Raw genomic sequence first — 55195 nt, forward strand, 5'->3', positions numbered from 1 at the left:
TCAGCAACCGTGGCGACAGCGCCTGAACGCCGGTCCGTACGCGGCCAGCCGCTCTACTAGAGACAACCTCGGTACAAGTCCTGGGCGTGGCCGCGAAGGCCGCGCCCAGGACGTTGTCCGGCTACGATCTGCCGCGTGAGATTCGACGACGACGCGGGCCTGGACGCTTCCGAAGTCCAGGACATGCGCGGCAGCGGTGGTGGTGGCGGCGGGATCGGCGGCCGCGTGGCGCTCGGTGGTGGTGGGCTCGGCGTGGTCGGGCTGATCATCTACTTCGTGATCTCGCAGCTCGGCGGGATCAGCCCGGGGGCGGTGAACCTGGGCAGCGGCGGCGGGCTCGGCAGCGTCGGCTCCGGGCAGCAGGTCGACAACTCCCAGCTCGCGAGCACCTGCAAGACCGGCGCGGACGCGAACAAGAACCACGACTGCGCCATCGTCGCGATCGTCAACTCCGTCCAGGACTACTGGGCGCAGCAGTTCGCGCGCTCCGGCTCGACCTACCGGAAGGCGCCGACGAACTTCTTCAACGGCGGCGTCCGCACCGGGTGCGGCAGCGCCACGTCGGACACCGGGCCGTTCTACTGCCCGGCCGACTCCGAGGTCTACATCGACCTGAGCTTCTTCGACGAGCTGAGGACGCGCTTCGGCGCGCAGGGCGGCCAGTTCACCGAGGCCTACGTCCTGGCGCACGAGTACGGCCACCACGTGCAGAACCTGCTCGGCACGTCCAAGAAGGGCACCGGCACCGGCCCGACGTCGGGCTCGGTCCGGCTCGAGCTGCAGGCCGACTGCTACGCGGGCGTCTGGGGCAACCACGCGACGACCACGCCGACCGACACCGGCAAGCCGCTGATCCTCGACATCACGCAGGACGACATCGCGTCCGCGCTGGACACGGCGTCCCGGATCGGCGACGACTACATCCAGACCAAGCTCGGCGGCGGGCAGGTGGACAGCTCGCAGTTCACCCACGGCACGTCCGCGCAGCGCAAGAAGTGGTTCACCACCGGCTTCCAGACCGGTGACCCGGCCCGCTGCGACACCTTCGGCACCAACAACCTGGGCTAAGACATGACGAAGGGGCCGCCCCGAGGTCGGGACGGCCCCTTCTGCCTGTCCTCAGGCGGTCAGCGCGTGCGGGTCACCGGCGACAGCGTGCGCGGAGAAGTTCCGCTGCCCGCTGCGTTCGGCGGCCTTCTGCTTGACCGTCTTCGCCTTGCCCGGCTTGACGCCGTTGATCGTCTCGGTGCTCGTCGCGTACACACCGAGGGCCCAGGCGACGCCGTCCGCGTTGCGGTCCAGCGCGACCCGGTCGATGTTGCCCAGGTTGTCGCAGGCCTGGTGGTAACACGGGTCGAACGCGATGTTCGCCGTGCCGCCCCACTTCGCCGCCTGCGCCGGGGTCTTCAGGACCTCGGCGCCGGTGTCCAGGCCACCGGCCGGGATGCCGACGGCGATGAACTCGCCGTAGTCCGAACGGCCGGTGAAGTCGGTGCCCTCGAGGGACACACCCCGCGCGGCCTGCAGGTAGTCGACGAAGGTCTTCTCGATCTGCGCCGAGCCGTACGGGCCCGGGCCCGCGCCGACACCGTCGGAGTCGTCACCGTCGTAGGCGAAGTACCCGGCGTTCGGCGAGCCGATCATGTCGAAGTTCAGGTACAGCGCGATGTCGAGCTGCTGCTCGAAGCTCAGCGAGTCGACGTAGTAGGTCGAGCCGATCAGGCCGAACTCCTCCGCGCTCCAGAACCCGAAGCGGACGGCGTTGTTGACCTTCGGGCTGCTCCCCAGCTGCAGCGCCGTCTCGAGCAGGGTCGCCGAGCCGGTGCCGTTGTCGTTGATGCCGGGGCCGGCCGGGACGCTGTCGAGGTGCGACCCGAGCATCACGACGTTGTCCTTGCGCCCGGACTTGGTCTCGGCGATGACGTTGTAGCTGGTCCGCGCCTCCTGGAAGGCCCGAAGCTCCAGCGTCACGGACTGGCCGCCGAGCGTCGCCAGCTGCGCGCCCGCGGCCGCGGTCACGCCGCCGGTCGGGATCTTCGCGTCGGCCGGGTCGCCGAGCGTCCCGTTCAGGTCGCCGTCGGTGTTGTTGTAGACGATGGCGCCGATCGCGCCCGCGGCCGCGGCCGTCGCCTGCTTCTGGGCGAACGGGCAGCCGCCGCGCTTGATCAGCGCGATCTTGCCGGCGACGTCGGCGGTGTAGTCGGTGGCCTCGCAGCCGCTGGTGTCGTCGACCGCGACGACCGAGAGCGGCGCGGTGATGCCGCCGACCGGGGTCGACGGGGTGTACTCCATCGCGATGATCGGCACGTTCGCGCCGCCGGCGGTGAGCTTCTCGGCCAGGGTCTCCGCGTAGGTGAACGGGAACTCCTGGCGGGTCACCTGGAAGCCGGCCGCCTCGAGCTTGGTGGCGATGTACTCGGCGGACTTCTTGTGGCCGTCGGTGCTGGCCGCCCGCGTGCCGCCGTTGGTGTCGGCGATGCGCTGCAGCGCGATCAGGTGCCGGTTGACACCGTTGATGTCGACCTTCTTGACGAGCTGTTTCGCCAGCGCGGGGCCGTCGGGGGCGGTGTTCGCCGCGGCGGCCGGGGTCAAGCCGAGCACGAGCGTCGCGCAGGCGGCCAGGGCCACCGGCGGGACGAGTCTTTTTCGGAAGAGTGACATGGTTGCTCACTTTTGTGCGATATGGGAGGTACGTCAATGCGTCATTCGGCGGGACTCTCACCCACCGGTATACGGTCGACGCATGTACGCGATCACCATCCGTGAGCCAGGTGAGCCGGACGTTCTCGAATGGACGGAGGTCGCGGATCCGCGGCCCGGCGCCGGCGAGGTCCTCCTGGACGTCGCCGCGAGCGCCGTCAACCGGGCCGATCTGCTCCAGCGGCAGGGGCACTACCCCCCGCCGCCCGGCGCCAGCGAAACCATCGGTTTGGAGTGCTCCGGCACGATCGCCGAACTCGGTGAGGGCGTGGAGGGGTGGAACGTCGGCGACGAGGTCTGCGCGCTGCTCGCCGGCGGCGGCTACGCGGAGAAGGTCGTCGTCCCGGCCGGGCAGCTGCTGCCGGTACCGGGTGAGGTCGACCTGATCACCGCGGCCGGGCTGCCCGAGGTCGCCTGCACGGTGTGGGCGAACGTCGTGATGCACGCGAAGCTCGCCGAGGGCGAGGTGCTGCTGGTCCACGGCGGCGCCGGCGGCATCGGCACGCACGCGATCCAGGTGGGCAAGGCACTGGGCGCGACCGTCGCGGTCACCGCCGGCTCGGCGGCGCGGCTCGAAAGCTGCCGCCAGCTCGGTGCCGACCTCACGATCAACTACAAGGAAGAGGACTTCGTCGAGGTGCTCCGCAAGGAGACCGGCGGCGCGGACGTCGTCCTCGACAACATGGGCGCGTCCTACCTGGGCCGCAACGTCGACGTCCTCAAGACCGACGGGCGGCTCGTGATCATCGGCATGCAGGGCGGGGTCAAGGGCGAGCTGAACGTCGGCGCGCTGCTCGGCAAGCGGGCCGACGTGTTCGCCGCGGGTCTGCGTTTCCGGCCACTGGACCAGAAGGCGGCGATCGTCGCCGACGTCCGGGAACGCCTGTGGCCGCTCGTTTCCGACGGTGCGGTCAAGCCGATCATCGGCCAGGTGATCCCGATGGCCGAAGCCGCGTCCGCGCACCGGGCCATGGAAGAGGGCAGTGTGTTCGGGAAGATCCTGCTGACCGCGAAGTCTTAACGCAGCTCTTCGAGCACCCTGACGAGCTGGTTGATCTCGAAGACGTTGGAGTAGTGGGCGAGCCCGATCCGCACGGCGCCGCCCACTTCTCCGACGCCGAGTGACGCGAAGACGCCGGCCGCTCCGTCGTCGGCGAACGCGCACAACCCTTGTGAGGCCAGGTATTCGGCGACTTCGGGCGATTTCTTCCCGGCGACGGCGAAGGCGAGCGCGGGGATCCGGCGCATGGCGTTGCCGATGACCATGATGTGCCGCAGCGACAGCAGTTCCGTCGACAGCTGCGCGAGCAGCCCGGCGTGGTACGACTTCGCCGAGCCGAGCGAGGTGACGAGGCGTTCGCGGCGCGACCCGGAGGCGGCGTCGTCGAGGCCCGCGAGGTAGTCGATGGACGCGATCAGCCCGGCCAGCAGCGGGTAGGCGTGCGGGCCCAGCTCGAGCCGGGCCGCGCCGCGTGCCGCCGGGTCGAGCGAGACGGACGAGATGCGTTCGATCAGTTCGGGGTCGCGGAACACCAGCGCGCCCACCGAAGGGCCGCCCCAGGCCTGCGCGGACACGACCATGACGTCGGCGCCGAGGGCGTTGATGTCCAGCGGCAGGAACGGCGCGGCGTACGTGGCGTCGACGACGACCAGCGCGCCGACGCGCTTGGCGAACTCGATGATCGTCGGGACGTCCGGCCGGGTGCCGACGGACCCCGAGGCAAGCGTGACGGCGACGGCCTTCGTGCGCGCCGAGACGAGCTGCTCGTACTGCCACGCGGGCAGCTCGCAGGTCTCGATGTCGATCTCGCCCCAGCGCACGACCGCGCCGACCCGCTTCGCGGCGCGTTGCCACGGCGCGAGGTTGGCCTGCTCATCGAGCCGGGAGACGACGACCTCGTCACCGATCGTCCACCGCTCGGCGAGTGCGTCACAGAGCCGGCGCAGCATCACGGGCGCGCTGGGTCCGAGCACGACGGCGGCCGGGTCGGCACCGACCAGGTCGGCCACGGCCCTGCGGGCCGCGGTCACGATGCTTTCCGCGCGCTGTGAGGCCGGAAACGCTCCACCCGGCCCCGACACCGGGGCTCGCATCGCCGTCGAAACAGCCGAAGCGACCTGTTCCGGGACCAGCATTCCGGCGGCGCCGTCGAAGTGGATCCAGCCGTCACCCAGCGCGGGAAAGAGCCCACGGATACGAGCGACGTCGAACGCCATGGGGACACCGTACGGACGTGCGGTTTCGCCGTGCGCCCGGGGTTGGGTGGAGAACCACCGGGAAGACGGTTTACGGCTACGCTCGGACACGGACACCCCGCGGGCGTCGCGGAGCGTGTTGAACACGGGCCAGGATGGAGCACATGACCGAGCCGAACTTCCGGGAATCGGGCACAGCGGGTGACGCCGGCCAAGAATCTTCACCCCACGTGGTGGTAGTCGGACCGGACGGCGAACCCCTCGAGGGCGCGGAGCACGCCGAGGCGGTCGGCGAGCTGATCGAAGAGCCGGCCAAGGTGATGCGGATCGGCACGATGATCAAGCAGCTCCTGGAGGAGGTCCGCGCGGCCCCGCTCGACGACGCGTCCCGGAACCGCGTGCGCGAGATCCACCAGACCTCCGTGAAGGAGCTGTCGAACTCGCTGGCGCCGGAACTGCGCGACGAACTGGACCGCCTGGTCCACCCGTTCACCGACGACTCGACGCCGTCCGATGCGGAGCTGCGGATCGCGCAGGCCCAGCTGGTGGGCTGGCTGGAGGGGTTGTTCAGCGGAATACAGACCGCGCTGTTCGCCCAGCAGATGGCGGCGCGGGTCCAGCTGGAGCAGATGCGCCGGGGTCTGCCGGCGGGTCCGTCGGCGGCCGCGGGCATGCCGGGGCTCGAGGGGCACGGACCGGGGATCTCCGGGACGGGTCAGTACCTCTGAGATTTGGTCCGTGAAGGCCTCCGTCCCGGCTCTTGTGGCCGGGCAAGAGGCCTTCACGGCTTTCTCGGGGCCTTCTGAGTTGTCCACAGGCTGGTGGAGTTGTGGACAACCTCTGTGGACAACCTGCTTTTCGAGGGTCTAGTCCGAGGGCGCCGATAGACTGGACTTGGGGACGCCCCCCTGGGAGCGGTGGGGGATGTCTGGTCCCTCTAGGGCCGGCCGGAGCAAAAGCTGCCTGCCGTGGCTTGGGGCCTCGGCGGGGGCGCTGTCTGCTGAGCGGCGGCTGCTCGTCGGTGTTCCGGTAGCCGAGCCCACTTGGTTGGCCGCGCCAGCGTTTATCCGCGCGAAGCAGGCCACCGTTCCTCCGACGGCGGTCTGCCCCGCGCCATCTCGTGGTTCGGCTGGCCGGCTGGGCCCACCGCGTGCTCCGCGGCCTTCAGGACAGCGAGCGGAAGAACGTCCGGATGTCGCCGATCAGGGCGTCCGGTTCCTCCAAAGCCGGGAAGTGGCCTCCCCGGGGAAACTCCGTCCAGTGGACGATTTTGTCCGTTCGCTCCGCCAGCGTCCGGATCGGCAGGCCGATGTCGTCCGGGAAGACCGCCACTCCGGTCGGGACCGTGTTCGACGGCGGCGGGGCTCCCCAGCCTCCGGTCAGCGCCGCGTACAGGCGCGCCGACGAGTTGGCCGTGCCGGTGAACCAGTAGATCGAGACGTCCGCCAAGAGGTCGTCACGGTCGATGAGGTCCTCTGTCGTGTTCGAGAACGACCTGAACTTCTCCGCGATCCACGCCAGCTGGCCCGCCGGTGAGTCGTGCAGGCCGTAGGCCAGCGTCTGCGGCTTCGTCGACTGGATCATCGCGTAACCCGTGCCCTCGTACGAGAACTTGCGTCCCTTCTCCAGAGAGCGTTGTGCCGCAACGAGTTCCGTGCCGCTCAGGCCCTCGAAGTCACTTTCGTCGCGGGCGACCGCCGAAGCCAGCATCGTCACGTGGATCCCCCGGACCCGCGCGGAGAACTGAACCGCCAGCTCACGCGAGATGATCGCGCCCCAGTCACCGCCGTGGGCGCCGAACTCCTCGTAACCCAGGCGGGTCATCAGTTCCGCGAACGCCCGCGCGACGCGGTCCGGGCCCCAGTCCGGCGTCGGCGTCGGGCCGGAGAACCCGTAACCGGGGATCGACGGGACGACCACGTGCAGCGCGTCCGCCGGGTCGCCGCCGTAGGCGCGGGGATCCGTCAACGGGCCGATCACGTCGAGGAATTCGACGATCGAGCCCGGCCAGCCGTGGGTGAGCAGCACCGGCGTCGCGGCCGGTTCCGGGGACTCCACGTGCAGGAAGTGCACGTTCGTCCCGTCGATGGTCGTCGTGAACTGCGGGAAGGCGTTGAGCCGCGCCTCCTGCGCCCGCCAGTCGAAACCCACGCGCCAGTACTCCGCCAGCTCACTCACATAATCGACCGGCGCGCCGAGCCGCCACCCGGCGCCGGCGGGCTGGTCGGGCCAGCGGGTCTTCGCGAGCCGCGTGCGGAGGTCGTCGAGGTCGGCCTGCGGAACGTCGATGCGGAACGGGGTGATCGTCATGCCACGACCCTATGAACGATCGCGGACAGTGAGAGTCCTCGATCAGAGGGAATCCAGCACCCGGTCGACGCCGCGACCGTCCACTGTGGACGACGCCGTCGCGGACAGCGTCCGGCGGAGCGAGGCGTCGGACAACAGCTCGCGCAACACCGCCGTCGCCTCCGGCAGCCGGGAAGCGAGCGTGTCCGCGTGGCCCAGCCCGGCCGCGAGGCCCAGCTCCAAAGCGGCCCGGTAGCCCTGCTCCTGGTTGGCCACCAGCTGCACGGCCGCCGCCGGGACGCCGAGGCAGCACAGCTCCACGAACGTCACCCCGGCCGCGCTGATGGCGACGTCGGTGGTCGCGAACAGCTCCAGCAGCGCCGGGCTCGGCGCCGCGACCCGGATCGACTGGTCCGGCCGCAGGGCGGGCAGCGCGGGCTCACCCCGCACCAGGACGTCCGCCACGAACGGCAGTTCCGTGTCGCGCAGGGCGCGAAGCAGCAGCTCGACCGTCTTCGTCCACTCGGCGCCGCCGCCGAGGACCACCGTGACGTGCAGCGGCGGCGCGGCGGAAACCCGGCGAGTGCGCAGGACGACGTCGCGCAGCGGCGCGTAGGCGATTCCGCGCAGCAGGACGTCCGAGCCGTCGTCCGGCCGCGGGCCGGGCGCGAAACCGGAGTCGACGACGACGTCGGCGGGCCGGCGGCCGTACCCGCCGTCCTCGATCGAGACGAGCTTCGCCCCGGCCGCGTTGACCTCTTCGCGCAGGTCACCGAGGCCGTAGTGGTCGACCACCACCGCGTCGAAGCCCGACGCGTTCCACGTCCCGAGCCGCGGCACCGCCAGCTCGTCGAACCGCGCGGCGAGCCATTCGGCGTTCGCCGTGCTCCCGGCGAACGCGACCTCCCAGCCGCGCGCCACCGCGCGCTCGGCGTAGGCGACCACCCGCGAGATGTGCCCGGCGCCGATCGACGCCGACGAGTCCGCCCGCAGGAGCAGCCTCACTGGCCGACCTTCTTCTGCTCGACCTCGGCGTTCAGCGCCACCAGGTCCGGCCGCGAGCGCAGCAGCGCGACCACGGCCCGCCAGTCGCCGACCCGGTCGCCCAGCTCGGCCACCACCGCTTCCAGGAGCGACCAGTCCTCCGCGGTGTCCAACGTCACCCGCAGGTCGCCGGCCGCCGGGCTCACCACGATCCCGGTGCACGAATAGCGCGAAGGCTGCGAGTAGATGCCCGACGTGACGTGTTCGCGGTGCGCGCCCGTGGCGGTCGCGACCTGCTCGGCCAACGCCGAGGCGCGCACCAGCTCGGCGTCGAACCCGCGCGGCAGCGTCCGGACGAGCGTCGTGCTGACGTAGTCCAGCGACGGCTGGGCCCGCCAGAGCGTCGCGAGCTGGCCGATCAGCGACGGGTCCAGCAGCGGGCAGTCGGCGGTGAGCCTGATCACGGCGTCGGCCGGGTGTTCGTCCAGCGCCAGCGCGAAGCGCGCGAGGACGTCGTCGAGCGGACCCCGGACGACCGCGGCACCACACGAAGCGGCCTCGGCGGCGACGGCGTCGTCCGAGGCGTCGGCCGAGGTCGCGACGATCACCTGGTCGACGCCGGGAGCGGTGGCCGCGGCCCGGACGACCCAGCCCAGCACACTGCGGCCGGCCAGCGGGCGCAGCACCTTGCCGGGCAGCCTGGTCGACGTCGACCGGGCCTGGATGACGGCGTTGACACCGGGCGCTCCACGCATGGGTGACATGATGTCCGACGGCACCCAACCCCAAACGCGGAGGTCAACGATGTCCGAGCTGGATGGCTCCAGCATCCTGCTCACCGGCGGGACCGGTTCCTTCGGCAAGGCGTTCATCGCGCACGCCCTCGCCGAACTGAACCCGAGCCGGTTGGTCGTGCTCTCCCGCGACGAGCTCAAGCAGTACGAAGCCCGGCAGTTGTTCAACGACGACCCGCGCCTGCGCTGGTTCATCGGCGACGTCCGCGACCGGCGCCGGCTGGAGCGCGCCATGCACGGCGTCGACTACGTCGTGCACGCCGCCGCGCTCAAGCAGGTCGACACCGGTGAGTACAACCCGTTCGAGTTCGTCCAGACCAACGTCATGGGCTCGCAGAACGTGATCGAGGCCGCGATCGACACGGGCGTCAAGAAAGTCGTCGCGCTGTCGACGGACAAGGCGTCCAGCCCGATCAACCTGTACGGCGCCACGAAGCTGTGCGCGGACCGGATGTTCATCAGCGGCAACCACTACGCGGCCGCGCACGTGACCCGGTTCTCCGTGGTCCGCTACGGCAACGTGATGGGCTCGCGCGGCAGCGTCATCCCGTTCTTCCGCAAGCTCGCCGAGCAGGGCGAGTCGCTGCCGATCACGCACAAGGAGATGACCCGCTTCTGGATCACGCTCCCCCAGGCCGTGCGGTTCGTCGTCGACTCGTTCGACCAGATGCGCGGCGGTGAGCTGTACGTGCCGCGGATCCCGAGCATGCGGCTGGTCGACCTGGCCCAGGCGATCGCGCCGGGCAGCGAGATGCACGAGGTCGGCATCCGGCCCGGCGAGAAGCTGCACGAGGAGATGATCGCGCCGGACGACGCGCGCCGGACGGTCCAGCTGGCCGACCGCTACGTCGTCCAGCCGCACCTCGCGGGCTGGGGTTACGAGTCACCGGCGGACGGCAAGCCGATGCCCGACGGGTTCGCCTACCGCTCCGACACGAACGACCTGTGGCTGGACGCGAAGGAGCTGCGCGAACTGGTCGAGCAGTATGGCTGAGCCGTTCCTGCCGTACGGCCGCCAGTCGATCAGCGACGCGGACATCGAGGCGGTCGTCGACGTGCTTCGTGGCGACTGGCTGACCACCGGACCCGCGGTCCAGCAGTTCGAGACGGACCTCGCGGCGCACACCGGCGGCACCCCGGCGGTCGCCGTGACGTCGGGAACGGCCGCTCTGCACGTCGCGTACGCGGCCGCGGGCATCAAACCGGGTGACGAGGTCGTCGTCCCCCCGATGACGTTCGTGGCGACGGCCGCCACCGCGGCGCTGTTCGGCGCCAAGGTGGTCTTCGCCGACGTCGAAGCGGACACCGGAAACCTTTCGGTCGAAGCGGCCGCCAACGCGGTGACCGAACGCACGAAGGTCGTCGCCGCCGTCGACTACGCGGGTCACCCCGCGGAGCTGGACGCCCTCGGCAAGCTCGCGCACGACGCCGGGGCGCTGCTGCTGGAGGACGCGGCGCACTCCGTCGGCGGCGCGTGGCAGGGCCGCCCGGTGGGCTCGATCGCCGACCTGACGACGTTCTCGTTCTTCCCGACCAAGAACCTCACCACCGCCGAGGGCGGCGCGGTCGTCACCCCGGACGCGCACCTGCTGGACCGCGCCCGGAAGTTCCGCAACCACGGCCTGGTCCGCGACCGCGCCGAGCAGCGCTACCCGGACGAAGGCGCCTGGCACCAGGAGGTGCACGAGTTCGGGCTGAACTATCGGCTGCCGGACGTGCTCTGCGCGCTCGGCAGCAGCCAGCTCACCCGGCTCGCGGAGTTCAAGAAGCGCCGCGCCGAGATCCACGCCCGGTACACCGCCGCGTTCGCGGACGTCGACGGCGTCGCGACCCCGCCGAGCCGCCCGGGCGCCGACCCCGTGTGGCACCTCTACCCGCTGCGGGTGCTGGAGGGCCGTCGCAAGGCGCTGTTCGAGCACCTGCGCGGGGTCGGCATCGGCGTCCAGGTCAACTACATCCCGGTGTACTGGCACCCGGTGTTCGAGGACCTCGGCTACCGGCGCGGGCTCTGCCCGAACGCCGAGGCGTACTACGAGCAGGAGCTCTCGCTGCCGCTGTTCCCGTCGCTGACGGACGCCGACGTCGACCGCGTTGTCGACGCCGTGCGCGCGTTCTTCTAGACGAGGTCCCAGGTCAGGGGCGTGCCCTTCGCGGCGTCGACGCGGAAGGTGCGCCCCACCACGGCCGTGATCTCGGCCGGGGCCAGGCCGCCGGCGGGCCGGATCGACCGCACGTTCGCCGCCGTCACCTCGTCCCCGGCCCGGACGTCCTCGACGACGTAGAGGGACCGGCGCAGCCGCAGGCCCTCCTTCTCGCTCTCGCGCGGGCCCAGCACGGGCTCGCCCAGCGCTTCCCACGCCCGGTGCGTCTCGGTCACCAGACCGGCCAGTTCCAGCGGCTCCAGGGAGAACTCCGAGTCGACGCCACCGTCGGCGCGGGCCAGCGTGACGTGCTTCTCGATCGCCACCGCGCCCAGCGCGACGGCCGCGACCGGCGCGCCGATGCCCGGGGTGTGGTCCGACAGGCCCACCAGCGTCTGCGTCAGGCCGGCCAGCAGCGGCAGCCCGCGCAGGTTGCTCTCCCGCGGCGATGCCGGGTAGCTCGCGGTGCAGCCGAGCACGATCAGCTGGTCGTTGCCCGCCGCGCGGGCGGTGCGGACGGCGGCGTCGATCTCGGCGACGTTCGCCATGCCGGTCGAGATGACCAGCGGCTTGCCCGTGCGCGCGCAGAGGTCGATGAGCGGCAGGTCGACGATCTCCGACGACGCGATCTTGTACGCCGGCGCGTCCAGCGACTCCAGCAGCTCGACGGCCGTCGGGTCGAACGGGCTGGAGAAGATCTCCAGGCCCTTGGCGCGGGCGCGCTCGAAGATCGGCGCGTGCCACTCCCAGGGCGTGTGGGCCTTTTCGTACAGTTTGTACAGGTTCTCGCCGCCCCAGAGGGAGTGCGAGTCGCCGATCCGGAACGCCGGGGCGTCGACGTCGATGGTGATCGTGTCCGGCCGGTAGGTCTGCAGCTTGACCGCGTGCGCGCCGGTCTCCGCGATGGCGTCGACGATGGCCAGGGCCCGGTCGAGATCGCCGTTGTGGTTGCCGGACATCTCGGCGATCACGAACGGCGGGTGGCCCGGGCCGATCTGGTGCGCGCCGAACCGGATGTCGTGCATGGGTGCCGCCTCCCAGGTGGAACGGGTCAGGTCACGTCAGAGTCTTGCGCAGCTGCCGGAACCCGCTGACGGCAGGCGCGGCTTCGGCGTACCCGGCGCGCTCGAACAGCTTCGCCGAAGCCGTGTTGTCCTGGTGGACGGCGGCCAGCACGACCCGGACGCCGAGGTGCTCCCGCGCCGCCCGCTCCCCCTCGGCGAGCACCGCCCCGGACAGCCCGCGGCCGCGGCTCTCCGGGGCGAGCGTGATGCTGACCTCCCAGCCGTCGCCGTCACGCCGGTCGAACCGGACGGTGCCGACCGGCTCATCGTCGTGGTCGACGACGAGCAGCAGCCGCTCCTCGTCCGCCAGCACGCCGCGCAGCCAGCCGAGGTGCTCGGCCAGGGTGACCACCGCCGCCGACCGGGACGACTGCCGCGTACGCGGGTCGTTGCGCCAGCTCAGCAGCAGCTCGGCGTCGGCTTCGGTGGCCTCCCGGGCGCGCACCTACTGAGCGACGACGGGCTCTTCGACCCGGTCCTCGAGACGGCGCAGCCGGTCTTCGTAGCGAGAGATACCCGCCAGCCGTGCCCGGATCTGCGCGTGCTGCCGCTGGATCTCCTCGATCAGCGTGCGGGCCTCGGCGAGCTGCGGGGTGTCGGCGTTGGGGACCAGTGAGATCGACTCGCGCAGCGTCTCCAGCCGGCCTTCCTGGGCGGCGACGTGCGGGATCAGCCGGTCCAGCTCGGCGCGGGCCCAGCCCAGGTCGCCACGGGCCTGCTCGAGGTTGTGCTCGGCGCTGTCGAGCCGGCGCCGGTGGTCGGCGGTGGCGTGCTCGAGGTTGTTGACCCGGTCGGCGAGCCCGCGGGTGCGCTCGTCCACGCGGAAGTCGACGACCCGGACGATCCGCTCGAGCAGGCCTCTGCCCAGTTTCTGCACTGCCATGAGGGTGTTCCTTACGTGGGGTGGGGACGCGCGTCAGCGCAGGAGGGTGGTGTCACCGGTCTTGGTCCAGGAGTCCAGCAGCCGCCCTTCGGCGGCGATCTGGTGCTCCGGACCCACGATGCAGGAGTCGCCGGCGGCGTGCTCCCACGACGTCTGGTCCGGGTTGTCGATGAACGAGAACCCGGTGAGCACGAGCTGCGCGCCCGGGAACGACGTCCGCGCGATCCAGGCGGCCAGGGTGCCGGTGGTCGACCACGTCGGCTCGTCGCGCGTGGGCAGGCCCAGCGCGTCCGACAGGGGCAGGACGACCTCGCGGTTCGACACCGGGACCGCGCCGAGGTCGGCGGGCCACCAGCCCGGCAGGTCCTCGGGTTCCCAGTGCATCCGGCCGGGCTCGACCAGCAGGTAGAGGCGCTTGCGGTAGTCCTGGAAGACGTACGGCGTCGCGCGGATCGCCCGGTTGAACACCACCACGTGCGTCCGGGAGCCGACGACCTCCTCGCCGGGCTTGTCGACGACGAAGCCGTTGACCCGGATGACCAGGTCGCACGCGTCGATCGCCTTGGCCCGCTGGGGGTCGGGGGGCAGTGGCTGGTTGCCGACCACGGCCACCGAACGCGGGTCGGGCCGGTCGGCGTAGGCCGCGAGCAGGTTGACCATCAAGCTCGCCGCGCCGAGAGCAGCAGTCATAAGCCGAGAAAGTACCAGGACGCTGCACCCGGGCAGGTGCATAGCGGCCAGAACGTTTACCACAGCGACGGGGTGGCCAGGACGCCGCTCATCCCATCGGTACCCTCGTCCACGTGCATGCCACCAGCACGGTTCAGGCCGCGGACTCACCCGTAGCGACGCCGGCCCCGCCGACGTCGGACAGCAAGACGTTCTCGCGCGCCTTCGCCGATATCAAGGCCGGTTTCTCCGCCCGCGAGCTGTGGGGTCACCTCGGCTGGCAGGACATCAAGCAGCGCTACCGCCGTTCGGTGATCGGGCCCTTCTGGATCACGATCAGCCAGGCGGTCATCGCGCTCGGGCTCGGGCTGCTGTACTCACAGCTGTTCCACTCGCCCATCGAGGTGTTCCTGCCCTATCTGTCCACCGGCTTCATCCTCTGGGGCTTCATCAGTGGCTGCCTGGCCGAGGGCATGGAGACGTTCATCGCCAACGAGGGGATGATCAAGCAGCTCCCGGCGCCGCTGAGCGTCTACATGCTGCGCACCGTGTGGCGTCAGACGCTGCTGCTCGCGCACAACATGATCGTCTACGTGGTCATCCTCGTGATCTTCTTCAGCGCGCTGAGCGGCCCGTACTCCTTGGGCTCCCCGGACGGCCTCTGCCACGTGGACCTGTACTGCCACCCGGGCCTGAGCTGGAACATCCTGCTCGCGATCCCCGGCTTCCTGCTGCTCGCGCTGAACGCGGGCTGGGTGACGCTGCTGCTGGGCATCATCTCGACCCGCTTCCGCGACATCCCGCAGGTCATCAACTCGCTGATCCAGCTGCTGTTCTACGGGACGCCGATCGTGTGGCCGGTCGACCAGCTGCTCGGTGGCGGGGCCCGCGCGAGCATCTCGTGGGTGCTGCCGATCATCCAGCTGAACCCGCTGTACCACTTCATGCAGGTGGTCCGGGCACCGTTGCTCGGCCAGTCGTTCACCGCGGGCAACTGGATCGTGGTCGGCTCCATCACCATCGTCGGCTGGGCGCTCGCGCTCGTCGCGATGCGCAACTACCGTGCCCGCGTCTCCTACTGGGTGTGACAAACATGGTCAGCATTGACGTTCAGAACGCCTACGTCGACTTCCCGATCTTCGACGCGAAGACGCGGTCGATGAAGAAGCGCGTCCTCGGCAAGGTCGGCGGCAAGATCGGTACCGACACCAAGGTGCCGATCATCGAGGCCCTGCACGACGTGACCCTCAACCTCCGCGAGGGCGACCGCGTCGGCCTGGTCGGCCACAACGGCGCCGGCAAGTCCACGCTGCTGCGGCTGCTCGCCGGGATCTACGAGCCCACCCGCGGCTCGTCGAGGATCACCGGCAAGATCGCGCCGGTCTTCGACCTCGGCATCGGCATGGACCCCGAGATCTCCGGCGAAGAGAACATCATCATCCGCGGCCTCTTCCTCGGGATGACGGCCAAGGAGATGGAGAAGCGGGTCGACGACATCGCGGAGTTCACCGAGCTCGGCGACTACCTGCAGATGCCGCTGCGGACCTACTCCACGGGCATGCGGGTGCGGCTGGCGCTCGGCGTCGTCACCTCGATCGACCCGGAGATCCTGATCCTGGACGAGGGCATCGGCGCGGTCGACGCGGCGTTCCTCAACAAGGCGCGTGACCGGCTCAAGGACCTCGTGAAGCGCTCGGGCATCCTGGTGTTCGCGAGCCACTCCGACGAGTTCCTCTTCGAGCTGTGCGACTCGGCCCTCTGGATGGACGAAGGGCACCTCAAGCAACAGGGCTCGCTGCGGGACGTCCTCACCGGGTACAAGGGCCGCGACCCGTTCATCGACATGAGCAAGGAAACGCTGCAGCGCCTGGGCATCGAGCCGGTGGCGACGACGAACGGCGGGGAATGATGGCCAGCGAGACCCGGCAGCTGCCCGACGGCGCGGTCGTCGGCGTGGTCGTCACGCGGCACCGGCGGGAGCTGCTCGCGGACTCGCTGAAGGTCATCGCGGCCCAGACCCGGCCGGTCGATCACCTCGTGGTGGTCGACAACGGCCCGGACAACTCGGCCCGCGAGGTCGTCGAGAACTACCCGCTGCCCTGCACGTACCTGCCGTCGCACCGGAACCTCGGCGGCGCCGGCGGGTTCGCGCTCGGGATGCTGCACGCGCTGTCGATGGGCGCGGACTGGGTCTGGCTGGCCGACGACGACGGCCGCCCGGCCGACGAGAACGTGCTGGCCATCCTGCTGGAGGAAGCGGAGAAGCGGGGCCTGGCCGAGATCTCGCCGGTGGTGTCGAACATCGACGCCCCGGAGAAGCTCGCGTTCCCGCTGCGCCGCGGCCTGACGTGGAAGCGTTCGCAGTCCGAGCTGGGGGTCGACTTCCTGCCGGGCATCGCGTCCCTGATGAACGGCGCGCTGTTCCGCGCGTCCACTTTGGACGTCGTCGGCGTGCCGGACCTGCGGCTGTTCTTCCGCGGCGACGAGGTGGAACTGCACCGCCGGCTGGCTCGCTCGGGCCTGCCGTTCGGCACGTCGCTGAAGACGAAGTACCTGCACCCGGACGGCTCGGACGAGTTCAAGCCGATGCTCGGCGGCAAGTTCCACGCGCAGGACCCGGAGAACGAGGTCAAGCGCTACTACACCTACCGCAACCGCGGCTACCTGTTGTCGCAGCCGGGAATGCGCAAGATCGGCGCGCTGGAGGTCGTCCGCTTCGGCCTGTACTTCATCGGCGTGAAGCGCGACCCGAAGGCGTTCCTGCAGTGGCTGAAGCTGGTCCGCCAGGGCCGGGCGGAGAAGTTCTACCGCTACTGAAACTGCCCTTCCAACGGCACCGGAACGGCTTCGACCCGGACGTCGGTGAGCTCGGCGGCGGGCACGGTCTGCCGCCACACCCGGTAGTCCACTTCGGACAGACCGAGGTCGCGCGCGGTCAGGAAGTCCTCGTCGACGAGGATCAGGTCGGCGGCGTCCCGGGTCCGGCCGAGGATCTCGAAGGTGCCGCCGCGCCAGCGGCAGAGCGTCCGCACGAACGTGAGCTCGTCCAGCTCGACCTGGTCGACGGCCTTCATCCGGAAGCCGTAGGTCTCCCCGAAGTCGGCCGGCGCCGGCGCACCCGGCAACGGGTGCAGCACGACCCGGCCCGGCCCGGCGAACTCGGCGTCGAAGTCGCCCCCGCGGTAGCGGGCGGTGTACCCGCGCCGCACCAGCGGCGGCAACGACACCGGCGGCGGGAAGAACGTGGCTTCGCCGAAGGCGTCCTTCTGTTCCGGGATCCAGCCGACCTTCCGGCTGTGGTACTGCCCGAGCCGCGTCCCGGCGTCGTCGGCCCGGTGCACCCACAGCTCGGCGCCGACCGGGATCTCGACCAGCCGCAGGACGTACTCGGGCAGCGGGTGGTCGACGCCGGGGAAGTAACCCGTGCCGAGGAACGGCGGCGGGTACACCCGCGCGACCCCGAACTCGGCCGCGATCTCCCGGTCCGACGCGCCGTAGGAGGTGCGGAACGGAAAGGTGTGGCCGGCCGGGAACTTGAGCAGGTACAGCTCGTCGAGCGGCCCCCAGCCGGGGATCTTCGCGAGCCCGTAGTTCCGGATCATGGCGGCGGTGTCGAGCTCGGCGACGTCCTCGGCGCGCCCGGCGAAGCCTTGGACGCGATGCGGTTCGAAGCGCCCGGGCACGATGACGTTGCCGAGGTAGAGCCCGACGAGGCCGGGCTTGACCGGCAGCTGCACCACGGTGCCGCCCGCCAGGCCGGCAGGAGCGTCAGAACTCATCGGTTTCCTTCGGTCGGTTCAGGCTGTCGGTGCGCACCTCACGGAGGTCGCTGACCATGTCCTTCGGCACCGTGGCTTCGAAGGTGAACTGGTCCATTCGCTGGAAGCCGACCTCGGGGTGTTCCTCCGGCTTGGCCCAGGTCTCGGCGAGCCAATGCCCGTCGCCCCGCCCGACCACTCCGATGAAGTACGTGCCGTCTTCTTCGTGGTAGACCTCGAACTCGTGCTCGAGGAAGGTGCCGTAGGTGCGGACGGTGTACCACTCGTCAAGATCGGCGATCGGCACCAGCCGCCAGGGCGTGCCGTCCCGGTAGAGCTGCATGTCGGCCGGCACCCGCTCGGCAGCGGGGTAGACCTCGCCCTGGAACACCGCGTACTCGGCGGGCGAAATCCTACGGTGTCCCGGCACTCGAGCCTCCTCGGCCACGTACGTCGAACCAACCCCGGTCCGGGAGGTACACCCCGGCCAAGGACTCCGTCCCGTCCGAGTGGACGAGGTACATCTCGGCTCGGCCACGGTAGTCCGCTCGCGTCTGGATCCACTCCGGCACCCCGCCGCCGGTGTAGCCCGTGCCGAGGAACGGAGGATCCCACGGACGCGGCGCTGGCTGGCCGGAAAGCACTTGCATCTCGTGCGCGGTCCCGGCATCCGTACCGCCGTAGCTGATCTCCATCTTGCTCGCGTCGCCGGGGTACCTGACCTGGTACGCGTGCGGCGCGCCCGCTTCGATCGGCGTCCACCCGGCGCCGTTGTCGTCCAGTGCGAGCTTGCCCCGGAACTCGGCCGGAGTTCCGTACTGGGCGGTGTCGCTGCCGCGCGCCACCGATCCGCCGACCTGGCCGGGGTCGAAGGTCTTGGTGTCGCCGGTGCTGAGCTCCACGTAGCTGGTCCTGTTCTGCAGCGTCGCTTCGCCCATCTCCGGCTTCACCACCTTCGTCATGATCTCGCCCGGGTTGGCGGGCAGCTCGTTGCGCACCGCGACGATCTCCGCTCGCTGGGCCGGGGTCAGGTTCGCCGTCGGTTGCATCGTCATCGCCAGGTGCCGGTCCGGGTCGTAGCCCAACCTGGCTGCGGTGGCGCGGATCTGGTCGTCCGTCGAGGTCGGGCGGGTCTGCATCGAGTCGCGCGTGTACTGGCCGTGCAGCTCGTCGTCCGTGGCGTGGTGGCCCCGGTTGTTGTCCATGCCGCCGCCACCCGGCGGGGGCGGCGGGGGCGGAGACGGGGGCGGGGGTGGGCCTGAACCGCCCGCCGCGGTCTTCTCGGTCGGGGCGTCCACACGCTTGCCCGCCGCGGTCATCGTGTCGGCCGCGTTCGCCTCGGTGGTCTGGTAGTGCTCGCGGACCGCCTTGGTGCGTGCGCCGGCGTCCTCGACCGCCTTGCCCGCGCGGGTGACGTGCTCCTTGGCCCCCGAGACGGTGCTGTTGAGCGTCCCGGTCATCGTGGAGCCGACCACGCCCATCGACTGGGCGCCGAAGTTGGCCCCGGAGACGGTCCGGCCGACCGCGTGCACCTTGTCCTTCGTGGCGCCGAGGTTGCTCTCCATGGTGTGCAGGGAGTCCGTGTGCAGCGCGTACCCGCCACCCGCGGAACCGCCGCCTGCCGGGTGCGGCTCCCGCGCCGGGCGGGGCTCGGTCGGGTGCGGGGTGGACGACTCGTGGTGCGTCGGCGTCGTGTCCGTGTGGTGGGGCGTGCTGGTGTGGTGCGGTGTGCTCGTGTGGTGGGTCGCCATGTCAGGCCTCCGACGGCTGCGCGTCGTAGGGCTTCGCGGCCTGGTAGGCGCCCATCGCGAGGCCGCCGACCGTGGAGAACCGGTCGAGGCCCTTGGTGAGCTTCTCCATCGCCTCCAGCAGCTTCGCCAGCCGGCCGCCCTGGCGCGCGAAGCCCTCCAGGAGCTTGCTGATCTTGCCGGCGATCTTCGACGCGGTCGCCGCGGCGCGGGCCGACGCGACCCCGCAGAACGCGGCGATCGAGCCGCCGAAGGTGCACACCGCCGAGGCCGCCGCGATCAGCGCGTCCCGGATGAGCTCGGCGATCACCGACGAGATCAGGCCGAAGACGATGCCGCGCAGGGTGCAGACGAGCATGCCGGAGATGCCCGCGACGGCCGCCGTCCCGTCGAGCGTCTTGCCGAGTGATTCGAGCTCCTCGGCCATCTTCGTGAGGCTGTCGCGGTAGGCGTCGGCGGCCTGGCCGGTCCACTCGGCGACGCTGCGCAGGTCGTCCCGGTGCTCCTGGGCGACGGTGTGCATCTCGGCCGCCGCGGACTTGAGCTGGTCGACGTTGGCGTTGATCTCGTCGGGATTGCCCAGCAGGGCGTCCAGCGGCTCGCGCAGGAAGCTGATGTGCTCCAGCAGCCAGCCGACACCCGCGTTGAGGACGGCACCGAGCGGGTCGGCGGCGGCGCCGATGGTGTCGACGACGGCACCGGCCGCGCTGATGGAGACGTCGAGGACGTGCGAGCCCTCGGACTCGGAGTCGGCGGTGATCGAGTCGACGAGGCCGGAGTAGGTGTCGAAGATGCCGGCGCCGGACGTGGCGGTGGTCATGTCGGGGTCCCCTCAGTCGCGGCGCATGATGCCGGAGTCGCCGAAGTCGTCGTCGTCCTCACGCGGTGGTCGTGCCGGGCGGCGTGGCGGTGGCGGCGGCGCCGGCGTGGCTTCCGGCTCCTCGTGCTGCCAGAGCCGGCGTTCGCGGATCGGCTCGGGCGCCGGCGGCTCCTCGGGCTCCTCCGGCGGGACGTAGCCGGTGACCATGTGCATGGCCTCGGAGTCCCCGCCCAGCGGCGCGAACGCGGCCGCGACGTTCACCGCGGCGTCACGCTGCGCCTTGCGGGCGAGCTTGAGGATCTCCTCGGCGAGCTTGGCCCCGGACCTGCCGGCCACCGCGGCGTCGGTGAGCTGCAGGTCGGTCAGCGAGCCGTTGGGCGCGACCCCGACGCGGATCGTCCCGTCGGGCGAAGCGACGGTGGTGCCGGCGGCCTCGAGCCCGACGCGGAACTCTTCGGCCTTCTCGCGCACGTCGGCGATCTTCGTCTCGAAGTTCGCCAGCCATTCCTCAGGTGTCATCCCGGCCTCCCCGCTGTCCGACGCGCAGCGAAGGCTACTGGTTCCGCGACCAGCGTGGACGCGAAAAGCCCCGCACCGGGTGTCCGGTGCGGGGCTTTCGCGTCTGCCGTTATTCGCCGATGACGGGCGGTGCGGTGCGCATGTCGGTGCCGAAGACCTCGTCGGGGTCACCCTCGACCAGGTACGTCGGGCGCGAGTGCTCCGTGTCCTCGTCGCCTTCGCCCTTCTGGCCCCGGCCCATGCCGCCGCCCGAGCCCATGCCACCGCGGCCCGCGGCGCCACCGCCCGCGCCCAGCCCGCCCATGCCGCGCCCGGCGGCCGCTTCGGCCGCGCCGATGCCACCCGGCCGGGCCGCGCCCGAGGCGGCACCCGCGCCGGTCGCGCTGCCGGCACCGGAGCCACCGGGCCCGAAGCCGGAACCGCCCCGGCCACCGCCTCCGGCGCCGCCGCCGATCTTGGAGTTGTAGGCCTCGTCGCCGCCGAACCCGCCGCCCATGCCGCCACCCATCGGCATCGGGCTCATCGGCATGCCGCCCATGGACGTGTTCGGGTTCGACGTCGACCCGCTCGGCACCCCGCCCGGCAGGAAGCTGGACGGCGTGGTGGTGCTCGCCGGGAGCAACCCGGCGCCGGTGGTCGAACCGGGCCCGGAGATGTGCGGCGTGACGTTCGGGCCGGGGATGTTCCCGCTGGTGAAGTTGTTGCTGCTACTGCTGCTGTTGTGGCTGCCACTCGGCGTGTTCACCGAGCTGGCACCCGGCATGTCGACGCCGGACGGGTTGTTGATCCCGTTCTTGTCGCCGGTCCCGTTGGGGTCGCCGGTGCCGCCCCCGGTGCTGAAGCTGGGCGGCGGCGCGAAGGCAGGCTGCTTCGACGCGGCCTCGTAGAGGTTCTTGTCGTAGGTCGACATCACGCCGGCGGCCTCGTCGTGCGCGGCCTGGCTGTCCTTCTGCTTCTGCAGGGACTTGTCGACGTTGTCCGGCAGGCTGAACGGGTTGGACGTCGCCCAGTTCTTCATCTCGTCGGTCCAGCTGAACGGGATGGGGGCCGGCATCGAGTTCTTGGCGGTGGCAGCTGCCTGGCCCTGGTCGTAGATGGTCTCCGACGCGAGCTTCGCGTTCTGCCCGTTCGCGTCCGACCACTTGCCGAGGCTCGTGAAGTAGGACTGCGCGTTCGTGGCCGCGCTGCCTTCCCAGGTGCCCTTGGACGCGTTCACGGCCGTGTTCATCGACGTGCCGAACTTCTCGAAGACCTTGTGGACCTCGTGGTAGGCGGTCGAGACGTCGGAGACCTGGTCGACGTTCAGGTTGCTGTCGAGGTAGGCCTTGAGCTGGGTGTGGTCGCTGCCCTTGTAGTCCGCGTTCGGCGCGTTCAGGCCCGAGACGTACTCGACGTCACGGCCCTTGGTGGCCGCCGCGACGTTCTTGTCGCCCATCTCCTGGGACTGGTTCTTCGCCTGTGCCTGGGCGATCCACTGCTGGACCGGCCCGAACAGCCAGCTGCCGGGGTCGACGCCCTCTTCGGCCTTCTGCTGCAGGTAGGCGTCCCGCTCGGCGGGCGCCATTTCCTGGACTTGCTGAGGCGTCTTGTCCGCGGTCTTCGGCAGCGGTCCCTGTCGCGTGCTCATCTGGGTTCCCCTTATCCCTTCGGCAACCGCGGCTCGACGGCCTTGGCGACGGCTTCGGCGATCTGGCAAGCCTCGTCGGACGACTCGACCGCCGTCACCGCCACGTCCACTCGCGACGAATCACCGACGGCCAGTCCGAGCGTGCACCCCGGGGCGGCTCCGTCCGGTGCTTCCTTCGCGCGGCGGCCGTTGACGTCCTTGTCGACGACTCCTCGGCCCGTGTCCCGTACCTGGTCGACCGAGGCGTCATCGCGCACGTTCGTGCCGACCACCATGCCCTTGTCGCTCGCCGAAGCGATCTTCTTCTGGTAGCTGCACGACCGGGCCGAGCCCAGCGTCTTGTTCACCGGGGCGTTGAACTCGCCGTAGCTGCCCAGGTCGCCCACTTCGAGGAGCGAGCAAGGGTCGGTGATCGACTCGGTTCCCCCGCCTGAAGAGGACGAAGAGGACTCCGGTGCTCCGGACTCGCTGCCCGAAGGCGTCTGGGCGGGGGAGGCGGTTCCGCCCTGAGTGCTGGTGCACCCGGCCAGCAGCGCTCCGCCGGCCACGAGCGGAAGCACAACACGAACGAAGAGTTTCGTCATTCCTCAGGCCTGACCGGTCTTCATCTGGGAGAACGCCTGGTTCTCGGTTTCCGAGTACAGGCCCGCCGCCCGGGCCAGCGCCTCGTCGGCCTGGGTGGCGACCTGCTTGAGCTGGTCCAGCACCGCCCTGGCCGATCCCTCGGCGTCGGTCGCGCTCTTCTGGTCGTGCGAGGCGACGGTCTGGCCGTACGGGTGGCTGCCCAGCTGCGGCGCCTGGTCGAGGGCCTGGACTTGGAAGCCCAGCGCGTCGAGGTCGTTGACGAGGTCGGTCAGCGCGTCACGGATCGGCTTGACGCCTTCCGGTGTGATCTTGAAGCCGCCGCTTTTCGCGGCGTCCACCAGCTTCTGCGTCTCGGCCGTGACGCCCTTCACGGCTGCGCTCATGCCGGCCGAGGAGAGCGGGTTGACTATGTCCGCGAACGACCCGCCACCGCCGCCGTCGGCCATCTGCATAGCTGTTCCACCCCGTATCGCTTCGCCCGTGCGTGTCCACCCGGGAGTCTACTAGCCGGGCACCCTCCGCAACTGCCGTTCACCGATCTTCACTTCGGACGCAGTGCCGCCGTGAAAGGTTCCCCGAGGGTCAGAACTGTCCTTCGAGCTGGGCGTAGAGCTGCTGGGCGAGGCGGGCGTTGTCGGCCGGGGCGTAGGTGATCCAGCGCTGGCCGTCGGCGGCCGTGCGGGAGGACATCAGCCAGCGGCCCGAGTCCGTGTCGAACCAGGCCAGCGGGGCGAACGTGCCGCCGCGGGTCTGGGCCGTGAACTGGCCGATGCGCTTCTTCGGCTCCTGGAAGACCCGCTCGATCATCCGGACCTGCGGGCCGCCGCTGCCGCTGGTCGACCGCGGGCCGCTGACGCCGGCGAAGGGGTCGTACGCGTCGTCGCGCCGGGGCCGGCGCGGCTGCTCCGCCGGGCGGGAGATGGTGACCGACTGGCCGGGCGCGGCCGGGGTCAGCGGCAGCAGGTCGACGATCGCCGGGACGATGCCGGTCGGGCGGACCTCCTCGAAGACGAGGAGGTTCTCGTCCTGCTTCACGAGCACGGCGAACTGGCCGTCGGAGGCGACGCGGGCGAAGAGCTGCTTGCCGCCCAGCTCGGCGACCGCGCTGATGGTCAGGCCGGCGCGGACGAAGGTGGCCAGCGCCAGCTCGGTGTCCGCGTCGAGACGGCCGCGCTGCCACAGCCCGCGCCCGCTCAGGTCACGGACCACGGCGTCGCGGATCATCGCCCGCTGCTCGACGGTCGTGCCGACGTGCGGGACCTCGAACGGCGTCGGCGCGCGGCCGAGGCCCAGCTGCTCGAGCAGGATGTCCACCGCTGCCAGCGACAGCGAGAACGTGTGTGGCATCGCTAGTTTCTCCCCCGCGGGTTTCCGGATTCCCGGGAAACGGTAGTCCACCGCGCACGAGTGCCGCAGCTGGACGCTGAACCTGCTGCGCCCTCAGCGAACTCGCTTGCCGCGCGAAGATCGCCGCTGGTCCGATGGGTGCATGGCTGACCAGAAACCCGCACTCGTGCTGCACCTCGCGACCGGCGGCGAGCCGCTGCTGTTCGCGCTGACCACCGAAGAATCCGCGAAGCTGACGGGCAAGCTCGCCCAGCTGGTGAAGACCGGCGCGGTGGAGACCGTGACGACCAAGAACGACGCGGAGGTGGCGATCAACTTCGCCCACGTCGCCGCCGCCTACGTCGACGACCTCAACCGGAAGACGAACATCTTCGGCATGCACGCCTAGCGGGCGGCGCGCGCCAGCAGTCCCGCCTTGATCTCCGGGCGGCTCGCGACCACCAGCAGGAACGTGGCTTCGCGGACCAGCCGCTGCGCGTGCTCGCCCGTCAGCACCGCACGGCTGCCCACCGCCGCCACGAGCGCGCCCGCCGAGCGGTAGGCCAGTTCCGCACCCGCGGCCCTGGCTTCGAACAGCCGCGCCATGTCGCCCGCGGCCAGCCCCTCGTCGAGCGCGTCGCGGACCTGCGCCTGCTCGGCGGCCAGGGTGGCCGCGACCGCCGGCTGCCCGGCCTCGCCGATCAGCCGGGTGGCCCGCCCGACCAGGCCGAGGTGGGCGCAGCCGTTCAGCCGGGCCCCGAAGGTGTTCCCGGCGATGAACTCCGCGTGCGAGGTTTCGTCGTAGACGAGTTCTTCGGGGACGAAGTAGCCGTCGAGGGTCAGCGCGACGGTGGCGGTGCCCTGGACCGCGACCAGGTCGAGCCGCCGGACCGCCAGCTGCGGTCCGGCGGCCGCGTCGACCACCGCGCTGATCAGGTTGTCGCCGTCCCGGCCGCACAGCTGCAGCACGTCGATCAGGCCCCAGCCGCTGACGAACGGCGCCACGCCCGTGAAGGCGTAGCCGCCGTCGACCCGGGTGGCGCGCATGAGCGGCGTCTTCGGGATCACCCCGCCGTACGCGACGCCCGCGCGCACCTCGCCGCGGATCAGCGGCGCCAGGTAGCGCTCCCGCAAGGGGGACGCGGAAGCCGCCAGCCCGGCGACCAGGCCGTTGTGCTGCAACCAGGTGAACGTCGTGCTCAGGCAACCGCCGGCCAGGGTTTCCACGATGGCGGACAGCTGCGGGAGGTCCGCTCCCGCACCGCCCAGCTCGACCGGTGCGGCCAAGCCGTAGAAACCCTGTTCGGCCAGCAGGTCGAAATGGCTCCGGGGCACCTCGCCCTTGACGTCCACCTCGGCCGCGGCCGGGAACAGGACGTCGTCGGCGATCGCCCGAGCACGCGCCACCAGATCGGTCATGCGGTCAGGCTACCCAGCTCAGAGCTTGTACAGGCGCTTCCAGTTTTCGCGCGAAGTCAGCTCCGGCATGGCGCGCTTGTACTGCTCCTGCACCGCCGCGCCTTCCTTGCGCAGCCGCTGGACGACCTTCGCGCCGCGCTTGGCCAGGTCGAACATCTTGACCTTGTCGTAGGACCGGACGCGGACGCCTTCCTGGTTCGCGTCGGTGACGACCGCCGTGTCGAACAGGGCGATGTGCCACCAGTTCGCCTCGTCGATCGGCACCGCGCCGAGCCCGAAGCGGCTGCGGCCGAGGACGCGGTCGAGCACGCGCTTGATCAGCACCAGGCGCTGCATGCTGGGCCGCGGCGCGCTGTTGATGATGCCGATGTCGTTGGAGGCGATGCCGGGGACGTCGGTGGCCTTGTGCCGCTTGGTCTCCGGGTACTGGTCCCGGATCCGGCGGATCTCCTTCATCGCCTCGACGCCACCGTCACGCAGGACTTCAGGGCCTTCGAGGAAGTCCTCGACGGCCTTGATCAGCGTCGCCGACAGCCCGTACTGCATCCCCAGCAGATACCGCACCAGCTGCGCCAGCAGCACCCGCGAAAGCAGGTTCAGGTTGAACGGCGAGTGCAGCGCGGCGGTGATGATGGAGTTGCGCAGGTTGAAGTAGCGGTGCCACTCGTCCCAGTCCTTCATGTGGAAGTCCGCGTGCCACACCCCCGCACCGGGGAGGGTGACGGTCGGGAAGCCGTGGGCGCGGGCGCGGTAGGAGTACTCCGCGTCGTCCCACTGGAAGAAGAACGGCATCGGATACCCGGTGGCCTGCACGACCTCATACGGGATCAGGCAGGACCACCAGCCGTTGTACCCGGCGTCCAGCCGGCGTTCCTGCCGGTTCGGCTTCAACGTCTCCTCGTCCACCCCGAGCAGGTCCGCGGTGGTCAGCGAGTGCTCGACCGGCTGGCCGGGTTCGAGGGTGTTCAACCGGGCGTATTCGGCACCGACGTGCAGCTGGTTGGGGTGGAACAGGTTGAGCATCTGCCCGCCGACGATGATCGGGTTGGCGGCGCGGTTGGAGAACGCCGTCATCCGGATCACCAGGTCCGGCTCCAAAAGGACGTCGTCGTCCATGAACAGGACGTTGGCGTGGGCGGTGGCGGTGTGCCCGGCGACCTCGTAGAGACCGCGGGTGAAACCACCGGCGCCGCCGAGGTTGGGCTGCTTGATGTAGTGCAGCTTGTCGGCGAGGTCCTTCACGACCTGCTCGAACCCGTCGCGGGATTCGACCAGGTCGGTGCCCTGGTCGGCGACGTAGATCGCGTCGAGGGTGTCGAGGGAGGAGACGTCGGCGGCGAGGGCCTGGAGGTTCTTGAGGCAGTCGTCGGCGCGGTTCATCGTGCAGATGGTGACCGCGGTCGGGCGGATCGTGTCGGGGGCTTCGACGGTCCAGCGGACCTGCTCGACCCGCAGCGTCTGGCCGCCTTCGGTTTCCAGGTCGAGCCAGAGGGCGCCGCCGTCGTAGAACTTGTCCAGCTTCCCGGTCAAGACGACCTTGTGCTGCTTGACGTCGGTGACCTGCTCGGCCTCGATGACCCGCGGCTCACCCTCGACGTCGGAGGCACCCATGGACAGCAGCCCCGTGCCGGTGACGACGGCTTCGACCGACACCTCGGTCACGGTGGTCCAGCGCTGCCAGTACGACGCCGGAAACCGCCCGAAGTACGTGTTGCCCGAGACCTTGGAGGCCGGCTCGAGGCTGATCGCCGCACGCTCGCGCACGGCCGAGCCCCACTCGAGCTCGGCGTAGAGGTCCTTGCTCACGATCGGCGCCGGGCCGGCGTAAAGCCCGCGCTGCGCCGTCAGGCGACCCTGCGGAGTGTGCTCGGTGAACCGCGTCTCGGCTGCCGCGCCGGCAGTGGTGGTCGGCGCCGGGGTAGCTGTTTTACCGGGCATGAAGTTCCTCAGTTCTCCTCAGTCGACGGCTCGCGGAAGACGACCCACTTGAGCATCACGAAATTGATCACCGTGGCAGTCGCCTGCGACACGGCCCAGCACAGGGTGTGCTGCCACGCGGACTCCGGCAGCACCTGCAGCATGAGCTGGTTCACCCCGACCGCGACGAAGAACGTCACGGTGTAGAGCAGGACGAACGAGCCGACCTGCGCCTTGCCGTCGCGCCGTCCGCCGGAGAAGGTGAACTTGCGGTTCAGGAAGAACGCCGTGGTCGTGCCCACGATGAAACTGATAGCGCGCGCGACGTCGACCCACGGTGAAGCGGCCATGCCGGCCACCTGGGTCAGGAGGGTGTACGTACCCAGGTCGACCAGGGCGCAGAAGCCACCGATCAGGGCGAAGCGAATGAGCTGCCCGAGCAGTCCGATGGAGGACGGCTGAGCAGCTGCGATGTCGGCTTGCGGATCGGTCGCCACCACTGCTTTACCTCGTTGCCTGAGTCATGGTCACCCGCGCGGGCGCTTGTGCCTTGATGCGCAAAGTGTAGAAGCGAGCACTTCAGGGTCACGTTCCGGGCGTCCTTCGGCGTGGCTACCCTGGTCGGGTGACCCAAGGACCCGAGACACAGCGTCGCACGCTCACGGGCTGGGCGCGGACGTCACCGACCATCGCCGACGTGCTCCGCACCCAGGACGTGGAGACCATCGCGCGCGCCGTGACCCAGGCCGGCGAGCGCGGTGTCATCGCCCGCGGCCTCGGCCGGTCCTACGGCGACCCGGCGCAGAACGCGGGTGGGTTGGTCATCGACATGACGGCCCTGAACCGGATCCACTCGATCGACCCGGACAGCGCGCTCGTCGACCTCGACGCGGGTGTGAGCCTCGACCAGCTGATGCGTGAGGCGCTGCCGTACGGCCTGTGGGTCCCGGTGCTGCCGGGCACGCGCCAGGTGACGATCGGCGGTGCGATCGCCAACGACATCCACGGCAAGAACCACCACAGCGCGGGCAGCTTCGGCAACCACGTCGTGTCGATGGACCTGATCACCGCGGACGGCAAGGTCCGCACGCTGACGCCGGAGGGCCCGGACGCCGAGCTGTTCTGGGCGACCGTGGCGGGCATCGGCCTGACCGGCATCATCGTCCGCGCCAAGATCCGGATGACCAAGACGGAGACGGCGTACTTCCTCGCCGACAACGAGCGCACGAACAACCTCGACGAGACGCTGGAGCTGGTCAGCAACGGCTCCGACGACAAGTACACGTACTCCTCGGCGTGGTTCGACACGATCTCCACCGGCTCGAAGCTGGGCCGCGCGGCCTTCGGCCGCGGCTCGCTCGCGAAGCTCGACGAACTGCCGCCGAAGCTGCGCGCGAACCCGCTGAAGTTCGACGCTCCGCAGCTCGCGACGCTGCCGGACGTCTTCCCGAACGGCCTGGCGAACAAGCTGACCTTCGGCACGATCGGCGAGCTGTACTACCGGAAGACGCCGAAGGAAGCCCACGGCGTCATCCAGAACCTGACCGCCTTCTACCACCCGCTGGACATGTTCGGCGAGTGGAACCGGGCCTACGGCTCCAAGGGTTTCCTGCAGTACCAGTTCTCGACGCCGCTGGGCGCGGCCGAGCCGCTCGAGAAGATCGTCAAGAAGATCGCCGAGTCGGGGCACGTCTCGTTCCTCAACGTGTTCAAGCGGATGGGTGAGGGCAACGCGGCGCCGCTGTCGTTCCCGCACCCCGGCTGGATGGTCTGCGTCGACTTCCCGATCAAGGACGGGCTCAGCCGGTTCTGCCAGGAGCTCGACGACGACGTCCTCGAACTCGGCGGGCGGTTGTACACCGCGAAGGACTCGCGCACCTCGCCCGAGACGTTCGCGAAGATGTACCCGCGGCTCGAAGAGTGGCGCAAGGTCCGCGCCGCCGTTGACCCCGAAGGCGTTTTCGCCTCTGACATGAGCCGGAGGCTCGCACTGTGATCGACGCCGTTGGCAACCCCCAGTCCCTGCTGCTGCTCGGCGGCACGTCCGACATCGCGCTGGCGATCGCCGAGAAGTACCTCGCCGAGAAGCCGCTGCGGGTCGTGCTCGCGGCGCGCCCGTCGCCGCGGCTGGACGCGGCCGCGCAGCGACTGAAGGACAAGGGCGCCGAGGTCGCGACCGTCGACTTCGACGCGAAGGACCTGGCGTCGCACCCCGGTGTGCTGGACAAGGCGTTCGAGGGCGGCGACATCGACGTCGCGGTCGTGGCGTTCGGCCTGCTCGGTGACGCCGAGGAGCTCTGGCAGGACCACGCGAAGGCCGTCGAGCTGGCGACCGTGAACTACTCGGCCGCGGTGTCGGTCGGCGTCGCGCTGTCGGAGAAGCTCAAGGCCCAGGGCCACGGCACGGTGATCGCGCTGTCGTCGGTGGCCGGTGAGCGCGTCCGTCGCTCCAACTTCGTCTACGGCTCGACCAAGGCCGGCTTCGACGGCTTCTACCTGGGCCTCGGCGAGGCTCTCGCGCCGCACGGCGTGAAGGTGACCGTCGTCCGCCCGGGCCACGTCAAGACGAAGATGACCGAGGGCATGAAGGACGCCCCGCTGGCGCAGACGGCCGAGCAGGTCGCGGATATCGCCGTCTCGGCCGCTCGCGCCAGCAAGGACCTGGTGTGGGCGCCCGCGCCGTTCCGGCTGGTGATGTCGGCGCTGCGGCACGTCCCGCGGCCGATCTTCCGCAAGCTCCCCATCTGACGTCTCCACCCGCAGGTGGAGCCGGATTTCCATCCGGGCCCGACCCGCGAGCCGATGTGTCGTGACGGCCGTCGAAACAGACTGTCGTCATGACGAACACCTCGAGTGACCGCGCCAGGCTGACGATGCTCCTGCGCGACGTCGCGCTCCCGATGGCCCTGTTCTACGTCCTGCGTTCCTTCGACGTCGACGCGCTGTGGGCGCTGCTGGTCAGCGCGCTGCCGCCGGCGATCCGCTCCGGGTACGTCCTGGTGCGGCACCGCCGGGTCGACCCGATCGGCGCGTTCGTGCTGGCCATGCTCGTGGTCAACGGCGCGGTGGCGCTGATCTCCGGCGACCCGCGGCTGCTGCTGGTCCGCAGCGCCTGGGTCGGGCTGCTGCTGGCCGGGCTGATGCTGGGGAGCCTGGTCGTCGGACGGCGGCCGTTCCTGTTCCGGGTGATCTGCACGCTCCAGCCGGCCCGCGCCGCCGAACTCGAAGCGGGATGGGCAGCCGACGAGGGCTTCCGGCGGCAGTGGCGCACGGCGACCTTCTGGTGGGGCGTGGGCGGCGTGCTGCTCGGCTGCGCCGTCGTGCTGATGGCGTTCACGCTGCCGGTCGACGTCGTGCCGTTCCTCGACACCGCGCTGACCGTCGGCTGCCTGCTGCTCGGCATGAAGTTCACCCGGGCGCGGTTGATCGCCGGCATCAACCGGACGGTGGATGCGTAGGAGCCAGGTCGACGATGGCCCGGGCCCGGCCCGGCCGCGAAGCTCGGGGCATGGGGAAATCGCTCGTCGCGCTGCTCTGCGACATCGCCGCGCCGGTCGGCGGGTACTACCTGCTGCGGGCCTTCGACGTCGCGCCGATCTGGGCCCTGACGTTCAGCGGCCTGCCGCCCGCGCTGCGGGTGCTGTACCTGGCCGTGCGGCACCGGCGGGTCGACGGCATGGGCCTGTTCGTGCTGTTCATCGTCGGGATCGGGCTGGTGACGTCGCTGCTGACCGGCGACGCCCGGCTGCAGCTGGTCCGCGGCGCGTGGTTCAGCATCCTGATCGGCGTCTGGATGCTGGCGAGCCTGTGGGTGGGCCGCCGTCCGACGACTTACCAGGCCACGCTCGCGCTGATCCCCCACCGCGCCGAGACGCTGGAGGCGCGGTGGGCGGACACGCCGTCGTTCCGCCGGGTCTGGCGGGTGCTGACGGTGGTCTGGGGTGTCGGCGGCCTGGTGCACAGCGGGCTGAGCGTGGCGCTGGCGTACACGTTCCCGGTGGACAGCGTGCCCGGGCTCGATACGGTGCTGTCCATCGCGAGTTTTGTGGTGCTCCAGGTGGTCACCCAGGTTCTGCTCGCGCGGGAGGGCACGATGAACCGGATGTGGGCGCGCCGATGATCGAGATCCCGCCACCCGGTGAGTACCGGCTGGACCCCACGCGGTGCCGGGTCGGCGTGTCCGGCACGCACCTGTTCGGCATGTCGACCGTGAACGGCGAGTTCCCGCTGCACGGCGGCACGGTGCTCGTCAGCGACCCGGTGACGGCGTCGCTGGTGACGGCGGAGATCGACGCGACGGGCCTTGCGACCGGCGACCGGCTGCGCGACACCGAACTGCAGTCCCGCCGGTTCCTGCACGGCCGCGAGCACCCGGTGATCACGTTCACCGAGGGCCGCCCGTGTCAGGACGGGCCGCGGTGGCTGCTGGACGGCGTCGTGACGGTCCGCGGGACGGCGGGCCGCGTCCAGTGCGCGATCGACGCGGTCACGCTGCTGCCGGACGGCTTCACCGCCCGCGCGGCGACGGTCGTCGACCGCTTCGCGTTCGGGATGACGTACGGGAAGCGGATGGGCGGGCGCGAGTTCACGCTGACGCTGGACGTCACCGCACTGCGGGCCTGAGTCAGTTCCCGGCGGCGTGCGCGGGCATCAGGTAGAGGTTCTGCGTGCCCATCCACGGTGAGTCGATGCGCCAGCTCACCAGGGCCGTCAGCGGCGGGGTGCGGCGGGTCGTCGCCAGGACCAGGTCCGGGCTGATCGGGGCGACGCTGTGGTCGAAGTTGTGGAAGTTGGCTTCGAGCAGGGCCCGGCCGAGTTCGCCGCTGCGGCGTTTCGTCTCGGTGATCGCCGGGTCGACCGCGCCGCGGTCGGAGAACTCGTCCACCAGCTCGCAGTCGCACGCGTAGGCGAGCGCGCCGACCTCGCCGGCCGTCTCGACCGTGCGGCCGTGGGCGATGGCCGCGAGTTCCTGGCCGATCTCGCGGTACTCCGTCGTCGACGCGTGGTTGCTGGTGATCGGCGCGAACTGCCGCGGGATCCCCGGCAGCACGTAAACCGCGACGCTGGCGGCGAGCACCGCGCCGGCGCCGGTCCACGCGGCCTGCTTCGCGCGCGCCGGGGCCGCCGTGACGCAGGCGGCCAGGAAGATCGTCGCGCCGATGATGCTCGGCGCGTAGTACCAGTGGTACGGCGGGACGCCGAGCCGGCTGTAGGCGAAGTAGTGCAGCGCGCCGGCGATGGCGAGCACGGCGAACGGCGTCAGGCGGCGGGCCGTCGCCGAGCCGCGGCGGAGCTGGACCAGCCAGGCCACGCCGGCCACGGCGCCGAGCAGCAGCGGCAGGAACGACAGCGAGGCCGCGCCCGGGAAGTTGCGCCAGTACAGAAGGGGGCCGTTGGTGAAGCTGAACGGGCCCCACGACTGCTGGGTGATCTTGATGACCAGCGTGTCCGGCACCGCCGAGCCGAGCACCAGCCAGCTGAACCCGAACCACGGCAGCGTCACCACGAGGGCGCCGAAGGCCGTCCGCCAGATGCCGTCCCAGAAGTCGCGGCGGGCGAGGAACACCACGGCCGCGATCAGCAGCAGGTCGATCCGGACGAGCGCGAGCAGCCCGATCACCAGCCCCAGCCGGCTGGGCAGGCGCTCCCCCGCGTAGACGAGCGCCCAGACGACGCCGGTCGCGCCGAGCGCCACCTCCAGGCCGACCGACGACAGCAGCAGCGGGTTGACCAGCAGCAGGCCGAACGTCAGCGGCGCGAACGACGGCGGCAGGCCGGTGCGGGCGGCCAGCCGGCGCAGGCCGAGCACAAGCCCCACCTGCGTGGCGACGAAAACGATCCCGGCGGCCAGCACGGCGTCGCGGACGACGAAGGTGACCGCGCCGAGGACCAGGACGTTCAGCGGGGACGTCGCGGTGTTCGCCGTGCCCTGCTCGATCAGGCCCCAGTGCGCGTGGAAGGCGAGGTTCTTGGCGTAGGACAGCGTGATGTACGTGTCGTCGATCAGGTGGCGGCTGACCAGGGCGAACACCACGGCGGAGGCCACCGCGGCACCCGCCGGGAGGACCCACGGACGGGTGACGGGCTCGGCCACCGGCAGCGCACCGGTGGCCTCACGGGGTTCTGCGGAGGCGCTTCGCATCACCAGCACCGTACCCTGCTTGTGATGCTTCCGTGATCTGACCGGTATCAAGTGACCCCAGAGCCGTCACTTTCGCCAGGAAAGCGACGGCTCTGGAGTGGGTCAAATTCCGGCGCCGGACCCGTTGGTGCCGTCGGGGTTGGTGTTGCCGGGGTTCGTGTTGCCGGAGTTGCCGCCGCCGCGGTTGCCGAAGCCGCCGCGGCCGTCCATGCCCTGGCCACCGGGGCCGTTGTACTGGCGGTGGATGCCCGGACGGCCGTCGCGGGGGCCGTGGTTCGTGGCCGCCGCGATCCCGCCGACGATGCCGCCGCCGATCAACAGCCCGAGCACGCCGACGGCCACCAGCTGGGTGGCGCGGTGCCCGACGAACCGGCGGAACCCACCCGGCTGCCGTGGGGCGGCCGCGGGAGCGCCCCAGGCGCCGTAGCCGGGAGCGCCGTAGGCCTGGCCGGGGCCGGGCTGGGAGAGCTGCGGGGTGGGCGGGGGCGCTTGGCCGTGCGCGGCGGTCTGGTCGGCAGCAGGTACGGCACCGGGCTGGCCCGGCGCGGCGGCGCCCGGCTGCTCGCCTGCCGCTTGCGCGGCGGACGGCTGCACGGCCGTGGGTTGCCCGGCGGCGGGCTGCGCGGTGGTCGGCACCGCAGTGGTCCGGTCGGCCGCCGAAGCGCCGCCCGGCTGGGCCGATGCGGCCGCAGGCTGAGCTGCGGTCGGCTGGTCGGCCGACGGTTGCCCGGCCGACGGCTGGGCCGTGGTCGGTTGCTCAGCCGCACCGGCCTGGGCCGTGGGCTGTTCGACGGTCGGTTGCTCCGCGCCCTCGTTCGGCGGGACCTGGTTCGGGTCGCGCGGCTGGTCGGTCATGGTCGCTCCTGTGGTCTACGGGGACGAGCGCGCTGCCCGCCCCCACCACCTCAGGGTGACCTCGTCAGCTGTGCTGAACCTGAAGCCAACCTGTCGATCCGCCATGAGAGCCGCGCGAAGGAGTCACAGGTAGAACGACAGGAACAGCGTGACCACCCAGGTCGCGCCGAGCACCTGGAGCACGCGGTCCTTGAGCGCGATCTCCTCGGGCTCGCCCGCGATGCCGCCGTCGACGTCCACCGCGTAACGCAGCACCGCCACCACGAACGGCACCATCGAGATCAGCGCCCAGACCGAGTTGTGCTCGCTCTGGCGGATCTCGAACGCCCACAGGCAGTACGACATGATCAGGATCGCTGCCGACGTCGCCCAGACGAACCGCAGGTAGCTGGCCGAGTACTTCTTCAGCGACGATCGGATCTTCGCCCCGGTGCGCTCGAACAGCATGATCTCCGCGTAGCGCTTGCCGGCGACCATGAACAGCGAACCGAACGCCGTGACCAGCAGGAACCACTGGGAAAGGGCCAGGCCGCCCGCGACACCGCCGGCGATCGAGCGCATCAGGAAACCCGAGCCGACGATGGCCAGGTCGACCACCGGCTGGTGCTTCAGGCCGAAGCAGTAACCGAGCTGGACGGCCTCGTAGACCCCCAGCACGACCGCCAGCTGCCAGCTGGCGAAGAACGACACGCCGAGACCGGCCAGGAAGAACACGACCGCCGACCCGTACGCGACGGGTACCGGCACGATCCCGGCCGCGATCGGCCGGTTCCGCTTGGTCGGGTGCGCCTTGTCGGCCTCGACGTCGACCGCGTCGTTGATGAGGTAGACCGAGCTCGCCACCAGGGAGAAGGCCACGAAGGCGACGATCGCGTCGAGCAGCAGGCCCGTGCGGTCGGTCGACTTCGAGAAGGCGAAGAACGGGGCCGCGAAGACCAGCACGTTCTTGACCCACTGGCGCGGCCGCGCCGTCTTGATGACGCCGCCGACGAGGCCGAACGGCCCACGTTCGGCGGTCGCCGTGGTCGTCTCCGAGGACACTTCAGTCACCGGGGTCTCCGGTGCCTCGGGAGTCACGGCCGCTTCGTCGCTGTCGCGCTGCTCGGTCGTCTCGCTCATGGGTTCTTCTTCAGCTTCCGTCGTATCAGACCACCGACGAGCCCCCCGAGGGCCGCACCGGCCAAGACGTCTGTCGGATAGTGAACGCCGAGTACGAGCCGCGAGGCGAGCATCGGCGGTACCAGGGCGGGCACCAGGTTACGCCCGGTCAATCCGGAGTAGAGCACCGCCGCCGCCGTAGTGGACGTCGCGTGCGACGACGGGAAGCTCAGCTTGCTGGGCGTACCGACCAGGACCTCGACGCTCGGGTGATCCGGTCGCGGCCGCCTGACCACGCGTTTCACCGCGATGGACGCGGCGTGGGCGCCGACGACGCCCGCCGACGCGACCAGCCAGTCCTTGCGCCGCTTCTTGTCGACCGCCGCACCGATCAGGCCGATGCTGAACCAGCCGATGGCGTGCTCGCCGAAGTGCGACATGCCGCGCGCGGCTTTCACCGAGATGTCACTCTTCAGAAAGCCCTGCGCCTTCGAGAGGACAGCGACCTCGCCCGCCGGGGCGCCCTTCTCAAGCATCGAGGGACCCGTCGAGCGGCGCGCCGTCCGTCAGGTGCGGGGCGATCTTGTTGTCGAACGCCGAGAGCGCCGAGCCGATCGCCATGTGCATGTCGAGGTACTTGTAGGTGCCGAGACGGCCGCCGAACAGCACGTTCTTCTCGCGCGCCTCGGTCTTCGCCAGCTCGCGGTAGGCCTCGAGCTTCTCGCGGTTCTCCGGCGTGTTGATCGGGTAGTACGGCTCGTCCTCTTCCTTCGCGAACCGCGAGTACTCCCGGAAGATGACCGTCTTGTCCTTCGGGTAGTCCCGCTCCGGGTGGAAGTGCCGGAACTCGATGATGCGGGTGTAGGGGACTTCCTGGTCGTTGTAGTTGACGACCGAGGTGCCCTGGAAGTCACCGGTCTCGGCGACCTCGGACTCGAAGTCGACGGTGCGCCAGGTGAACCGGCCCGCCGAGTAGCCGAAGTAGCGGTCCAGCGGCCCGGTGTAGACGGTCGGGGTGCCCGCCGGGATGTGCTCGCGGACGTCGAAGTAGTCGACGTTCAGCCGGATCTCGATGTTCTCGTGCTCGGCCATCTTTTCGAGCCACGCGGTGTACCCGTTGACGGGCAGGCCCTCGTAGGAGTCGTTGAAGTACCGGTTGTCGAAGTTGTACCGGACCGGCAGGCGCGTGATGATGTTCTCGCCCAGGTTCTTGGGGTCGTTCTCCCACTGCTTCGCGGTGTACCCGCGGATGAACGCCTCGTAGAGGGGACGGCCGACCAGCGAGATCGCCTTCTCCTCGAGGTTCTGCGCGGCGCCGGTCTCGAACTCCGACGACTGCTTCGCGATCAGCTCGCGGGCCTCGTCCGGGGTGTGGGACTTGCCGAAGAACTGGTTGATCAGGCCCAGGTTCATCGGGAACGAGTAGACCTGGTCCTTGACCCGCGCGAAGACGCGGTGCTGGTAGCCGGTGAACTCGGTGAACCGGTTCACGTACTCCCACACGCGCTTGTTCGACGTGTGGAACAGGTGCGCACCGTACTTGTGCACCTCGATGCCGGTCTCGGGCTCGGCCTCGGAGTAGGCGTTGCCGCCGATGTGGCTGCGCCGCTCGAGGATGAGGACCTTCTTGCCCAGCTCGGCCGCGGCCCGTTCGGCGACGGTCAAGCCGAAGAATCCGGACCCGACGATGACGAGGTCGTAGCCTGCGAAATCGGCTTCAGTAATCTTGGCGGGGTTCGTGTGCGCGCTCACGGGCGTCGAGGGTACGCAGTCCGCTGACCCGGCCCGCACCCGACTATCACAATTCGGCCCACGACACACCTGGAAAGCAGTGCCTGCACCCGAGGACTTCTGGAGCTACTTCGCCGCGGTGGCCACCTACGTGGCCGTGCTGGCGATCCCCGGCGGCGTCGTCGGGTGGGCCGCCGGCCTGCGCGGCTGGGCCCTCGCGGGGCTCGCGCCGCTGCTCAGCTACGCCATCACCGGCCTCGCCGGGCCGTGGCTGGCGATCGCCCACGTGCCGTACGGCCCGCTGAGCGTCGCCGCCTGCACCCTGCTGCTCGCCGCCGTGCTATACGGCCTGCGCCGGCTGGCCGTGGCGCGGGGGTGGATGACACCGGGCGCCGAGGAGCCGCGGGAGCCCTGGACGCGCCGGGCGCACCTGGCCGTCGCCGTCTGCGTCGGGATCGCGACGGCGGTGTCGATCGCCGTGGTGGTGTCCGGCCGCGGCGGCACGACCGCCGTCTTCCAGCGCTGGGACACCGTCTTCCACGCGAACGGCATCCGGTACATCGCCGAGACCGGTGACGGCTCGCTGAGCGGCATGGGCACGCTCAACTGGTACCCCGACGGCTCGTTCTACCCGAACGCCTACCACCTGGTCGGCGCCCTGGTCTACCAGCTGTCCGGGACGTCGATCCCGGTGACGCTCAACGCGGTCACGATGCCGATCGCCGGGCTGTTCGCCCTGGCCATGGTCGCCCTGGTGCGCCAGCTCGGCGGCCGCGCGGTGTTCGCGGGCTGCGCCGCGCTGGTCGCCGGCGGCGCCACGACCGGCGCGTACGAGTCGGTGTCGAGCGGCCTGCTGCCGTTCGCGCTGGGCATCGTCCTGACGCCGCTGGCCGCGGTCGCGCTGCAGCGGTTCGTGGTCCGGCCCGGCGTCGACACCGGCGCGGTGCTGGCGTTGAGCGCGGTGGGCCTGCTCGCCGCGCACTCGAGCGCGTTGTTCGGCGCGATCCTCTTCGCGTTGCCGCTGGTGGTGCAGCGCTGGTACCGGGCGCTGCGCGGCAGTCGCATCGACGGCGTCCCCGACGGCAAGGCCGCCTGGCGGGTCGTGGTCGGTGACGTGCTGAAGATGATCCCGGTGATGCTGGGGGCCGGCCTGCTGGCCGCGCCGCACATCCTGGGCGCGATCACCTTCACGTCCGGGTCGTACCCGTACCACCCGTGGGGCTCGCACATGCCGGTGTGGAAGGCCCTGGCGATGCTGGCGACGTTCAAGCAGGTGCTGCCGGTGCCGCAGATCTGGCTCACGGTGTTCCTGGCGCTCGGCGCGCTCACGCTGGTCGCGTTGCGGCGGATGCGCTGGGTGATGCTCTCGGCGCTGGGCCTGTCGGCGCTGTTCGTCGTCGTCGCGTGCTTCGGCGGCGAAGACTGGGTCATCTCGCTGTCGCGACCCTGGTGGAACGACCGGTTCCGGCTGATGGCGCTGGCCGCGATCCCGATGTGCCTGATCGCGGCGCACGGCATGAGCGAGGCCCAGCGGTGGCTGGCGAAGGTCGCGACCGGACGCGCCTGGGTGCGCGCGCGGCCGTGGCTGACCGGCCGGGTCGGGCTGGCGACGGCGGTGCTGATCGTGGTCGCGATGGGCGTGCTGACCGGCGGGTTCTACCGCGCGGCCAACGCCAAGACGGTCTCGCTGCTCTACTACAACGGCCTGCCCGGCGAGGTGGTCCCGCCGGTCAGCCAGGACGAGATCGACGCGATGGACCGCCTGGGCGAGCTCGGCATCCCGGGCGACCAGAAGGTGCTCAACGACCGCCTCGACGGCACGGCCTGGATGTACGCGCTGACCGGCGTGCACCCGGTGGCCGCCCACTACGACGCCGGCGCGGTGAACCCCGACGCCGTCTACCTGGCGATGCACTTCCGCGACTACGACACCGACCCCCGGGTCCGCGCCGTGACGCGGGCGCTGAACGTGCACTACGTGCTGGTCGGCAGCGGCACCATCCGCCGGGACACGCCGATCGCGCCGGGCCTGCAGAAGCTGGACGGGCTGGACTTCGTGAGCGTCGTCTACCGGAACCCGGGCGCGGTCATCTACCGCATCGTCAAATAGACCTGGATCTTCGAATGGACAAGGCCCTCGTGGCCGCGGCGCCCCGTGCCGCGGCCACGAGGGCCTCCCGTCCCCCAACCACCCCCGGGGTGATCCTTGACGTCTGCTGTGAAGGACGCCTCAGGGACGGCAATCGGTTTCCCGGCTACGCAGATGTCACCCGTTCGGCCTAGCGTGCAGCTCCGGCAGGACATCCTTCGCCACCTGTTCCAGCACCGACTCGTGCCCCTCGTACGGCGACGACGAGCGCGGCCAGTGCGAGATGACGTCGGTGAAGCCCAGCTCGCCCGCGCGGCCCACGGCGTCGCGGAACGCCTCCACGCTGCTCAGTGAGAACACCGGGCACGCGTCCAGGCTGAGGTGACGCTGGATGCCCGCCCGCTCGCGGCCGACGGCGTCGAGCCGCTGGTCGAAGACCTCGGTCAATTCCCTGATACCGCGCCACCAGTCGTCGACGGTCTCGCCGCCCTTGCCGGTGGTCACCCAGCCCGCGCCGAAGCGGGCCGCGAGCGTCATCGTGCGCGGGCCGTTCGCCGCGACCACGAACGGCAGCCGCGGCCGCTGGACCGTGCCTGGCAGGTTCCGCGCGCCACGGGCCTTGTAGTACTCGCCGTCGAAGTCGAACTTGTCGGTCATCAGCAGCCCGTCGAGCGACTCGACGAACTCGGTGAAGCGGTCGGCGCGCTGCTTCGCCGTCAGCTCCGGCGCGTCGAGCACCTCGCCGTCGTAGTGGCGGTGGTCGACGCCCGCGCCGACGCCGAGGACGAACCGGCCGTCCGAGACGTCGTCGAGGGTGGTCAGCTCCCGCGTGAACGGCACGGGGTGCCGCGCGACCGGCGAGGCCACGAACGTGCCGAGCCGGATACGGGACGTCACCATCGCCGCCGCGGTCAGGGTGGGGACCGCGGAGAACCACGGGCCGTCGACCAGGTTGCGCCAGCCCAGGTGGTCGTACGTCCAGGCGTGGTCGAAGCCGTATTCCTCGGCGGCCCGCCACTTCGGCTCGGCCGCCCACCAACGATCTTCCGGAAGAATCACGATGCCTACTCGCACACTGCGGGACCGTATCGGCAAGCACCGACAATCGCACGGACGGGCGGGGCCCCACCCGAACGTGTCAGGGACAATGGCGGGGTGGAGAGACCCCTTCTGATCGCGTCCGACGTCGACGGCACCCTGCTCGGCCCCTCCGAATCCCTCAGCGCCCGCACCATCGCGACCGTCCGCCGGGTGGTCGAGGCGGGTGTGCCGTTCGTGCTGGCCAGCGGCCGGCCGCCACGCTGGATCGCGCCGATCGCGAAGCCGCTCGAGCTGACCGGGTACGCGGTGTGCGCCAACGGCGCCGTTCTCTACGACTGCGGCGCCGAAGAGATCCTCGAGGTCCACGGCCTGCTCGAGCCGGCACTGCTGCACGACATCGCCAGCGCGCTGGACAAGGCGCTGCCGGGCTGCCGGCTGGCCTCGGAGCGCGTCGCGACCGGTCCGGTCGACCACGACATGCGCAACTTCGTGATCGAGCCGGACTACCACAACCCGTGGGGCGACAACGAGGGCCGCACCGGGCCGCGGGCCGAGGTGCTCGGGCACCCGGCGATCAAGCTGCTGGTCAGCCACCGCGGCATGACGTCCGAGGAGATGGCCGAAGCCGTCGACGCGCTGTTCGGCCGCGAGGTCGACGCCACCTACTCGTCGTCGGGCGGGCTGGTCGAGATCGCCGCGCACGGGATCACCAAGGCGACCGGCCTGGCCGATGTCGCCGCGCGCTTCGAGGTCCCGGCCGACCGGGTGATCGCCTTCGGCGACATGCCCAACGACGTCGAGATGCTCAGCTGGGCCGGCCACGGCGTGGCGATGGCGAACGGCCACCAGCAGGTGCTCGACGTCGCCGACGAGGTCACCGGACCGGCCGGGGACGACGGCGTCGCGCAGGTGCTCGAGCGCTGGTTCTGAGGCGTCAGGAGCGGCGGTCGAGCTCGACCGCTTCCTCCGGGGTGGGGGCGGTCCCGCCCAGGTGGGCGGGCAGCCACCAGCGTTCCTCGTCGGACGCGGGCTGGTCCGGGTACTCGGCCTGGGCGCGGTCGACGAGCGCGCTCATCCGGTCGCGCAGCTCCTTCGTCACGACGTCCCAGTCGTCGCCCTTCGCCGGGTGCATCGGCTCGCCGACGAGGATCGAGATCGGCACGTGCCGACGGGTCAGGTCCTTCGGACGGCCCTTCGTCCAGAGCCGCTGGGTGCCCCACAGCGCCATCGGCACGACCGGGACGCCCGCCGCCGCGGCCATCCGGACGGCGCCCGACTTGATCTCCTTGACGGTGAACGACCGGCTGATCGTCGCTTCCGGGAAAACGCCGACGACCTCGCCGTCCTTCAGCTTCTGGAGGGCCTCGCGGTAGGACGCGATGCCCGCGGCGCGGTCGACGGGGATGTGGTGCATCCCGCGCATCAGCGGCCCGGCGATCTTGTTGTCGAAGATCTCCTGCTTCGCCATGAAGCGCGTCAGCCGCTTCGCCGAGCGCCCGGCGAGGCCGCAGAAGATGAAGTCCAGGTAGCTCACGTGGTTGCACGCGATGACCGCGCCGCTGGTGCGCGGGATGTGCTCCGCGCCCTCGATCCGGATGCGGTTGTCGAGTACCCGGAACATGGTCCGGGCCGCCGCGATCACGGGCGGGTACACGAAGTCAGCCATCCCGCCAGGTTACGGGACCGTAGGTTACGGGCGGCTGTACAGCGGGGAAGAACACAAACCGGTCGAACCTCACACCGGCCGAACGGCGTCCCGCCGGACGGGAACCGCGAGCACCAGGGCCACCAGCAGGGCGAACAGCGCGACGGACTGGTGCTTGACGCCTTCGATGCCGTCGCCGAGCGCCGCCATGCCGAACTGCGTCGCCGAGACCGTGAACAGGAACGCCAGTACGACCCCCAGCGCGGTCCGGCGCTGCCACCACGCCCTGGCCAGCACCAGCAGCCAGAGCGGCACCAGCGCGAACAGCCCGAGCGGCGCGATCAGCCCGGTCAGCGACGACACCACGGGCACCCGGTACTCCTGCGCGTGCGGCGCGAAGCCGGCCGACTGGTCGAAGCTGCCGAGGTAGTCCGGCCGCGCGGTGAGCTGGTCGGTCGCGGCGCGGTCCAGCACCTCGAGCGTCCGCCCGGGGTGGCTCGCGAAGTAGCCGATGACGTTGGCCCGGTCCATCCGGTCGCGGTAGCGCGGGTAGAGCGGGTCGATCCGCACCGGGTGCGGGTGCCACCAGCCGTTGCCCGCGTACTGCGCGAACGACGGCGGCAGGCCGAGCGCCGCGAGGTCGGCCTGGGTGTCGTGCTTGCCGTCGACGATGTTCAGGAAGATCGAGTTGACCATGTTGATCTCGCGCGAGTCGTCGCCGGGCAGCTCGGCGAGCGTGCCTTCGGGTGTGACGGCGGGCTGGACGCTCTGCTGCGCGTACAGCGTGACGGCCCCGAGCGCGCCGATGACCAGCACGGCCGCCGCCCATCGGCGGGCCCCGCGCAGCGTGCCCGGCCGGACCAGCACGATCGCGAGCACCAGCAGCGGCAGGATGGTCAGCGTCTGGACCTTGGCGTTGACGGCCAGGACACCACCGGCGAACGTCACGGCCATGCCGACGTAGCTCCAGCGGCCTTCGCGCGCGGTGAGCAGCAGGCCTCCGGCGATCAGCAGCAGCCCGAGGAAGGCCGCGCCTTCACCGAGCACCGCCGCGAAGTACCCGAAGAACGCCGAATCGGCGACGACCAGCAGCAGCCCGGCCGCCACCGCCAGCCGCGCTCGGCGGCCGTACGGCAGGCCGAGCACGATCGCGGCGATGGCCGCAGCCGCGATCAGGCTGCTCAGCAGGCCCAGGACGACCAGACTCAGCGTGGTGGGGAAACCGAAGACCCCGGCGAGCCGGACGGCCAGGTCGGCGAGCCAGCTCTGCGTCAGCAGGTAGGTGGGCTGACACGGCGGCGCACCGGGCGGGGCGCTGTAGGCGAGGTGGATGAACGGCTCGGGCCCGCCGTGCCAGGTGATGCCGGCGCCGCACAGCACTCGCAGGCCGTCACCGTTGTTGGACATCGCGATCGGGCGCGGCACCAGGAACCGCACCACGAACAGGCCGAACGCCGCCACGAAGATCCCGATCCCGAGCGCGGCGTCGGTGTTCAGCCGCTGCTTCGGGACGTCGAGTTTCACGTGGGACAGGGTACGTAGCGGAAGTCCGGGTCCTGGTCGAGGTCGTCGACCACGGACTTCGCCTGCTCGGTCCGCGGGTAGACGGCGACCCAGTACGGCGTGCCGACGCGGCGGAAGGTGGCGACCTCGTACTGGCCCGCGTAGACCGGGTCGATGGTGCAGCGCTGGCTGTCCGCGTAACCGCTGTCGGCCGGGACGGCGACGGTCGGGCGGCGGCCGTTGACGACGTAGTCGTAGTCGGTGGCGAACCCGCCGTCGTGGCGCCCGTCGTGGGCGATGTGCTCGTCGGTGCGGCCGAGGACGTCGACGATGAGCAGCTGGCCACCGCGGGCGGACAGGGCGCCCGGCGCGGCGGCGCTGACCACCGAACCCGGCGGCAGGTACGTGCCGAGCCAGCCGCCGATCTCGGTGAGCTGGGTGCCGTAGGTGTGCCAGTCGCGCACGCGGCCGAGCATGTCGGGGCTGAACACCGAGACGAGCACGGCGATCCCGGCCAGGCCGCAGGCGGTCACCGGGACCAGCCGGGTACCGGTGGGCCAGGCACGCGGGCGCGGCGACGGCTTCACCTCGACGTCCGCCGTCAGCACGCCGTACGCCGCGACGGACCCGACGGCGAGCAGGGGCGGCACCGCGGCCAGCAGCCGCCACGACGGGCCCGCGTCGCCGCCCGACACCACGGCGGCGGCCGCGAGCCCGGCCGCCATGGCGAACAGCAGCCAGATCAGGGCGCGGGATTCGAGCGCGGCGCCCGCCGCGCGGCGCAGCAGCAGCGCGACGGCGGCGACCAGCCCGAGCAGCAGGAAACCCTGGTGCGCCAAGGCGAACCCGGACAGGTACGGCCAGCCGCCGGCGACCTGCGCGCCGAACGGGCCGCCGAGCTTGGCGGCCACCGGGGCGGGCAGGTAGTGCTGGTAGAAGGTCAGCCGCCAGGCCAGCCGCGGAATCAGGAACACCAGCGCGCCCAGTGTGTAGCCCGCGGGGGCCCACCAGGTGTGCTGCTTCTTCACGGCGGCGCCGGCCAGCCACAGGCCGCCCAGCACCCCGACCACCAGGCCTTCCGGGCTGGTCATCACGGCGAACGCGACGAGCACCCCGGCCACGACCGGGCGGCGCGCGGCGAGCGAGTAGCAGACGGCGAGGACGAGGAGCACGAACAGCGGCACCTCGGAGCCCGACGCCCCGTAGACGGCCAGCCCGCCGGCGGCCGCGGTGAGCACCGCGGCGGCGATGCCGATCGCCGGCCGCGGCTCGGTTTCCGCCGGCGCGGCGGCGGCAACAATCCGGTTCGCGAGGAAGTAGGAAAGCAACACGCAACCGAGGGCCGAGAGAATCCCGAACACGATGGCGGTCGATTGCACGTCGGCGCCGAATGCGGCACGCGGAAGGGCGATCAGCACCAACCAGAAGAAGTTCGTATATCCCTCGACGCGTTCACCGGGGTTGAAGACCGGGCCGTTGCCGTCGGCGATGTTCATCGCGTACCGGAACGAAACGAGCGCGTCTTCGGTGACGGTTGCGAACAGCAGTTGGTGAAGCAGCGAAAGGCCGAGTGTGAGCGCGAGCACAACACCGCGCCAGCCGCGATCGGTGCCCAGGCGACCCCAGGTCAGCACCACGATCGCGGCGAGCACCAGCCACGCGATCACGAGCGCGTAAACCACCCGGCCCCCTCACTTCGCCACCCCAGCCGGCCCCGCCAGGTTATCGGTCATCGGGTGGCGAACCACGGGTCAATATAACCCGATCGGGTGGCTCTTCCGACGGTTGAAGTGACGCCCCCGGAATTACCGGCAAAAGGCCTGCTCAGAGCCTTGGCCCGAACTGCCGGTCCGGCCGTTGTCGGCTTAGTCTCCAGCGTGCTCTCCGTCGCCGTCGCCATTGTCGTCATCGCCGTACCGGGTCTCCTGACCGGTTTCGCGGCGGGGCTGCGCGGCTGGGTCCTCGCCGGGCTGACGCCGTTGCTGAGCTACGCCATCGGCGGCCTGACCGGACCGTGGACCGCCGCGGTCGGCTGGTCGTTCACGCCGCTGACCTACGCGCTGTCGACCGTCGTGTTCGCGGCGATCGCCTTCGGTGTCCGGAAGCTGACGGTCCGCCGCTGGGCGCCGGAGCCCGAACCGGGGCTGTGGGCGCGGCGCGGCCACCTCGCGGTGGTGGCGTGCCTGCTGTTCGCGGCGGCGGTCGGCGGCTACGCGACCGTGCTCGGCCTCGGCCACCTCGGCGCGCTGCCGCAGGGGTTCGACGCGGTGTACCACGGGAACGCCGTCCGCTACATCGCCGACACCGGCGACGGCAGCCTCTTCGGCACCGGCCACGTGAACTGGTACGGCGACGCGCCGCCGGTGTTCTACCCCAACGCCTACCACCTGCTGGCGGCCGTGACGTACCGGCTGAGCGGGGCGTCGATCCCGGAGACGCTGGACGCGAACACTCTCCTGCTGCCGGGCCTGCTCGCGTTGTCGCTGGTGACGCTGGTGCGCGAGTTCCGCGGCCGCGCGGTGCTGGCCGGCGCGGTCGCGCTGACGGCGGTGGCGCCGGTGATAGGCGTCTACGAGTCGATGGACCGCGGGCCGCTGCTGCCGTTCGCGCTGGGACTGACGCTGACGCCGCTGGGCGCGGTGGCGCTGCGGCGGTACCTGGAGCGCGCCGCGCCCGACACCGGGCTGGTGCTGGTGCTGGCCGCGGTCGGCCTGCTGTGCGTCCACTCGTCGACGTTGTTCGGTGGCGTCCTGTTCGCCGGCCCGCTGCTGGTCCAGCGCTGGCTCGGCGGGTGGCGACGGATCGGCCGTGACCTGCTGGCTCTGCTGCCGATCGCGGTGGTGTCGCTGCTGGTGGCGTGGCTGCAGCTGTTCGGGGCGCTCGGCCTGGCCAACAGCGCGGTGCCGTACTACGGCTGGCCGAGTGAGTGGCGCGCGTCGACGGCGCTGGGGGCGCTGCTCGGGTTCCAGCACCAGGAGGCGCACCCGCAGATCTGGCTGTCGGTGGCCCTGTTCCTGGGGATCGTGTTCTTCGCGCGGGCGGGCGCGCTGCGCTGGATCGGCCTGACGGCGGCGGTGACGGGCCTGGCGTACATGGCCGTGGCGTCGTCGAACGCGCCGATCGTGATGGCGCTGTCGAGGCCGTGGTGGGACGACCCGTACCGGTTCTTCGCGATGGCGGCGATCCCGCTTTGTGTCCTGACGGCCCACGGCCTGGCGTCGACGCAGGCCTGGCTGTGCTCTCGTGTTCCCCGGCTACCGGCGGTGGCCGTCGCGGTGGTGGTGCTGCTGGGGTTCGTGCTGCTGTCGAACGGCCTGTATTTCCGGTCGAACGGCGCCCGCGTGTCCGCCGGCTACCAGGCGGCGGACCCGTCGAAGCTGCGGGTGACACCGGGCGAGACGGCGGCGATGGAGGAACTCGGCAAGCTGGCGAAGCCGGGCGAGTGGGCGATGAACGACCGTTTCGACGGCACGGCGTGGACGTACGCGCTGTCGGGCGTCCGCACGGTGGCCGGCCACTTCGACGAGACCTTCCCGCCCTCGGACGCGATCCTGCTGGCGAACCGCTTCCGCGACTACGAGACGGACGCCTCGGTGCGCGCGGCGGTGCAGCGGCTGAACGTGCACTGGGTGATCTTGGGCAAGCCGTCGACGGAGCCGGGCAAGCCCTACCAGCCGGGGTTGATCGGGCTGGCCGGGGCGCCCTTCCTGCGGGAGGCGTGGCACAACTCGGACTCGGTGATTTATCGACTCCAGCCCTGAAGTTGTCCACATGTGCGCAGCGCCTGTGGACAACTTGGGTACAAGCCTGTGGGCAGTTGCCCGATCGGGCGGGAAACGGGGTGGAATGCTGTGACAGCCCCGGAAAGCGCGTGAACGTCACCGTGACGAAAGGCCTGGAAAACGGCCCTCGGAGCGGCCGAAGCGGACTAGTTGTCCACAGGCCAAGAAGGAAATCGGCAGGTCAGGCGGGAGTCGCCGTGGGGCGGCGTACCGAGCGGGCTGCCAGGGCCGCGCCCCCTGCGGTGAGGAGGTCGGCGACCGTGAACATCACCCGGGAGGCCACCGCGAACGCCGTGGCCTGGCCGACCGTCAGGCCGCTCGCCGTCAGGACCGCCACCTGGGCCACCTCGCGGACGCCGACGCCGCTGGGGAGGATGAACGCGAACGTGCCCACGGTCATCGCCACCGCCATCGCGCCGACGCAGAGCACGAAGCCGCTGAAGCCGGGGGTGCCGACCGAGTTCGCCAGGAGCCACAGGTGGATGCCCTGCAGGCACCAGGCCGCGGTCGAGGCGCCGAAGACCTTGCCGACGACCTTCCAGGTCAGCGGGTGCGCCAGGGGCGGACGGCGCAGGATCTTCAGGACCAGCGACGTGCCCCACGTCAGGATCTTCGGGTGCAGCATCGCCAGGCCGACCGGGATCAGCACGAACAGCCACAGCGCGCGCGGGCTGTTGCTGAACACCGCCGGGGCCGCCAGCAGCGACACGACCAGCGCCGACACCACGCCGACGCCGAGCTGGATCAGGGAGCCCGTGAAGATCCGGGCGCGGGCCAGGCCCGCCTTGCGGCCCAGCTCCATCTGCAGCAGGTACGCCCAGACCGAGCCGGGCACGTACTTGCCGAGTGAGCCGACCAGGCAGATCTGCGCGCCGCGGGCGTAACCGATCGGCTTGCCCAGGTCGTCGACCATCACCTGCCAGCCCCAGGTGGACACCATGATCGCCGCGACCAGCGCGACCAGGCTCAGCAGCGACGACTGCCACGCCACGTCGTGCAGGGTCCGCCAGAACTCGCCCCAGTTCGACGCGAGCTGCTTCGCCGCGAAGCCGATGACCAGCAGGATCGCGACCCACCTGACGACGTCGAGGATCTTCGCCTTGGCAGACTTCGGCTGCTTTTTGGCAGCCGGCGTCTCCCACTCCGGCGACTCCAGTGTCGTCATCGACGCATCTCCTCAGGCCTGGACGGTGACCAGGCGGCTGAACTCGGCCAGCAGATCGTAACCGTCCCAGACCGCCGAGAACGTCAGGGCGGAGCCGAACGGCACGATCCGGTCGACTCCGCGACCGGCCAGTTCGTACGCGAACGCCGTGAGCTCTTCCGTGGTAAAGCCGAACTGGCCGACCGTCTGGTCCTTCCGGAGCACGATCGGGACCAAATCGGACAGAGAGTCGACCTGGGCGTTCGCGAACGTGCCGGCACCGAGCCACTCGCGCGGCATGATCGCCGCGTCGGTCAGCTCCAAAGTGGCCAGGCCGTTGCCCTCGAACGCGATCTCCTTGACCAGCCCGTCGACCGCCGCGCCGTACGCCGACACGCGCTTCTGGACCGCCATCGCGGGCTCGGTGACGTGCTGTTTCGCCACCAGCACCTCGGCGAGCAGGGTGCGGAACTCCTGGCCCGCGACGCGCGCGCCGTCGGCGTCGCCGACCCAGAACACCGCGCGCGGGGACGAGCAGGCGGCCTGGTCGAACCAGTACGAGTCGTTGTAGAAGCCCTCGGCGGCCGTGCGGCACTCCGCTTCGGACGCTCGCTGCCAGCCGGCCACCGAGGCGACGGCGAACGACGAGCGGTCCGGGAACGTCAGGTCACGCGCGTGCGGCGCGAGCGGGTACTTGCGCAGGGCCGCGACGGAACCGTCGCCGCCCCAGATGACGCGCAGGTCGGCGGCCAGCGACAGGGCGCCACTCACCTCGTCGCTGCGGTCGTAAGTGACCATCCGCTGGGTGGCGGTAATCGCCGCCGCAGTGTCGGCGTCCACTTCGGACAGTGCGGCGTTCAGCGCCTCGAGCACCGCTTCCGCAGCACCGGCCGAGCGCGACGAGACCCGCACGACGTTGTGGTTGCCCGCCAGCGCGGACAGCGCCCAGGAGTAGACGAAGATCGTGTCGACGTTCGCCGGCGGCACGTGGAACACGAGCCCGCGCGGGAACCGCAGCGCGCCACCCGTGGTGTCCAAAGTGGACAAAGCCTTGGCGATCTCCCCCTTGCGCAGGAAGAAACCGAGGGACGCCAGCTCCGGGAACCGGCGCGCGGTGGCCGGGGCCAGCAGCTTGCGCGCGAACTTCGTGATGAACTCGACGACCCGCGGGTCACCGACACGCAGCCGGCCGCCCGGCGGCGACGCACGCAGCTCGGAAACCAGGTCGCCGACCGAAACCGCGTCCGACAAAGGAAAACGCTGGGTAAGGGTGCTCACGCCGCCGCTCCCGAGAAGGTGTCGGAGCAGCCGCGGGCCTCGGCCTTCGGCAGCCGCCCGAGCACGGAGAAGTGCTTGCCCGGCCAGTCGCCGTCGTCGATCCCGTTGTACACACCGAGGTCTTCGGTGAGCAGCACGTGCCCGGGGTAGGACCGCGGCAGCGTCGAGACGACCTCGATCACGCCCGGCTCCCCCACCGGCTGCTCTTCCCACGTCTCCGGGTTGCGGATCACGACGTCGGCGAAGTCCGGGCAGTACAGCGAATTCCCGGACGGGCCTTCGAGGAACACGGTGCCGATCTGCTCGATCATCCCGTAGTAGTTGTGGATCCGGGTGAGCCCGGTGTCTTCCTTGAACCGCCGCCGGAACTCGGTGTTGTCCACCGCGCGGTCGATCAGCTTCTTCCAGCCACCGGAGTGGACCAGGATGCCGTTGGACAGGTCGAGCTTGTGCTCCCGGGCGACCTCGTAGAGGTACTGCCAGACCATGAACGTGAAGCCGAAGATCAGGAACGGCTTGCCGCCGTACTCGGCCAGGAACTTCTTGACGGCCTCGACGTCCGGCTTGTCGTTCTCGTCGAGCACGTACGTGTGCTTGCGGCCGAAGTTCGCCATGCCCAGCACGCCCGCGCCGCGCGCGGAGAACGAGCGGCGGTTCTTGATGATGCCGATGGTGTCGACCATCAGCATCGGCAGCCGCTCACCGCCGAGGACCTCCTGCAGGGTCGCGCCGAGCTGCTTGGTCTGCGCGCCCGCCGCCTCCTTGTCCAGGTAGATCCGCGACGCGCCGGCGCCGGTGGTGCCCGACGACGTGAGGGTCTTGAAGACCTCACTGTCCGGGATCGACATCAGGTCGTGCGTCTTGAACATCCGCACGGGCAGCCACGGCAGGTCGGCGATCGACGCGAACTCAGCGGACGGCGCGATTCCGAGCGACGACAGGATCCGTTCGTAGCCCTCGGAGTTCGCCCGGTGGTGGGACGTCAGAGAAGCGAGCTCGGGCAGCAGCAACTTCTCCCGGTCGGCCTGCGACCGAGTGAACACGCTCATACCTTCGCCTCCAATGACCGGTAGTCGATCTTGCCGCTGGCCAGCAGCGGCACGGTGTCGATCGGGCGCACGTCGAACCCGCTCGTGTGCAGGTGCAGCCGCTCGGACAGCGCCTTCGACGCGTCCTTGCAGATGTCCTTGTCCACGCCCTCGGCGAACAGCACCACCTTGTCGCCGGCGGGCACGGCCGCCACCACGTCGATCCCGACCGCCGCGGTGCGCACGGCCTGCTCGAGATCGTCGAGACTGACGCGGTTGCCGAACACCTTGCCGATGCGCTTGAGCCGCCCGGTGATGAACAGGAAGCCGTCCTGGTCGAGGTACCCGAGGTCACCGGTGGCGAGCACACCGCCGTATTCGTCGCCCTTGGCCAGGCCGGACTCGTCGTCCGCGTAACCCAGCATCACATTGGGCCCACGGTAGACGACCTCACCGACAATTTTCGGGTGCGTCGTCTCCGACCCGTCGTCACGGCGGACGGCGAACGAGCCGCCCGGCAGCGCCGGCCCGGCGGAACCGAGCTTTTCGGCCAGCCGTTCGGCGGGCACCGTCGTCATCCGCGGCGCGGCCTCGGTCTGGCCGTACATGACGTACATCCGGCCGCCGACGGCGATCATCTTGGTGTTGAACTCGGCGATCAGCTCGTCGCGCAGCTTCCCGCCGGCCTGCGTCAGCGTGCGCAGCGTCGGGTACTTCGCGGGGTCGAACTTGAGCCGCCGCAGCATTTCGTAGTGGTACGGGACGCCCGAGAGGGACGTCACGCCGTAGGTGTTCACGGCGTCCCAGAAACCGCGCCCGAGCACGCCGGACGGCTCGATCACGACGGTCGCGTCGCGCACCAGGTGCGAGTTCAGCACCGACAGGCCGTAGCTGTAGTGCAGCGGCAGGCAGGTGGGCGCGACCTCGTCGGAGTCGATGTGCAGCACCTGCGCGATGGCGTCGGCGTTGGAGAGGATCGCCTGGCGGGAAAGCCGGACGAGCTTCGGGTTGCCGGTGGACCCGCTGGTCGGGAGCAACACGGCCAGGTCGGGATGCGGGGTGACACCCTCGGCACTCGAGCGGATCCAGTCGTCGCCGCGGGTCGTGTAACCCGCAGGCGCGTCGCCCGAAGCGGACAGCACGGCGGCCGGCCGGAAGCGTTCGACCAGCCCGGCCAGCACGTCGACGTCCAGTGCCGGGTCGATCAGCGCGATCGCCCGCCGCGTCTCGAACGCGCCGAGGTAGGTCAGCACGCTCGGCAGGTCCACCGACATCCGCGCGAACACCACGCCGACCGGCAGCGAAGCCAGCTCTTCCATCCTGCGGCCGACCTCGGCCGACAGTTCCGCCCCCGCCAGCGTGCGGCCCCCGGCCACATCGACCAGCCGGGCTCCCGCACCCAACAGCGTCACAACACCAAGCCTCCGTCGACGCCCAGCACCTGGCCGGTGATGAAGGACGCTTCATCACTCACCAGGAACCGGATCGCGTTCGCCACGTCCTCCGCCCGGCCGAGCCGCCCGAGCGGCGTCTTGCCGGCGTTTTCGGCCTTCGCGTCCTCGCTCAGGCCCGCGGTCAGGTCGGTCTCGATCACGCCGGGCGCGACCGCGTTGACCCGGATCCCGGACCGGCCGAGCTCCTTCGCCGCCGAGCGCGCGATGTTCGCCACCGCCGCCTTCGACGCCGCGTACACCGTCTGGCCGGCGCTGCCGTACTCACCGACGATCGAGGCGAGCACCACGATCGAGCCGGTCTTCTTCCGCATCATCGCCCGCGCCGCGGCCTGCACGGTGTGCAGCGTGCCGGCGACGTTCGTGCTCAGCGTCGTGTCGACGAGCTCCTCGCGGATCATCCCGAGGAGCGCGTCCTCCATGATCCCGGCGTTCGCCACGACGATGTCGAGCCTGCCGTGCTCCTTCGCGACGCCCCTGACCAGCGAAGACACCGCCTTCGCGTCGGTGACGTCCAGCGCCAGACCGGCCGCGGCGCCGGCCGCCGTAGCTGCCTCCTTGGCGCGAGCCTCGTCGCGGCCGGTGAGCACCACCGTCGCCCCCGCCTCGGCGAGCGCGCGGACGGTGGCCAGGCCGATCCCCCGCGTCCCGCCCGTGACGAGCGCGACACGACCGGAGAGATCAGTCATTCTTCGCCTGCAGCTCGGTGACCATGTCCACGGCGACCTTGAAGCTCGACATGTCGATGACCTGGTCGGTGTCGAACTCGACGTCGAACTCGTCCTCGATGGCCGCGACCAGCGCCATGTGGCCGACCGAGTCCCACGCCTCGAGGTCGCGGTACTTCAGGTTCTCGACGTCCACGCCGGGCTCGAGGTCCAGCGCCTCGACGAAGACCTCGCGCAGCTTGGGGGCAACCGACATAGCCATGACTCCTAGTGTTCCTCGCGCGGGCGGGCGTCCCACGCCTTGACCAAGGTAGAGAGGTCGCCGGGCAGTGTGTTGTCCGGGAGGCTTCCCTTGCCCTTCAGCCACGGCCCGAGCGCTTCGATGGTCTCCTCGTCGACACCGCGGCGGGACAGGCCCACCACGTTGACGCCGGTGACCCGCGCCGGGTTGCCGACGGCGATGGTGAACGCGCCCACCTCGCGGCGCACCGCCGAGGCCATCCCGACCATCGCGCCGGGGCCGACCACGACCTTCTGGTGCAGCACCGCGCCCATGCCGAGGTTCGCGCCGTCCCAGATGTGGCAGTGGCCGCCGGTCACGACGTTGGACGCGATCGTCACGGCGTCGCCGACCAGGCAGTCGTGCGCGATGTGGGAGCCGCGCAGGTAGTAGCCGTCGCTGCCCATCGTCGTGGTCCGCCAGGTGCCCTGGTGGACGCTCACGTACTCGCGGATCCGGTTGCGGCTGCCGATGACGACGCCGTGGCCGTCGTGATCCGGGTCACCGGTCGGCGCCTCGTCCCAGGCGGCCGGGTGAGCGCGGTGACGGTCCTCACCGGGCGTGCCGATCGTCACGTGCGGGCCGATCCAGTTGCCGTCCCCGATCCGCGCCGGCCCGACGACGACCGTGAACGGCCCGATCACGTTGTCCTCGCCGAGTTCGACGCCTTCGCCGATGACGGCGGTCGGGTGGATGCGGTTGGCCACGGGTCGGGTGTCCGTTCGTCGGCGGCTGGGTACTGGGCGTGCTACCGCGCCCGGTAACGTGTGGCCCGCGTTCATGCAGGGCGGCCGGGCGCAGAACCGGCGGCTCACTGTACCGGACGCGCTCAAATCGCCTGCCGAGAGAGACTGCCCATGATCCCCATCACCGTGGTCGACGTCCGCGACGCGGAGGACCTCGTCGTCGAGGTCCTGCGTTCCGGCGCCATCGCACAGGGACCGATGGTCAAGCGCTTCGAAGACGCCTTCGCGGCGGTCTCCGGGACGAAGCACGCGATCGCGGTCAACAACGGGACGACCGCGCTGGTCGCCTCGCTCCAGGTCCTCGACCTGAAGCCGGGCGACGAGGTCGTGACGTCGCCGTTCACCTTCGTCGCGACGCTGAACGCGATCCTCGAAGCCGGCGCGACCGTCCGCTTCGCCGACATCCGGCGCGACGACTTCGCGATCGACCCAGAGTGCGCTGCCGCCGTCGTTACCGAGCGCACCAAGGTGCTCATGCCGGTGCACCTCTACGGCCAGACCGCGGACATGGGCAAGCTCACACCGCTCGCCGCCGAGCACGGGCTGAAGGTGATCGAGGACTCGGCGCAGGCCGTCGGCGCGTCGTTCGAGGGCAAGCAGGCCGGCTCGTTCGGCATCGGCTGCTTCTCGCTGTACGCGACGAAGAACATCACCACCGCCGAGGGCGGCGTCATCACGACGGACGACGACGCGCTGGCCGACAAGCTGCGTGTGCTGCGCAACCAGGGCATGCGCGCCCGCTACCAGTATGAGGTCGCCGGCCACAACTACCGGATGACCGACCTGCACGCCGCCGTCGGCATCCCGCAGCTGGAGAAGCTCGACCAGCTGACCGCCGCCCGCCAGGCGAACGCGAAGCGGCTCTCGGAGGGCCTCGCGGGCACGCCGGGCCTCGACATCCCGCAGGTGCTGCCGGGCCGCGAGCACGTGTGGCACCAGTACACCGTGCTGGTCGGGCCACACGCGTTCCTCTCGCGTGACGAGCTGGCCGCGGCGCTGACCGAGCGCGGCATCGGCAACGGCATCTACTACCCCAAGATCGTCTTCGACTACGACTGCTACCGGGGCCACGACCTGATCCCGGGCGCGCGCGTCGAGGACTTCCCGGTCGCGAAGGCCGTTTCGGAGCAGGCCCTGTCGCTGCCGGTGCACCCGCACCTGACCGAGTCCGACCTGGACACCATCATCGAAACCGTTCGCGAGGTACTGGGCGCATGACGCATCGGATCGCTCTTGTCGGGACCGGGAACATGGGTTCCCTGCACGCCCGCGTGC

The 55195-nt window shown here is 70.6% G+C and carries 56 protein-coding genes (1 of these 56 cut by a window edge); 19 read left to right on the top strand and 37 right to left on the bottom strand.

Annotation, left to right across the window (positions count from 1 at the left end; all coding sequences use genetic code 11):
• Positions 1–135 precede the first annotated feature (135 nt).
• On the top strand, positions 136–1068 hold the full coding sequence (locus tag ACIOD2_RS19875) for a neutral zinc metallopeptidase (protein ID WP_400539835.1): 933 nt from the start codon (positions 136–138) through the stop codon (positions 1066–1068).
• Positions 1069–1119: 51 nt separating this feature from the next.
• Here ACIOD2_RS19875 and ACIOD2_RS19880 read toward each other — a convergent pair whose 3' ends face one another.
• The gene (locus ACIOD2_RS19880; protein WP_400539837.1) at positions 1120–2661 is read right to left on the bottom strand and encodes a M28 family metallopeptidase; all 1542 of its coding nucleotides are present in this window, start codon (positions 2659–2661) and stop codon (positions 1120–1122) included.
• A gap of 82 nt (positions 2662–2743) precedes the next feature.
• Between ACIOD2_RS19880 and ACIOD2_RS19885 the strand changes: the two genes are divergently transcribed.
• Positions 2744–3721, top strand: a complete 978-nt coding sequence (locus tag ACIOD2_RS19885) for an NAD(P)H-quinone oxidoreductase (RefSeq protein WP_400539839.1) — start codon at positions 2744–2746, stop codon at positions 3719–3721.
• Here the strand turns inward: ACIOD2_RS19885 and ACIOD2_RS19890 are convergent.
• Positions 3718–4917 carry a cysteine desulfurase-like protein gene (locus ACIOD2_RS19890; protein WP_400539841.1) on the bottom strand — a complete coding sequence of 400 codons (1200 nt, stop codon included), beginning with the start codon at positions 4915–4917 and terminating at the stop codon, positions 3718–3720. The genes ACIOD2_RS19885 and ACIOD2_RS19890 overlap by 4 nt on opposite strands.
• A gap of 134 nt (positions 4918–5051) precedes the next feature.
• Here ACIOD2_RS19890 and ACIOD2_RS19895 point away from each other — a divergent pair, with 134 nt between their 5' ends.
• Positions 5052–5624, top strand: coding sequence for a bacterial proteasome activator family protein (locus ACIOD2_RS19895; protein ID WP_400539843.1), 573 nt, complete (start codon positions 5052–5054; stop codon positions 5622–5624).
• Positions 5625–6060: 436 nt separating this feature from the next.
• Here the strand turns inward: ACIOD2_RS19895 and ACIOD2_RS19900 are convergent, their stop codons facing one another.
• The 3 genes from ACIOD2_RS19900 to ACIOD2_RS19910 are packed head-to-tail and all read right to left on the bottom strand — an operon-like array spanning position 6061 to position 8933.
• Positions 6061–7206, bottom strand: coding sequence for an epoxide hydrolase family protein (locus ACIOD2_RS19900; RefSeq protein WP_400539845.1), 1146 nt, complete (start codon positions 7204–7206; stop codon positions 6061–6063).
• Positions 7207–7248: 42 nt separating this feature from the next.
• Positions 7249–8190 carry a spore coat protein gene (locus tag ACIOD2_RS19905; RefSeq protein ID WP_400539847.1) on the bottom strand — a complete coding sequence of 314 codons (942 nt, stop codon included), beginning with the start codon at positions 8188–8190 and terminating at the stop codon, positions 7249–7251.
• Positions 8187–8933: a cytidylyltransferase domain-containing protein gene (locus ACIOD2_RS19910; RefSeq protein ID WP_400539849.1), complete on the bottom strand. Its 747-nt coding sequence runs from the start codon at positions 8931–8933 to the stop codon at positions 8187–8189. Before ACIOD2_RS19910 ends, ACIOD2_RS19905 begins: the two co-directional genes overlap by 4 nt.
• Positions 8934–8973: 40 nt before the next feature.
• On the opposite strand from ACIOD2_RS19910, the gene pseB reads away from it, so the two are divergent.
• Together pseB and pseC are read left to right on the top strand one after the other, a co-directional pair.
• Positions 8974–9957 (top strand): UDP-N-acetylglucosamine 4,6-dehydratase (inverting), encoded by a 984-nt coding sequence (gene pseB, locus ACIOD2_RS19915; protein WP_400539851.1) that lies wholly within the window; start codon positions 8974–8976, stop codon positions 9955–9957.
• Entirely contained in the window at positions 9950–11083 is a 1134-nt protein-coding gene (pseC, locus tag ACIOD2_RS19920; protein ID WP_400539853.1) for a UDP-4-amino-4,6-dideoxy-N-acetyl-beta-L-altrosamine transaminase, read from the top strand. The genes pseB and pseC overlap by 8 nt, the downstream gene beginning before the upstream one ends.
• Here the strand turns inward: pseC and pseI are convergent.
• From pseI to ACIOD2_RS19940, 4 genes are read right to left on the bottom strand one after another with little or no spacing between them, the layout of a single operon-like run.
• Positions 11080–12129, bottom strand: coding sequence for a pseudaminic acid synthase (gene pseI / locus ACIOD2_RS19925; protein WP_400539855.1), 1050 nt, complete (start codon positions 12127–12129; stop codon positions 11080–11082). The genes pseC and pseI overlap by 4 nt on opposite strands.
• 31 nt (positions 12130–12160) lie before the next feature.
• Positions 12161–12613, bottom strand: a complete 453-nt coding sequence (locus ACIOD2_RS19930) for a GNAT family N-acetyltransferase (protein ID WP_400539857.1) — start codon at positions 12611–12613, stop codon at positions 12161–12163.
• The gene (locus tag ACIOD2_RS19935; protein WP_400539859.1) at positions 12614–13051 is read right to left on the bottom strand and encodes a hypothetical protein; all 438 of its coding nucleotides are present in this window, start codon (positions 13049–13051) and stop codon (positions 12614–12616) included.
• Between the two features lie 33 nt (positions 13052–13084).
• Positions 13085–13711, bottom strand: a complete 627-nt coding sequence (locus ACIOD2_RS19940) for a glycosyltransferase family 29 protein (RefSeq protein ID WP_323329717.1) — start codon at positions 13709–13711, stop codon at positions 13085–13087.
• A 143-nt stretch (positions 13712–13854) separates the two neighbouring features.
• Here ACIOD2_RS19940 and ACIOD2_RS19945 point away from each other — a divergent pair, with 143 nt between their 5' ends.
• The 3 genes from ACIOD2_RS19945 to ACIOD2_RS19955 are packed head-to-tail and all read left to right on the top strand — an operon-like array spanning position 13855 to position 16537.
• Positions 13855–14808, top strand: coding sequence for an ABC transporter permease (locus ACIOD2_RS19945; RefSeq protein ID WP_400539861.1), 954 nt, complete (start codon positions 13855–13857; stop codon positions 14806–14808).
• A 5-nt stretch (positions 14809–14813) separates the two neighbouring features.
• The gene (locus tag ACIOD2_RS19950; protein ID WP_400539863.1) at positions 14814–15629 is read left to right on the top strand and encodes an ABC transporter ATP-binding protein; all 816 of its coding nucleotides are present in this window, start codon (positions 14814–14816) and stop codon (positions 15627–15629) included.
• Positions 15629–16537 carry a glycosyltransferase gene (locus tag ACIOD2_RS19955; protein ID WP_400539865.1) on the top strand — a complete coding sequence of 303 codons (909 nt, stop codon included), beginning with the start codon at positions 15629–15631 and terminating at the stop codon, positions 16535–16537. The genes ACIOD2_RS19950 and ACIOD2_RS19955 overlap by 1 nt, the downstream gene beginning before the upstream one ends.
• On the opposite strand, the gene ACIOD2_RS19960 is transcribed toward ACIOD2_RS19955, so the two are convergent.
• From ACIOD2_RS19960 to ACIOD2_RS20000, 9 genes are all read right to left on the bottom strand, one after another.
• Positions 16531–17499 carry a hypothetical protein gene (locus tag ACIOD2_RS19960; RefSeq protein ID WP_400539867.1) on the bottom strand — a complete coding sequence of 323 codons (969 nt, stop codon included), beginning with the start codon at positions 17497–17499 and terminating at the stop codon, positions 16531–16533. The genes ACIOD2_RS19955 and ACIOD2_RS19960 overlap by 7 nt on opposite strands.
• Complete coding sequence (locus ACIOD2_RS19965; protein ID WP_400539869.1) at positions 17489–17908, bottom strand: hypothetical protein; 420 nt, start codon at positions 17906–17908, stop codon at positions 17489–17491. Before ACIOD2_RS19965 ends, ACIOD2_RS19960 begins: the two co-directional genes overlap by 11 nt.
• Positions 17892–19229: a hypothetical protein gene (locus ACIOD2_RS19970; protein ID WP_400539871.1), complete on the bottom strand. Its 1338-nt coding sequence runs from the start codon at positions 19227–19229 to the stop codon at positions 17892–17894. Before ACIOD2_RS19970 ends, ACIOD2_RS19965 begins: the two co-directional genes overlap by 17 nt.
• Position 19230: 1 nt before the next feature.
• A complete protein-coding gene (locus ACIOD2_RS19975; RefSeq protein WP_400539873.1) occupies positions 19231–20046 on the bottom strand; it encodes a WXG100 family type VII secretion target in 816 nt (271 codons plus the stop codon).
• Positions 20047–20058: 12 nt separating this feature from the next.
• Positions 20059–20565: a YbaB/EbfC family nucleoid-associated protein gene (locus ACIOD2_RS19980; RefSeq protein WP_400539875.1), complete on the bottom strand. Its 507-nt coding sequence runs from the start codon at positions 20563–20565 to the stop codon at positions 20059–20061.
• 109 nt (positions 20566–20674) lie between these two features.
• Entirely contained in the window at positions 20675–22192 is a 1518-nt protein-coding gene (locus ACIOD2_RS19985; protein WP_400539877.1) for a hypothetical protein, read from the bottom strand.
• A gap of 11 nt (positions 22193–22203) precedes the next feature.
• Positions 22204–22740, bottom strand: a complete 537-nt coding sequence (locus tag ACIOD2_RS19990) for a DUF3558 domain-containing protein (protein WP_400539879.1) — start codon at positions 22738–22740, stop codon at positions 22204–22206.
• 39 nt (positions 22741–22779) lie between these two features.
• The gene (locus ACIOD2_RS19995) at positions 22780–23229 is read right to left on the bottom strand and encodes a hypothetical protein (RefSeq protein WP_400539881.1); all 450 of its coding nucleotides are present in this window, start codon (positions 23227–23229) and stop codon (positions 22780–22782) included.
• Between the two features lie 130 nt (positions 23230–23359).
• Entirely contained in the window at positions 23360–24124 is a 765-nt protein-coding gene (locus ACIOD2_RS20000; RefSeq protein ID WP_400539883.1) for an ESX secretion-associated protein EspG, read from the bottom strand.
• A gap of 142 nt (positions 24125–24266) precedes the next feature.
• Here ACIOD2_RS20000 and ACIOD2_RS20005 point away from each other — a divergent pair, with 142 nt between their 5' ends.
• Positions 24267–24512 carry a hypothetical protein gene (locus ACIOD2_RS20005; protein ID WP_323328900.1) on the top strand — a complete coding sequence of 82 codons (246 nt, stop codon included), beginning with the start codon at positions 24267–24269 and terminating at the stop codon, positions 24510–24512.
• Here ACIOD2_RS20005 and ACIOD2_RS20010 read toward each other — a convergent pair.
• The 3 genes from ACIOD2_RS20010 to ACIOD2_RS20020 are packed head-to-tail and all read right to left on the bottom strand — an operon-like array spanning position 24509 to position 27939.
• Positions 24509–25522, bottom strand: a complete 1014-nt coding sequence (locus tag ACIOD2_RS20010; RefSeq protein ID WP_400539885.1) for an acyl-CoA dehydrogenase family protein — start codon at positions 25520–25522, stop codon at positions 24509–24511. The two genes, ACIOD2_RS20005 and ACIOD2_RS20010, sit on opposite strands and share 4 nt — an antisense overlap.
• 18 nt (positions 25523–25540) lie before the next feature.
• A complete protein-coding gene (locus ACIOD2_RS20015) occupies positions 25541–27460 on the bottom strand; it encodes a glycosyltransferase (protein WP_400539887.1) in 1920 nt (639 codons plus the stop codon).
• 8 nt (positions 27461–27468) lie between these two features.
• Entirely contained in the window at positions 27469–27939 is a 471-nt protein-coding gene (locus ACIOD2_RS20020) for a GtrA family protein (protein WP_400539889.1), read from the bottom strand.
• 125 nt (positions 27940–28064) lie between these two features.
• Here ACIOD2_RS20020 and ACIOD2_RS20025 point away from each other — a divergent pair, with 125 nt between their 5' ends.
• From ACIOD2_RS20025 to ACIOD2_RS20045, 5 genes are all read left to right on the top strand, one after another.
• Complete coding sequence (locus tag ACIOD2_RS20025) at positions 28065–29435, top strand: FAD-binding protein (RefSeq protein WP_400539891.1); 1371 nt, start codon at positions 28065–28067, stop codon at positions 29433–29435.
• Positions 29432–30187: a decaprenylphospho-beta-D-erythro-pentofuranosid-2-ulose 2-reductase gene (locus ACIOD2_RS20030; protein WP_400539893.1), complete on the top strand. Its 756-nt coding sequence runs from the start codon at positions 29432–29434 to the stop codon at positions 30185–30187. Before ACIOD2_RS20025 ends, ACIOD2_RS20030 begins: the two co-directional genes overlap by 4 nt.
• An 89-nt stretch (positions 30188–30276) precedes the next feature.
• A complete protein-coding gene (locus ACIOD2_RS20035) occupies positions 30277–30897 on the top strand; it encodes a VC0807 family protein (protein ID WP_400539895.1) in 621 nt (206 codons plus the stop codon).
• 50 nt (positions 30898–30947) lie between these two features.
• Positions 30948–31559, top strand: coding sequence for a VC0807 family protein (locus ACIOD2_RS20040; protein ID WP_400539898.1), 612 nt, complete (start codon positions 30948–30950; stop codon positions 31557–31559).
• Positions 31556–32062: a YceI family protein gene (locus ACIOD2_RS20045; protein ID WP_400539900.1), complete on the top strand. Its 507-nt coding sequence runs from the start codon at positions 31556–31558 to the stop codon at positions 32060–32062. The genes ACIOD2_RS20040 and ACIOD2_RS20045 overlap by 4 nt, the downstream gene beginning before the upstream one ends.
• A gap of 1 nt (position 32063) precedes the next feature.
• Here ACIOD2_RS20045 and ACIOD2_RS20050 read toward each other — a convergent pair whose 3' ends face one another.
• The 5 genes from ACIOD2_RS20050 to glf form a co-directional block, all read right to left on the bottom strand.
• Positions 32064–33581, bottom strand: a complete 1518-nt coding sequence (locus ACIOD2_RS20050) for a glycosyltransferase family 87 protein (RefSeq protein WP_400539902.1) — start codon at positions 33579–33581, stop codon at positions 32064–32066.
• A 102-nt stretch (positions 33582–33683) separates the two neighbouring features.
• Positions 33684–34436, bottom strand: coding sequence for a hypothetical protein (locus ACIOD2_RS20055; protein WP_400539904.1), 753 nt, complete (start codon positions 34434–34436; stop codon positions 33684–33686).
• 123 nt (positions 34437–34559) lie between these two features.
• On the bottom strand, positions 34560–35555 hold the full coding sequence (locus tag ACIOD2_RS20060) for a decaprenyl-phosphate phosphoribosyltransferase (RefSeq protein ID WP_400539906.1): 996 nt from the start codon (positions 35553–35555) through the stop codon (positions 34560–34562).
• Positions 35552–36070, bottom strand: a complete 519-nt coding sequence (locus ACIOD2_RS20065) for a phosphatase PAP2 family protein (protein ID WP_323337767.1) — start codon at positions 36068–36070, stop codon at positions 35552–35554. The genes ACIOD2_RS20060 and ACIOD2_RS20065 overlap by 4 nt, the downstream gene beginning before the upstream one ends.
• Positions 36063–37286: a UDP-galactopyranose mutase gene (glf, locus tag ACIOD2_RS20070; protein ID WP_400539908.1), complete on the bottom strand. Its 1224-nt coding sequence runs from the start codon at positions 37284–37286 to the stop codon at positions 36063–36065. Before glf ends, ACIOD2_RS20065 begins: the two co-directional genes overlap by 8 nt.
• A 79-nt stretch (positions 37287–37365) precedes the next feature.
• Between glf and ACIOD2_RS20075 the strand changes: the two genes are divergently transcribed.
• Positions 37366–39375 carry a DUF6541 family protein gene (locus tag ACIOD2_RS20075; protein WP_400539910.1) on the top strand — a complete coding sequence of 670 codons (2010 nt, stop codon included), beginning with the start codon at positions 37366–37368 and terminating at the stop codon, positions 39373–39375.
• A gap of 156 nt (positions 39376–39531) precedes the next feature.
• On the opposite strand, the gene ACIOD2_RS20080 is transcribed toward ACIOD2_RS20075, so the two are convergent.
• Entirely contained in the window at positions 39532–40428 is an 897-nt protein-coding gene (locus tag ACIOD2_RS20080) for an LLM class flavin-dependent oxidoreductase (RefSeq protein ID WP_400539912.1), read from the bottom strand.
• Between the two features lie 96 nt (positions 40429–40524).
• Between ACIOD2_RS20080 and ACIOD2_RS20085 the strand changes: the two genes are divergently transcribed.
• On the top strand, positions 40525–41325 hold the full coding sequence (locus ACIOD2_RS20085) for an HAD family hydrolase (protein WP_400540426.1): 801 nt from the start codon (positions 40525–40527) through the stop codon (positions 41323–41325).
• Positions 41326–41329: 4 nt separating this feature from the next.
• On the opposite strand, the gene ACIOD2_RS20090 is transcribed toward ACIOD2_RS20085, so the two are convergent.
• The 3 genes from ACIOD2_RS20090 to ACIOD2_RS20100 form a co-directional block, all read right to left on the bottom strand.
• Positions 41330–42061, bottom strand: coding sequence for a lysophospholipid acyltransferase family protein (locus tag ACIOD2_RS20090; protein ID WP_400539914.1), 732 nt, complete (start codon positions 42059–42061; stop codon positions 41330–41332).
• Positions 42062–42130: 69 nt separating this feature from the next.
• Positions 42131–43564 carry a hypothetical protein gene (locus tag ACIOD2_RS20095; protein ID WP_400539916.1) on the bottom strand — a complete coding sequence of 478 codons (1434 nt, stop codon included), beginning with the start codon at positions 43562–43564 and terminating at the stop codon, positions 42131–42133.
• Positions 43561–45225: a hypothetical protein gene (locus tag ACIOD2_RS20100; protein ID WP_400539918.1), complete on the bottom strand. Its 1665-nt coding sequence runs from the start codon at positions 45223–45225 to the stop codon at positions 43561–43563. The genes ACIOD2_RS20095 and ACIOD2_RS20100 overlap by 4 nt, the downstream gene beginning before the upstream one ends.
• Before the next feature lie 195 nt (positions 45226–45420).
• Between ACIOD2_RS20100 and ACIOD2_RS20105 the strand changes: the two genes are divergently transcribed.
• A complete protein-coding gene (locus ACIOD2_RS20105) occupies positions 45421–47304 on the top strand; it encodes a DUF6541 family protein (protein WP_400539920.1) in 1884 nt (627 codons plus the stop codon).
• A gap of 202 nt (positions 47305–47506) precedes the next feature.
• On the opposite strand, the gene ACIOD2_RS20110 is transcribed toward ACIOD2_RS20105, so the two are convergent.
• Genes ACIOD2_RS20110 through ACIOD2_RS20140 form a run of 7 tightly spaced genes read right to left on the bottom strand, consistent with a single transcriptional unit; the run spans position 47507 to position 53881 of the window.
• Positions 47507–48490 (bottom strand): lysylphosphatidylglycerol synthase transmembrane domain-containing protein, encoded by a 984-nt coding sequence (locus ACIOD2_RS20110; RefSeq protein ID WP_400539922.1) that lies wholly within the window; start codon positions 48488–48490, stop codon positions 47507–47509.
• Between the two features lie 12 nt (positions 48491–48502).
• A complete protein-coding gene (locus tag ACIOD2_RS20115) occupies positions 48503–49747 on the bottom strand; it encodes an acyl-CoA reductase (protein WP_400539924.1) in 1245 nt (414 codons plus the stop codon).
• Positions 49744–50796, bottom strand: a complete 1053-nt coding sequence (locus tag ACIOD2_RS20120) for an acyl-protein synthetase (protein WP_400539926.1) — start codon at positions 50794–50796, stop codon at positions 49744–49746. Before ACIOD2_RS20120 ends, ACIOD2_RS20115 begins: the two co-directional genes overlap by 4 nt.
• Positions 50793–52187: an AMP-binding protein gene (locus tag ACIOD2_RS20125; RefSeq protein WP_400539928.1), complete on the bottom strand. Its 1395-nt coding sequence runs from the start codon at positions 52185–52187 to the stop codon at positions 50793–50795. Before ACIOD2_RS20125 ends, ACIOD2_RS20120 begins: the two co-directional genes overlap by 4 nt.
• Positions 52184–52915: an SDR family NAD(P)-dependent oxidoreductase gene (locus ACIOD2_RS20130; RefSeq protein WP_400539930.1), complete on the bottom strand. Its 732-nt coding sequence runs from the start codon at positions 52913–52915 to the stop codon at positions 52184–52186. The genes ACIOD2_RS20125 and ACIOD2_RS20130 overlap by 4 nt, the downstream gene beginning before the upstream one ends.
• A complete protein-coding gene (locus ACIOD2_RS20135; protein WP_400540428.1) occupies positions 52908–53150 on the bottom strand; it encodes an acyl carrier protein in 243 nt (80 codons plus the stop codon). Before ACIOD2_RS20135 ends, ACIOD2_RS20130 begins: the two co-directional genes overlap by 8 nt.
• Positions 53151–53161: 11 nt before the next feature.
• Positions 53162–53881 (bottom strand): UDP-N-acetylglucosamine acyltransferase, encoded by a 720-nt coding sequence (locus ACIOD2_RS20140; protein WP_400539932.1) that lies wholly within the window; start codon positions 53879–53881, stop codon positions 53162–53164.
• A gap of 150 nt (positions 53882–54031) precedes the next feature.
• On the opposite strand from ACIOD2_RS20140, the gene ACIOD2_RS20145 reads away from it, so the two are divergent.
• Together ACIOD2_RS20145 and ACIOD2_RS20150 are read left to right on the top strand one after the other, a co-directional pair.
• A complete protein-coding gene (locus ACIOD2_RS20145; protein ID WP_400539934.1) occupies positions 54032–55138 on the top strand; it encodes a DegT/DnrJ/EryC1/StrS family aminotransferase in 1107 nt (368 codons plus the stop codon).
• Positions 55135–55195 carry the 5' end (the start) of a Gfo/Idh/MocA family protein gene (locus ACIOD2_RS20150; protein ID WP_400539936.1) on the top strand. It continues 896 nt past the right edge of the window, so 61 of the gene's 957 nt are visible here — the first part of the coding sequence; it begins with the start codon at positions 55135–55137; its stop codon lies off the right edge, out of view. Before ACIOD2_RS20145 ends, ACIOD2_RS20150 begins: the two co-directional genes overlap by 4 nt.

It is taken from the genome of Amycolatopsis sp. NPDC088138 (genome assembly GCF_044741685.1).
Classification (GTDB): domain Bacteria; phylum Actinomycetota; class Actinomycetes; order Mycobacteriales; family Pseudonocardiaceae; genus Amycolatopsis.

Coding starts and splice junctions, on each gene's coding strand:
- ACIOD2_RS19985 (WP_400539877.1), bottom strand. CDS start 22,192: ATGAGCACGCGACAGGGACCGCTGCCGAAGACCGCGGACAAGACGCCT.
- ACIOD2_RS19980 (WP_400539875.1), bottom strand. CDS start 20,565: ATGACACCTGAGGAATGGCTGGCGAACTTCGAGACGAAGATCGCCGAC.
- ACIOD2_RS19960 (WP_400539867.1), bottom strand. CDS start 17,499: ATGAGTTCTGACGCTCCTGCCGGCCTGGCGGGCGGCACCGTGGTGCAG.
- ACIOD2_RS19940 (WP_323329717.1), bottom strand. CDS start 13,711: ATGGTCAACCTGCTCGCGGCCTACGCCGACCGGCCCGACCCGCGTTCG.
- ACIOD2_RS20000 (WP_400539883.1), bottom strand. CDS start 24,124: ATGCCACACACGTTCTCGCTGTCGCTGGCAGCGGTGGACATCCTGCTC.
- ACIOD2_RS20135 (WP_400540428.1), bottom strand. CDS start 53,150: ATGTCGGTTGCCCCCAAGCTGCGCGAGGTCTTCGTCGAGGCGCTGGAC.
- ACIOD2_RS19995 (WP_400539881.1), bottom strand. CDS start 23,229: ATGCAGATGGCCGACGGCGGCGGTGGCGGGTCGTTCGCGGACATAGTC.
- ACIOD2_RS19900 (WP_400539845.1), bottom strand. CDS start 7,206: ATGACGATCACCCCGTTCCGCATCGACGTTCCGCAGGCCGACCTCGAC.
- pseB (WP_400539851.1), top strand. CDS start 8,974: ATGTCCGAGCTGGATGGCTCCAGCATCCTGCTCACCGGCGGGACCGGT.
- ACIOD2_RS19895 (WP_400539843.1), top strand. CDS start 5,052: ATGGAGCACATGACCGAGCCGAACTTCCGGGAATCGGGCACAGCGGGT.
- ACIOD2_RS20090 (WP_400539914.1), bottom strand. CDS start 42,061: ATGGCTGACTTCGTGTACCCGCCCGTGATCGCGGCGGCCCGGACCATG.
- ACIOD2_RS20130 (WP_400539930.1), bottom strand. CDS start 52,915: ATGACTGATCTCTCCGGTCGTGTCGCGCTCGTCACGGGCGGGACGCGG.
- ACIOD2_RS20145 (WP_400539934.1), top strand. CDS start 54,032: ATGATCCCCATCACCGTGGTCGACGTCCGCGACGCGGAGGACCTCGTC.
- ACIOD2_RS20040 (WP_400539898.1), top strand. CDS start 30,948: ATGGGGAAATCGCTCGTCGCGCTGCTCTGCGACATCGCCGCGCCGGTC.
- pseI (WP_400539855.1), bottom strand. CDS start 12,129: ATGCACGACATCCGGTTCGGCGCGCACCAGATCGGCCCGGGCCACCCG.
- ACIOD2_RS20110 (WP_400539922.1), bottom strand. CDS start 48,490: ATGACGACACTGGAGTCGCCGGAGTGGGAGACGCCGGCTGCCAAAAAG.
- pseC (WP_400539853.1), top strand. CDS start 9,950: ATGGCTGAGCCGTTCCTGCCGTACGGCCGCCAGTCGATCAGCGACGCG.
- ACIOD2_RS19890 (WP_400539841.1), bottom strand. CDS start 4,917: ATGGCGTTCGACGTCGCTCGTATCCGTGGGCTCTTTCCCGCGCTGGGT.
- ACIOD2_RS19970 (WP_400539871.1), bottom strand. CDS start 19,229: ATGGCGACCCACCACACGAGCACACCGCACCACACCAGCACGCCCCAC.
- ACIOD2_RS20120 (WP_400539926.1), bottom strand. CDS start 50,796: ATGAGCGTGTTCACTCGGTCGCAGGCCGACCGGGAGAAGTTGCTGCTG.
- ACIOD2_RS20065 (WP_323337767.1), bottom strand. CDS start 36,070: ATGCTTGAGAAGGGCGCCCCGGCGGGCGAGGTCGCTGTCCTCTCGAAG.
- ACIOD2_RS20060 (WP_400539906.1), bottom strand. CDS start 35,555: ATGAGCGAGACGACCGAGCAGCGCGACAGCGACGAAGCGGCCGTGACT.
- ACIOD2_RS20010 (WP_400539885.1), bottom strand. CDS start 25,522: ATGACCGATCTGGTGGCGCGTGCTCGGGCGATCGCCGACGACGTCCTG.
- ACIOD2_RS19880 (WP_400539837.1), bottom strand. CDS start 2,661: ATGTCACTCTTCCGAAAAAGACTCGTCCCGCCGGTGGCCCTGGCCGCC.
- ACIOD2_RS20045 (WP_400539900.1), top strand. CDS start 31,556: ATGATCGAGATCCCGCCACCCGGTGAGTACCGGCTGGACCCCACGCGG.
- ACIOD2_RS19955 (WP_400539865.1), top strand. CDS start 15,629: ATGGCCAGCGAGACCCGGCAGCTGCCCGACGGCGCGGTCGTCGGCGTG.
- ACIOD2_RS20015 (WP_400539887.1), bottom strand. CDS start 27,460: ATGCCCGGTAAAACAGCTACCCCGGCGCCGACCACCACTGCCGGCGCG.
- ACIOD2_RS20035 (WP_400539895.1), top strand. CDS start 30,277: ATGACGAACACCTCGAGTGACCGCGCCAGGCTGACGATGCTCCTGCGC.
- ACIOD2_RS20005 (WP_323328900.1), top strand. CDS start 24,267: ATGGCTGACCAGAAACCCGCACTCGTGCTGCACCTCGCGACCGGCGGC.
- ACIOD2_RS19950 (WP_400539863.1), top strand. CDS start 14,814: ATGGTCAGCATTGACGTTCAGAACGCCTACGTCGACTTCCCGATCTTC.
- ACIOD2_RS19935 (WP_400539859.1), bottom strand. CDS start 13,051: ATGGCAGTGCAGAAACTGGGCAGAGGCCTGCTCGAGCGGATCGTCCGG.
- ACIOD2_RS19975 (WP_400539873.1), bottom strand. CDS start 20,046: ATGACCACCGCCACGTCCGGCGCCGGCATCTTCGACACCTACTCCGGC.
- ACIOD2_RS19910 (WP_400539849.1), bottom strand. CDS start 8,933: ATGTCACCCATGCGTGGAGCGCCCGGTGTCAACGCCGTCATCCAGGCC.
- ACIOD2_RS19885 (WP_400539839.1), top strand. CDS start 2,744: ATGTACGCGATCACCATCCGTGAGCCAGGTGAGCCGGACGTTCTCGAA.
- ACIOD2_RS20055 (WP_400539904.1), bottom strand. CDS start 34,436: ATGACCGACCAGCCGCGCGACCCGAACCAGGTCCCGCCGAACGAGGGC.
- ACIOD2_RS20050 (WP_400539902.1), bottom strand. CDS start 33,581: ATGCGAAGCGCCTCCGCAGAACCCCGTGAGGCCACCGGTGCGCTGCCG.